Source organism: Streptomyces sp. NBC_00239 (genome assembly GCF_036194065.1).
In the GTDB taxonomy this organism is placed as follows: Bacteria; Actinomycetota; Actinomycetes; order Streptomycetales; family Streptomycetaceae; genus Streptomyces.
The window spans coordinates 6,128,231-6,183,731 of sequence record NZ_CP108095.1 but is presented as its reverse complement, the minus strand read 5'-3'; the positions used below and the strand labels follow the sequence as shown (position 1 = coordinate 6,183,731).

Here is a 55,501-nt window from a genome sequence, read left to right as displayed (position 1 = left end):
TAGTCAATCGGCGCACACGTTTCTCACGTGTGTATCGCTACTCATGCCTGCATTCTCACTCGTGAACCGTCCACAACTAGCTTCCGCTGCTGCTTCACCCGGCACACGACGCTCCCCTACCCATCACAGCGGGCGTTGGCCCTATTGCTGCAATGACACGACTTCGGCGGTACGCTTGAGCCCCGCTACATTGTCGGCGCGGAATCACTTGACCAGTGAGCTATTACGCACTCTTTCAAGGGTGGCTGCTTCTAAGCCAACCTCCTGGTTGTCTCTGCGACTCCACATCCTTTCCCACTTAGCGTACGCTTAGGGGCCTTAGTCGATGCTCTGGGCTGTTTCCCTCTCGACCATGGAGCTTATCCCCCACAGTCTCACTGCCGTGCTCTCACTTACCGGCATTCGGAGTTTGGCTAAGGTCAGTAACCCGGTAGGGCCCATCGCCTATCCAGTGCTCTACCTCCGGCAAGAAACACACGACGCTGCACCTAAATGCATTTCGGGGAGAACCAGCTATCACGGAGTTTGATTGGCCTTTCACCCCTAACCACAGGTCATCCCCCAGGTTTTCAACCCTGGTGGGTTCGGTCCTCCACGAAGTCTTACCTCCGCTTCAACCTGCCCATGGCTAGATCACTCCGCTTCGGGTCTAGAGCGTGCAACTCAATCGCCCTATTCGGACTCGCTTTCGCTACGGCTTCCCCACACGGGTTAACCTCGCTACACACCGCTAACTCGCAGGCTCATTCTTCAAAAGGCACGCAGTCACGACGCATTGAGTAAACTCAATGCGCGACGCTCCCACGGCTTGTAGGCACACGGTTTCAGGTACTATTTCACTCCGCTCCCGCGGTACTTTTCACCATTCCCTCACGGTACTATCCGCTATCGGTCACCAGGGAATATTTAGGCTTAGCGGGTGGTCCCGCCAGATTCACACGGGATTTCTCGGGCCCCGTGCTACTTGGGAGATTCTTAAGCAAGCCGCTGATGTTTCGTCTACGGGGGTCTTACCCTCTACGCCGGACCTTTCGCATGTCCTTCGACTACATCAACGGTTTCTGACTCGCCGACCGGCCGGCAGACCGATCAAAAGAATTCCCACAACCCCGCATGCGCAACCCCTGCCGGGTATCACACGCATACGGTTTGGCCTCATCCGGTTTCGCTCGCCACTACTCCCGGAATCACGGTTGTTTTCTCTTCCTGAGGGTACTGAGATGTTTCACTTCCCCTCGTTCCCTCCACACTGCCTATGTGTTCAGCAGTGGGTGACAGCCCATGACGACTGCCGGGTTTCCCCATTCGGACACCCCCGGATCAAAGCTCAGTTGGCAGCTCCCCGGGGCCTATCGCGGCCTCTCACGTCCTTCATCGGTTCCTGGTGCCAAGGCATCCACCGTGCGCCCTTAAAAACTTGGCCACAGATGCTCGCGTCCACTGTGTAGTTCTCAAGCAACGACCAGCCACCCATCACCCTGCTCTACAAGAGAACAAGTTCACTGGGGCCGGCATCGCGAAGGTTCGACCAAATCGGCCGTACCCTCAGATACCCAACAACGTGCCAAGCACAATCCCCGCCACTCTTCCGTGTTCCACGCCGAAGCAGTACTTACAGAAGGCTTTGAAGATTGTGCCAACTAATCAACGTTCCACCCATGAGCAACCGTGCGATTCATTCGATCGCAGTCGGCTATATGCTCCTTAGAAAGGAGGTGATCCAGCCGCACCTTCCGGTACGGCTACCTTGTTACGACTTCGTCCCAATCGCCAGTCCCACCTTCGACAGCTCCCTCCACAAGGGTTGGGCCACCGGCTTCGGGTGTTACCGACTTTCGTGACGTGACGGGCGGTGTGTACAAGGCCCGGGAACGTATTCACCGCAGCAATGCTGATCTGCGATTACTAGCGACTCCGACTTCATGGGGTCGAGTTGCAGACCCCAATCCGAACTGAGACCGGCTTTTTGAGATTCGCTCCACCTCACGGTATCGCAGCTCATTGTACCGGCCATTGTAGCACGTGTGCAGCCCAAGACATAAGGGGCATGATGACTTGACGTCGTCCCCACCTTCCTCCGAGTTGACCCCGGCGGTCTCCTGTGAGTCCCCATCACCCCGAAGGGCATGCTGGCAACACAGGACAAGGGTTGCGCTCGTTGCGGGACTTAACCCAACATCTCACGACACGAGCTGACGACAGCCATGCACCACCTGTATACCGACCACAAGGGGGGCACTATCTCTAATGCTTTCCGGTATATGTCAAGCCTTGGTAAGGTTCTTCGCGTTGCGTCGAATTAAGCCACATGCTCCGCCGCTTGTGCGGGCCCCCGTCAATTCCTTTGAGTTTTAGCCTTGCGGCCGTACTCCCCAGGCGGGGAACTTAATGCGTTAGCTGCGGCACCGACGACGTGGAATGTCGCCAACACCTAGTTCCCAACGTTTACGGCGTGGACTACCAGGGTATCTAATCCTGTTCGCTCCCCACGCTTTCGCTCCTCAGCGTCAGTAATGGCCCAGAGATCCGCCTTCGCCACCGGTGTTCCTCCTGATATCTGCGCATTTCACCGCTACACCAGGAATTCCGATCTCCCCTACCACACTCTAGCCTGCCCGTATCGAATGCAGACCCGGGGTTAAGCCCCGGGCTTTCACATCCGACGCGACAAGCCGCCTACGAGCTCTTTACGCCCAATAATTCCGGACAACGCTTGCGCCCTACGTATTACCGCGGCTGCTGGCACGTAGTTAGCCGGCGCTTCTTCTGCAGGTACCGTCACTTTCGCTTCTTCCCTGCTGAAAGAGGTTTACAACCCGAAGGCCGTCATCCCTCACGCGGCGTCGCTGCATCAGGCTTTCGCCCATTGTGCAATATTCCCCACTGCTGCCTCCCGTAGGAGTCTGGGCCGTGTCTCAGTCCCAGTGTGGCCGGTCGCCCTCTCAGGCCGGCTACCCGTCGTCGCCTTGGTAGGCCATTACCCCACCAACAAGCTGATAGGCCGCGGGCTCATCCTTCACCGCCGGAGCTTTTAACCCCCGCCCATGCAGGCAGGAGTGTTATCCGGTATTAGACCCCGTTTCCAGGGCTTGTCCCAGAGTGAAGGGCAGATTGCCCACGTGTTACTCACCCGTTCGCCACTAATCCACCCCGAAGGGCTTCATCGTTCGACTTGCATGTGTTAAGCACGCCGCCAGCGTTCGTCCTGAGCCAGGATCAAACTCTCCGTGAATGTTTACCCGTCTGCGCTTAATTAAAAGCTGCGGGTGCACACCACGCAAGAGCGGGACGATCACGCCGGAATAAGGCAGATCGTCCACAGCGTCCTCGCTGTAGTGTTGCCTGCCAGATCCGAAGACCTGCCAGGACTTTTTCAAAGGAACCTCAACTCACCGAAGTGAGTCGGGGTATCAACTTCTGGCGTTGATTTTTGGCACGCTGTTGAGTTCTCAAGGTGCGGACGCTTCCTTTGTACTGACCCTCTCGGGCTTTCCTCCGGGCGCTTCCTTCGTTCTTGCGTTTCCGACTCTATCAGACTCTTTCGGGCCCGACTTCCTCGGTGCTTTCCAGGTTCTTCGCTTTCGCGTTTTCCCTTTCCGGCGGTTCCAACCTTACCAGACTCTTTTCCGTGTCGTTTCCGACTTGGAATTCGAATTCCGGTGGCCGTTGGGGGCCTTTGCCTTTCGGCGTGTTCACTACGCTATCCGATTTCCCGTGGTGCTCATAATTGAGGCTCCGGGCCGGATTCGGGCATGCCGAATACGCACCCGCCAGGGTGAGTCGTAGGTAGTGGGTTGGCCGCTTCCGGATCTGCCGACAGCAGGGACCGTGTCAAGCGGCTCGGGCTACGTTAGGCCTCTGCAAGGGGTGCGTCAAGTTGAGGTACGGCGTGGCGCGTGGGCCCGGTACGGGCTGACCGTGGGGTCGTCCGCCTGCCAGAAACGCCACGGGTGGTGGGCGCCGTCGCCGCCGACTCCGGTGCGCGGACCGGAGCGGACCTGGTCGGACGTCACGGGCATGCCGGTCAGTACGGACAGCGGGGCGTCGGGGCCGGCGCACAGGTCGGTGCCGTCGAGGGAGCGGTCGATGCCCAGGGCAGTGGCGAGGCGGGCCGGCCCTTTGGCCAGTTCTCGGTCGGTTCTGGCGGAAAGTCGGCGTTTGCGGGCCAGCTCGGCACCCACCGTGATCTCACCCGCGCGGAGCAGCACTCCGCTCGCGCTGCCCCGGGGGCCGCACACCAGGTTGAGGCTGAACCACATGCCGTAGATGAAGTAGACGTACGCGTGCCCCGGCGGACCGAACATCGACGCGTTGCGCGCCGTACGGCCGCGGTAGGCGTGGGAGCCCGGATCGCTCTCCCCCTCGTACGCCTCCACCTCGGTGATGCGCAGCTCGATCGGGCCGTCGTCGGTGCGACGGACCAGGGTGCGGCCCAGCAGGTCGGGGGCCACGGTGAGGACCGGGCGGTCGAAGAAGCCGCGGGGCAGGGGCGTACGGTCGGGGCGCGCGCTCATCCGTCCGAGCGTAGTGGAATCGGCTCGGTGGGAACCGGGCCCTAAGGTTCCGCGTTTGTAGAGGTCAGATCCGTAGTGAAGGGGAGACAGACGCATGGGGTTCAAGAAGCTGTTCGCGAGCCTGGGTGCCGGCGGCGCCTCGGTGGACACGATCATCACCGAGCCGAACGTCGTGCCCGGCGGCATCGTCCAGGGTGAGGTCCGCATCCAGGGCGGGTCCGTCGAGCAGCAGATCGAGGGGCTGTCGATCGGCCTGCAGGCCCGCGTCGAGGTGGAGAGCGGCGACCAGGAGGTCAAGCAGAACATCGTCTTCAGCAAGCAGCGGCTCGGCGGCGCCTTCCAGGTGCAGCCCGGCGCGGTGCACGTGGTGCCGTTCGGCCTGGAGATCCCGTGGGAGACCCCGGTCACCCACTTCGCCGGCCAGCACCTGCACGGCATGAACATCGGCGTCAGCACCGAGCTGGAGATCGCGCGCGCCGTGGACGCGGGCGACCTGGACCCGATCAACGTGCACCCGCTGCCCGCGCAGCAGGCCATCCTGGACGCCTTCGGGCAGCTCGGCTTCCGCTTCCGCAGTGCGGACATGGAGCGCGGGCACATCCGCGGCACCCGCCAGACGCTGCCCTTCTACCAGGAGATCGAGTTCCTGCCGCCGCAGCAGTACCACGGCCTCAACCAGGTCGAGCTGACCTTCGTCGCCGACGGCAACGAGATGGACGTCGTCCTGGAGATGGACAAGAAGCCGGGCCTGTTCACCGAGGGCAGCGACACCTACCGCTGCTTCAAGGTCGGCCTGCACTCCTACCAGAGCACCAACTGGGCGGCCTACCTCAACGAGTGGATCGCCTCCGTCGGCTCCAAGCGCAACTGGTTCTAGGAGGAACCCCGTGTCGGACGACATCAAGCGCGCGCCGCTGCCGCACGCCTTCCACCCGGAGGTCGCCGCCTTCACGGTGACCAGTGCGGACCTGGCGCCGGGGGCCGAGCTGGCCCCCGCGCAGGTGCTGGCGGAGGGGAACCTCTCCCCGCAGCTGAGCTGGGAGGGCTTCCCCGCCGGGACCAAGAGCTTCGCCGTGACGTGCTTCGACCCCGACGCCCCCACGGGCAGCGGGTTCTGGCACTGGGTCCTGTTCGACCTGCCGGCCTCGGTCACGGAGCTGCCGACGGGTGCGGGCGGCGGGAAGTTCGAGGGGCTGCCGGCCGGAGCGGTCCACGTGCGCAACGACTACGGCACGAAGGACTTCGGCGGTGCCGCTCCCCCGGCCGGGGAACGGCACCGGTACGTGTTCACCGTCTATGCGGTGGACCAGGAAAAGCTGGGACCCGATGCGGACGCCTCTCCCGCAGCCGTCGGATTCCATCTGCGCTTCCACGCGCTCGGGCGCGCACAGCTGATCGGTGAGTACGCCGCACCTTCGCGGGATTGAGCGCTGGACTGATCGTTCGCCGGCCGTTTGCCCGGTCCTGGTCTAAAGGTGACCGGGACCGGGCATTTTTAATGCGTTGTCCCGCGTGGCGCGCGCGGCCAGAGTGGTTGCGGGCCGTGCCGCCAGGGTGGTCGCGGGGCCTGCGCACAGGAGGTGGGCGAGATGCGGGACACGCTGGTACTGAACGCGAGCTTCGAGCCGCTGTCGACGGTTTCCATGAACCGGGCCGTGGTCCTGGTGCTCCAGGACAAGGCCGTGGTCGAACAGTCCCATCCCGAACTCCGTGTGCGCGCCGCCGCGGTCGATCTGCCGGTGCCCCGCGTGATCAGACTCTGCAGGTACGTACGGGTGCCCTTCCGAAGACACGCCCCGTGGTCACGGCGGGGGGTGCTGGCACGGGACCAGCACAGGTGCGCGTACTGCGGGCGGCGGGCGACGACCGTGGACCACGTGGTGCCCAGGGCGCAGGGCGGCGGGGACACCTGGCTGAACACGGTGGCCTCCTGCGCGGAGGACAACCACCGCAAAGCGGCCCGGACTCCGGAGGAGGCGGGCATGCCGCTGCTGCGTCCGCCGTTCGTGCCGTCGCCGGCGGACGCCATGCTGCTGGCGCTCGGCTCCGGGCGCCGGGAGGTGCTGCCCGACTGGCTCGGGCAGTCCGCGTAGGGCTTCTGACGGCTTCGGGGTGCGGCGTATCTTTCGTACGCCGGTCACCGGAGGAGTAGCTGGACGATTGCGAGGACGCCGACCGCCACGATGACTGCGCGCAGCGCGGTCGGCGGGAGGCGCCTTCCGATTTTCGCGCCGATCTGGCCGCCGAGGGTGGAGCCGGCGGCGATCAGCAGGACCGCGGTCCAGTCGAACGTGGCGACGAAGAGGAAGAAGACCGCGGCGATCCCGTTCACCAAGGCGGCGACGATGTTCTTGACGGCGTTGATGCGCTGGAGGTCGTCGTGGAGCGCGAGGCCCATCAGGCCGAGGTAGAGGACGCCCTGGGCGGCGCCGAAGTAGCCGCCGTACGCGCTGGACAGGAGCATGCCGGTCAGGAGGGCGGGGCCGCCGTCGGGGTGGCGGGCCGCCGTGCCGGTCTCCTGTTGGCGGGCCCGCAGGGCCTTGGCGAGGCGGGGCTGGACGACGACGAGGACCAGGGCGATGCCGATGAGTACCGGCACGATGGTGTCGAAGGAGTCCGAGGGCAGGGTCACCAGGAGGACGGCTCCGGCGAGTCCGCCGACGAGGGAGACCGCGCCGAGGCGCAGGACGCGGCGGCGCTGGCCGGCGAGTTCCTTGCGGTAGCCGATGGCTCCGCTGATCGAACCGGGCACCAGGCCGAGGGTGTTGGACACGTTGGCGGTGACCGGGGAGAGTCCGGTGGCGAGGAGCACCGGGAAGGTGATGAGGGTGCCGGAGCCGACGATGGTGTTGATGGTGCCTGCTCCGACACCGGCGGCGAAGACCGCGAGCGATTCCCAGATGGACAAGGCCATCTCCTTCACATGGGTGAGACGCCTCCCCGCCATGAAGGTCGAGGGGCCTCACCGATCATGCAGGAAGCGGCTCGTCCCTCAGTCGATCGGGGGCTGCTCGCGTCGCTCGGCGCCGCCGTCCTTCTGCGTGCTGAAGCCGGAACCGCCGCCCATGGGGCCGAAGTTGCCCATGGCGCCGCTGAGGCCCTTGAGTGCGTCGCCGATCTCGCTGGGGACGATCCAGAGCTTGTTCGCGTCGCCCTCGGCGATCTTCGGGAGCATCTGGAGGTACTGGTAGGCGAGCAGCTTCTGGTCGGCGTCGCCGGCGTGGATGGACTCGAAGACGGTGCGGATGGCCTGGGCCTCGCCCTCGGCGCGCAGTGCGGCGGCCTTGGCGTCACCTTCGGCGCGCAGGATGGACGACTGCTTCTCGCCCTCGGCGCGCAGGATCTCCGACTGGCGTACGCCTTCGGCCTGGAGGATCGCGGCGCGCTTGTCGCGGTCGGCGCGCATCTGCTTCTCCATCGAGTCCTGGATGGAGGTCGGCGGCTCGATGGCCTTGAGCTCGACGCGGTTGACGCGGATGCCCCACTTGCCGGTGGCCTCGTCGAGGACTCCGCGCAGCGCTGCGTTGATCTCCTCGCGGGAGGTGAGGGTCCGCTCCAGGTCCATGCCGCCGATGATGTTGCGGAGGGTGGTGACGGTGAGCTGCTCGATGGCCTGGATGTAGCTGGCCACCTCGTACGTCGCGGCGCGGGCGTCGGTCACCTGGTAGTAGATGACGGTGTCGATGTTGACGACCAGGTTGTCCTGGGTGATGACCGGCTGCGGCGGGAAGGGGACGACCTGCTCGCGGAGGTCGATCCGGTTGCGGATCGAGTCGATGAACGGGACGACGATGTTGAGGCCCGCGTTGAGGGTGCGGGTGTAGCGGCCGAAGCGCTCGACGATCGCGGCGCTCGCCTGCGGGATGACCTGGATCGTCTTGACCAGCGCGATGAAGACCAGCACCACCAGAATGATCAGGACGATGATGATCGGTTGCATGCGGTTCCCCGTACCCTTCTAGCTTCCTGTCCTGCGCTGTTGAGGGCGCAGTTCCCCTTGTACGGAGTCTCGCAGACGCGCGTCTGCGGGGAGCGGGATTCGGTCACATGACGTCACATGACGACCGCGGTCGCCCCGTCGATCTCGACGACGTCGACCTGTTGGCCCGCTTCGAAGCTGCTGTCCGCGTCGAGGGTGCGGGCGGACCAGATCTCGCCGGCGAGCTTGATCCGGCCGCCGCTGCCGTCGACGCGTTCGAGTACGACCGCGGTGCGGCCGCGCAACGCGTCGATCCCGCTGGCGAATTGGGGCCGCTGGGCGCGGTGCCGGTTGGCGATGGGCCGGACGACGGCGATGAGCGCCACCGACACGGCCGTGAAGACGAGGACTTGGGCGACCACTCCCCCGCCGAGTGCCGCGGTGATCGCCGCGGCGACCGCGCCCGCGGAGAACATTCCGAATTCCGGCATGGCGGTGAGGACCAGCGGAATGCCCAGTCCGACCGCGCCGACGAGCCACCACACCCATGCGTCGATGTCCACATGGTCATGGTAGGTCGGCCGGACGCGGTCCGGACAGGGTGCGGGGGCGGCTGCCGCACCTGGGGGTCAGCGCAGGGGCAGGCCCTGGGCGCTCCAGCGGTCGCTGTCGTTGCGCTCGACGACCAGCGGGAGGCCGAAGCACAGGGAGAGGTTGCGGGAGGTGAGTTCGAGGTCGATGGGACCGGCGGTGACGACCTTGCCCTGACGGATCATGAGGACGTGGGTGAAGCCGGGGGCGATCTCCTCGACGTGGTGCGTGACCATGATCATGGAGGGGGCGAGCGGGTCGCGGGCGAGCCGGCCGAGGCGGCGTACGAGGTCCTCGCGGCCGCCGAGGTCGAGGCCGGCGGCGGGCTCGTCGAGGAGCAGCAGCTCGGGGTCGGTCATCAGGGCGCGGGCGATCAGGGTGCGCTTGCGCTCGCCCTCGGAGAGGGTGCCGAACTTCCGGTCGAGGAAGTCGGACATGCCGAGGCGGTCGAGGAAGGCGCGGGCGCGCTGCTCGTCGATGTCCTCGTACTCCTCCTGCCAGCCGGCCGTCATGCCGTAGGCGGCGGTGAGGACGGTCTGCAGGACGGTCTGGCGCTTGGGCAGCTTGTCGGCCATGGCGATGCCCGCGATGCCGATGCGGGGCCTCAGCTCGAACACGTCGACCTTGCCGAGGGTGCTGCCGAGGATGCCGGCCGTGCCCTTGGTGGGGAAGAGGTAGCTGGACGCGACGTTGAGCAGGGTGGTCTTCCCGGCGCCGTTGGGGCCGAGGATCACCCAGCGCTCCCCCTCCTTGACCGACCAGGAGACCTGGTCCACCAGAGCCCGGCCCTCGCGGACCACGGATACGTCCACCAGCTCCAGCACATCGCTCATGAGCGCGTTGTCTCCCATTGCAGTCTTGGTTGTCACAGTGCGCCTGTGGGCGCAGCCCCAGGGGAAAACCTACGCCACTCGGGGAGTGGGCCGGGGACGAGGTGGGTCGATAGGCCGGTCCGTAGGCTGGGGGGCATGCTTTCGGAACCACGTTCAGGGCGGCTGGCCGCCTGGGGAAACGCGTTGTTGGGCGGGCTGGTGTCACCGGACGAGGCCGTTGTGGCGATCGTCGGCGGGGATGCCGTGCACCGGGTGGAGGGGCTTCCCGGGGAGGCGGGTCCGGTCGGGCTGACGCTCGCGCTGGGCCGGCTGCGGGTGCTGGGGGTGACGGGTCTGCGGGTGGCGCTGCCCGCGCCGGGGCATCCGCTGGGGTTGTCCGGTCCGCCGGAGTTCAATGCGCGCGCGCTGGAGGCCGAGGAGGCCGTGGTGTGCGCGGGGTCGGCGCTGGGGCTCGTGCCGGAGGTGTCGGAGGCCGGGCCGGCGGGCGATGTGCACGTGGAGGTGGTCTGGCGCTGCCTGCCGGTACGGGAGGCGCCGCCGGCCGACGTGCCCTCGCTGGGTGAGGCGGAGCGGGAGCTGGCGGAGGGGCTGCGGGACGCGACGCAGGTGCTGACGCGGCTCGACGTGGCCGCTTCGGGGCCGCTGGCGGAGGCGGCGCTCGACGCGTACCGGGCGCGGGCGGACCGGGGCCGTGAGGTGCTGGCGCCGGGGTATCCGCCGCGGGCGGTGCGGGTGCTGGAGCTGGCGCAGCGGATCGGGCTGCTCGTGGACCTGGCGTACGGGTCCGGGCACGGGGGCGCGGTGTCGGCCTCGGAGATGTCGGCGCGGTCGCTGGCGCTGCAGCCGGTGGAGCGGGTGGCGCGGCGGGCGCAGGTCGCGGCGTACAACGCGTACGTGGAGGAGCGGGAGCGGGGGCGGTAGTACGGCGGACGCGGCGCGGCCCCGCTTCCGGGGAGAGGAGGAAGCGGGGCCGCGCCGGGACCGGGAGGGTCAGTGGTTGAGACCCGTGTTGCCGAAGGCGCCGTTCAGCAGGCCGATCACGCTGACCGAGTTGCCGACCGCGTTGACCGGGACGTGCACCGGGGCCTGGATCAGGTTGCCGGAGGCGACGCCGGGCGAGTTCAGGGCCTCGCCGTTGGCCTGCGCGCCGCCGTGGGCGGACGAGACGCCGGCGCCGGCGGCGACCAGGCCGCCCGCGATCATGGTGATGGCAGCGGCCTTCTTGATGTTCTTCACGTTCAGGTCCTCCAGTACGTTCACCGCGGCCAGCCGCCGCGGCATGCCATGGAGAACGGCCGCCGGGCGGTCAGGTTGCGCCATGTGGGCTACATACACCCGACGGTATGAATCTCATTCCGGACCGTTACCCGTCGACGAGGCCGTGCCGTACGGCGTACAGGGCGGCCTGGGTGCGGTCGGCGAGGTCCAGCTTCATCAGGATGTTCGACACGTGCGTCTTCACCGTCTTCTCGGACAGGACGAGGGCGCGGGCGATCTCCCGGTTGGAACGGCCGTCCGCGATCAGACCGAGGACCTCGCGCTCCCGCTCGGTCAGGGAGCCGCCGCGGCCGGCCGGTGCGCCCTGCTCCTCCGGGGAGAGCAGGGTCACCGCGACCTCCGGCTGGAGCAGGACGTGCCCGGCGTGGACCGAGCGGATCGCGCCGGCCAGGGCTTCGGGGTCGATGTCCTTGTATACGTAGCCGGCGGCGCCGGCGCGCAGGGCGGGGACGACGGTGCGCTGCTCGGTGAAGCTGGTGACGATGAGGACGCGGGCCGGATTGGCGAGCTCGCGCAGCCGGCGCAGTGCCTCGATGCCGTCGGTGCCGGGCATCTTGATGTCCATGAGGACCACGTCGGGGCGCAGGTCCTCGGCGGCGGCGATGCCCGCGTCGCCGTCGGCGGCCTCGCCGACCACCTCTATGTCGTCCTGGACCTCCAGGAAGGTGCGCAGCCCGCGCCGGACCACCTGGTGGTCGTCGACGACGAGGACGCGGATCTTCGGGCGAGGTGCGTCAGCCACCGGGGACCTCCATCTCGATCGTGGTGCCCGTGCCGGGCGCCGAGTGCACGGTGAGCGCGCCGCCGACGCCGCTCGCCCGGTCCCGCATGGAGACGAGGCCGAGGTGACGGCCGGCGCGGCGGACGGTCTGCGGGTCGAAGCCGCGGCCGTCGTCGGTGATGCGGAGCAGGGCGCCGGCGCCGCGGCGGGCGAGGTGTACGTCGACGGCGGCGGCTCCGGAGTGCCGCAGGGCGTTGTGGAGGGCCTCCTGGGAGACCCGCAGGAGGGCTTCCTCCTGGGCTGCGGGCAGGGCCCGGACGCCGTCGCAGGTGAAGGTGACGCGTGCGGAGTGCGCGCGGTCGAGTACGTGGATCTGGGTGCGCAGGGTGGCGACGAGGCCGTCCTCGTCGAGGGCGGCGGGGCGGAGCTCGACCACGGCGGCGCGCAGTTCGTCGGCGGCCTCGGCGGCGAGGGCGGCGACCTGCTGGAGTTCGTCCTTGGCGCGGCCCGGGTCGCGGTCGACGAGGGCGGTGGCGGCCTGGGCGGTGAGCCGCAGCGAGAACAGCTTCTGGCTGACCGCGTCGTGCAGCTCGTGGGCGAGGCGGGAGCGCTCCTCGGCGATGGTGAGTTCGCGGCTGCGCTCGTAGAGGCGGGCGTTGGTGAGGGCGATGGCGGCGTGCTGGGCGAGGATGCCGAGCAGTTCCTCGTCCTCCTCGGTGAAGCCGCAGCCCTCACGGGACGCCGTGGTGGGAGTGTCGCCGTCGGGGCGCGGGCAGCGCTTGTTGGCGAGGAACAGGGCGCCGAGGGTTTCGTCGCCGTCGCGGATCGGCAGGCCGAGGAAGTCGGACATGTCGGGGTGGGCGGCGGGCCAGCCCTCGAAGCGGGGGTCCTCGCGGACGTCGGCCAGCCGTTCGGCGCCGGGCTGGTGGAGCATCGCGGCGAGGATGCCGTGCTGGCGGGGCAGCGGGCCGATCCGGCGCCACTGCTCGTCGCTGACTCCGTCGACGACGAACTGGGCGAAGCCGCCGTGGTCGTCCGGGACGCCGAGGGCCGCGTACTCGGCGTCGAGCAGCTCGCGGGCGGAGGCCACGATCGTCTTGAGTACGTCCCGCACCTCCAGGTGGCGGCTCATGGCCAGCAGCGCGGTGCTCACGGCGGCCAGGCCGCTGCGGGGTCGGTGGCTCATGAGATCACCGTACCGGCGGGCCCCGGGCGGCCGGATCGGGCCCGCGGACCAGGGGCGGGGGCCGCAGGTCCTAGTCCGGGGGGCGGGTGCGCGCCTCCTCTTTAGGGAGGCGGTCCGCCTCTTTGTACGGAGAAGACGGTCCGCTCTTGTACCGGAGGGGTAGCCGGGTCTCTGCCTCGCGCAGGAGGGCGGCGGGGTGCTTCTGCTACTCAAGGAGGAGGGCGCTGACCCTCCGCATTGCGCACGCAACGCATGGTGAGACTGTTACGCGTCCGATGTGAGCCCGGGCATAGGACGCACATCACTTACTAAGGCGCCTAGTACCCACCTAAAGGCGTCGTCAGTGCGGGCTGAGACCGGGTCGAGCCCGGAATTCCGGACTTCCCGGGCGGCCCTGATCCACTAAGCGGGATCGTACGTCACACCTTTGCCACAGGATTTTGCCGCCGCTAAGAATGGCCGTCGTCGCACAGCGCCGCGGGTCTCCCGATCTCGCGGCGCTTTCCTGCGGCGCCCCGCTCTTCGTAAAGGTTGCTGCCCATGTCTGCGTCCAGCACTCCCGGTCATAATCGTCTGACCAAGATCCACAAGATGTCGATCGCCGGTGTCGCCACCCTCGGTGCCGCCGTGCTCGCCTTCTCCCTGGTTCCGGCCGACGCCGCCGAGGCCGAGACGGTCGTCGCCGCCCCGGTGAGCTGGACGAAGATCGTGGACGGCGCGCAGCCGAAGGCCCTGCAGGCCAGCCTGGCGCAGCAGCACCTCGTGGTCGACAAGGCCATCAAGGACGCGGCGAAGGCCAAGGCCGAGGCGGCTGCCAAGGCGAAGGCCGCCGCCAAGGCGAAGGCCGCCGCGAAGGCCAAGGCGAAGGCCAAGGCCGACGCCGCCGCGAAGGCGAAGAAGGAGCGCGCGGCCAAGGCCGCCGCGAGCCGTTCCGCCGCCCGCACGCCGGTCTACGCGAACAACCTGGACGGCTGGATCCGCGAGGCGCTCAGCATCATGAAGCGCGAGGGCATCCCGGGCTCGTACTCGGGTATCCACCGCAACATCATCCGCGAGTCCGGCGGCAACCCCCGCGCGATCAACAACTGGGACATCAACGCCCAGAACGGCATCCCGTCCCAGGGCCTGCTCCAGGTGATCCCGCCGACCTTCGCGGCGTACCACGTCAAGGGCACCAAGTACGACCTGTACGACCCGGTCGCGAACATCGTCGCCGCCTGCAACTACGCGGCCGACCGCTACGGCTCCATGGACAACGTGAACAGCGCCTACTAGGCGGCTGTGGCGCGGCCCGCGGCCGTGCCACCCGTACCCCCATGCGCCTCAGGGGCGGCACCCGGTTCCTTCCGGGTACCGCCCCTGAGGCGTTTCGCGCGTACCGGGCCCGCGAACGGGCCGGGCCGGCTACTTGCGCATGACCTCGGGCTCGTGGCGGCGCAGCAGGCGGGCCACCGCGAAGCCGCACGCGATGCCGATGAGGAGCAGCACCGTGATGTTGAAGCCCCACTGGCCGGCCGTGGCATCCCACAGCGGGTCGGTGTTGGTGGGGTTCTCCTGGTCCCAGGGCGGCATGAGCACGGCCAGGTTCAGGGTGGTGCCGGAGGCGGCGACGGCCCAGCGGGACGGCATCAGCCAGGCGAACTGCTCCAGGCCGGGCGAGTCGTACACCTGGAAGAGGATGCCGGTGAACACGACCTGGACGATCGCGAACATGACGAGCAGCGGCATGGTCTTCTCGGCGGTCTTGACCAGCGAGGAGATCACGAGGCCGAACATCATCGACGTGAAGCCGAGCGCGGTGACCGAGACGCACAGCTCGACGGCGGGCGGCATGATCAGGCCCTCGGCGGGCAGGTCGCGCGGGGTGAAGCCGATGGCGCAGATGATCGCGCCCTGGATGGCGGTGATGACGCCGAGGACGATCACCTTCGACATCAGGTACGCGGACCGGGACAGGCCGGTGGCGCGTTCCCGCTCGTAGATGACCCGTTCCTTGATCAGCTCGCGGACCGAGTTCGCGGCGCCGGAGAAGCACATGCCGACCGCGAGGATCAGCATGATGGTGCCGGCGTCGCCGTTGAAGCGGGACGGCGGCTTCGGCGGCGCGAGGCCGAAGGTCGCGGGGATGACCGTGGAGACCACGCCGAGCACGGCCGGCAGGATCACCATCAGGGCGAGGAAGCCCTTGTCGGAGGCGATCACCGAGACGTAGCGGCGGATCAGGGTGAACAGCTGCGAGCCCCAGGCCTGCGGCTTCGGCGGCTGCATCTGCGCGGTCGGCATGGTGACCGACTGCGGGGCCACCGCGTCGAGGTCGGCGGCGTACAGCTGGTAGTGCTGCGAGCCCTTCCAGCGGCCGGCCCAGTCGTAGTCGCGGTAGTTCTCGAAGGCCGAGAAGACGTCCGCCCACGTGCTGTAGCCGAAGAAGTTCAGCGCCTCGTCCGGCGGGCCGAAGTACGCGACCGAGCCGCCGGGCGCCATGACCAGCAGCTTGTCGCAGATGGCCAGCTCGGCGACCGAGTGGGTCACGACCAGGACGGTGCGGCCATCGTCGGCGAGGCCGCGCAGCAGCTGCATGACGTCGCGGTCCATGCCCGGGTCGAGGCCCGAGGTCGGCTCGTCCAGGAAGATCAGCGACGGCTTGGTCAGCAGCTCCAGGGCCACCGACACGCGCTTGCGCTGGCCGCCCGAGAGCGAGGTGATCTTCTTGTCCTTGTGGATGTCGAGCTTGAGCTCGCGCAGCACCTCGTCGATGCGCGCGGACCGCTCGGACTCGGCGGTGTCCCCGGGGAAGCGGAGCTTGGCCGCGTACTTCAGGGCGGTCCGTACGGTCAGCTCCTTGTGCAGGATGTCGTCCTGCGGGACCAGGCCGATGCGCTGGCGGAGCTCCGCGAACTGCTTGTACAGGTTGCGGTTGTCGTAGAGGACGTCGCCCTGGTTGGCGGGCCGGTAGCCGGTCAGCGCCTTGAGCAGCGTCGACTTGCCGGAACCGGACGGGCCGATGACGGCGATCAGCGACTTCTCGGGGACGCCGAACGAGACGTCCTTGAGGATCTGCTTGCCGCCGTCGACCGTGACGGTCAGGTGGCGGGCCGAGAAGGAGACCTCGCCGGTGTCGACGAACTCCTCCAGCCGGTCCCCGACGATCCGGAACGTCGAGTGGCCGACGCCGACGATGTCGTTCGGGCCGAGCAGCGCGGTGCCGGACTTGGCGAGCGGCTGACCGTTGACGTAGGTGCCGTTGTGGCTGCCCAGGTCGTGGATCTCGAAGCGGCCGCCGGTGGAGCGGAACTCCGCGTGGTGGCGCGAGACCTGGAGGTCGGAGACGACCAGCTCGTTGTCCAGCGCGCGGCCGATGCGCATGACGTGGCCCAGCGCGAGCTGGTGGAACGTCGTCGGGCTGCGGTCGCTGTAGCCGTGGCCGCCCGCGGCGGGGCGCGGGGCGCCCTGCTGCTGCGGGATCTGGCCGTGCGGCGGCTGGTGGGGCTGGGCCGGCGCGTGGTGCGGCTGCTGCGGGGCGGCGTGGTGCGGCTGCTGCCCGTACGGGGCCTGCTGCGGCTGCTGGTACGGAGCCTGCTGCTGCGCGGCGGGTGCGCCGTGCTGCTGCACCCCCTGCGGCGCGCCCTGCTGCATTCCGTGGTGGGCCGCCGCGGCCGGGGCGGCGGCGGCCGAGGCCACCGCGCCCGAACCGGCCTGGCCGGCCGAGAGGTTCAGCCGCGGCCCGTCGGTCGCGTTGCCGAGGTGGACCACGGTGCCGGCGGCGAGGTCGAGCCGCTGGACCCGCTGGCCCTGTGCGTAGGTGCCGTTGGTGCTGCCGTGGTCTTCGATGGCCCAGCCGTGGCCGTTCCAGCCGATGGTGGCGTGCCGCCACGAGACGCGCGCGTCGTCGATCACCACGTCACCCTGCGGATCGCGTCCGAGGGTGTACGACCTGGACGGATCGAGGGCCCAGGTCCTTCCGTTCAATTCCAGTACGAGTTCCGGCACTCCATGCCCCACTTGTTGTCCCCCGATGCCCCCTGACAGCAGGGAGTCTAGGGATGGCGAACTTCGGGGGGAACTATTTCAGGCCCGCGGCCGGAAGTGGAATCCGGGCCCTGTGGAGTGCGCCGGGGAAGGGCCGTTGACGTGGTCGCAAAGCCCCCGGAGAGTGGTAAGAGCCCATGAGTGCGTACGGATCATGCGCGAATGGGATATCCGGGATGACTCAGCACAACTCGGGGGTCCTCGCATGAATCCGCACCGCATGAATTCGGGCACGGGCGAAGTGGGCGCGGCGGGCGGAGCGTTCGGCTCCGGCGTACGGTCGCCGCTCCGTTGGGGCGAGGTGCTGCTGTCCGCGGTGGCCGCGGCGGGCTGGGCGCTGGTGGTGATGGCGGGGGTCGCGGCGCTCGGCCTGCACCTGCTGGGGGCCGATGCGGCCGGGCGGCTGGGGCCGATGACGGCGGCCGTGGTGGTGCTCGCGGTGGGCGGTTCGGTGACCCCGTCGGGAGACGTCTCGGCGTACGGACTGGACGGCGCGCAGGCGGCGACGGCGCTGGAGGTGCGGCCGCTGGGGGTGAGCCTGGCGGGGGCCCTGGTGCTGGGGTTCGTGTTCCTGAGGTCGGTACGGGCGGCCGGAGTTGCCGTGTCCGGATCCCAACTCGCGGCCCGCGCCGCGGCCGTGGCGGCGGTGTTCACGGCCATGGCCGGCGGGCTCGCGTGGGCCGGCCGCGACGTGGTGACGCTGGACGGGACGCGGTGGGCGCCGGGCGGGGGCAGCGCGGGTGACGGCGCGGGGAGCGGCGCCGGCGGCGGGCTGGAGATTCCGGGGATCGGGGACATCGGGGACATCGACCTCGGGGGCATCGGAGGCATCGGGGACGTCGGGGGGCTGCTGCCGGACCGGTTGCGGGACCTGGTGGACGCGCAGGCGCGGGTCGGGTTCAGCGCGGACGCCGGGGCGACGCTGGCGGGCGCCGCGGTGTGGGTGTCGGCGGTACTGCTGGTCGCGCTGCTGGCCTCGCGGCGGACCCCGGTACCGGCCGGTTGGGCGGTGATCGACCGGTGGGTGCGGCCGGCGGTGTCGGCGGTCGTGGCGGTGCTCCTGGTGTCGGTGGCGGCCGGGCTGGCGGCGGCCGGCTGGGCGATGGCCGACGACGCGCATCCGCGCCGGATCGCGGGCGCGGCGCTGCTGGGGGCGCCGAACGGGACCTGGCTCGCGGTGCCTCTGGGGATGCTGGTGCCGTTCCGCGGGCGGGCCAGCGGCGGGCTGGCGGACCTGCTGCCCGATCCGCTGGACGAGCTGCTGTCCGTGTCGGCGGACCGGCCGGTGACGGTCACCCGACTGGCGGAACTCGACGGGCGGGTGTGGCTGCTGGTCGCCGCCGTCGCGGTGCTGATGCTGTACGCGGGGGTGCTGACGGCCGTACGGACCCCTGCCCGCGGGGGCGGCGGGGTCGGCGGGGTCGGGGTGGTGGGCACCGCGGTACGGCTCGGCCTGGCGACGGGGGCGGCCGTACCGGTACTGGTGTGGCTGACGGGTTTCTCGGCGGACGCCTCGCTGTCGGTCCTGGGAGTGGACGCCTTCGGGGCGGGCGTCGAACTGCGGGGCGACGCGGGGGCGGGGGCGCTGCTCGGTGCGGCGTGGGGCGCGGCGGCGGGCGCCCTGGGCGCCTTGGGCGCCGTGGGCGCCCGTCTGCGGGGCGGACCGCCGGCTCCGGCCGGGGCGGGGGCGCATGCCGGGGCGGGAGGTGGCGCGGGAGGTCGTCAGGGGGGCGCGGCGGGTTTTGGCCCGCATGGCCACCCCCAGGGGGCGGACCCTCGAGGGCCCGAGCAGCTCCCCGGGCCGTATCGGCCGTCGCCCGTACCGGGGGTCCGGCCCGGCGAGGTGAATCCGTACCGGACGGCGGGGTCGGCAAGCGGGCGGGGGGACGGGCGGCACTGGGGCGCCACCGTCCCGGGCGGGCGGCAGGGGCCGGGCGGGCGGGATCAGGGTGCGGGCGGGGCGGGCGCGGCGGGGGACGGGCGGGATCAGGACGCCACGATCGCGGGTGGGCCGCCTGTGGCGGGGCCGCGGCGGGGGCCGGGCAAGGGGCCGTCGGGGGGCCGGGCCCCGTTCACCCCGCCGCCTCCGCCGCCCCCGCCTCCGCCGCCGCCTCCCCCGCGCGGCCCCCGCTGACCGGCTACGCCCCCCGCGCCGGTGCCCTGGGGGGCAACTTCCAGCCTCGCCGGTGCCCGGGCGGCGCACCCCGCCTGGCCGGCAACTTCCAGCCTCGCCGGCGCCCTGGGGCGCAACTTCCAGCCTCGCCGGCGTTTGAGGCGCGGGGTTTGGGGCGGAGCCCCAAGACAACCCGGCTGACGCCGGGCACCGGGCTCCGCCCGGACCCGCTCCTCAAACGCCGGAGGGGCTGAAAGGTGCGCGGGGTCGCCGGGCACCACCCGGGCCCGCGCCTCGAACGCCGGAGGGGCTGGATGTGGCCCGGAGGGGGTGGGGCGTCCGGTGGGCGGGATGGGGGGCGCCGGGGGGTGGGGTAGGGGATACGGTGAGGGCACCATGAGCGCTTCGCAGACCTCCGACATCCCCACCCTCCTCGTCAAGATCTTCGGCAAGGACCGTCCCGGGATCACCGCCGGGCTGTTCGACACTCTCGCCGCCTTCTCCGTCGACGTCGTCGACCTGGAGCAGGTCGTGACCCGCGGCCGCATAGTGCTGTGCGCCCTGGTCACCGCGCCCGGCTCGGCGGGCGGCGAGGGCGAGCTGCGCGCCACCGTGCACAGCTGGGCCGAATCGTTCAAGCTCCAGGCCGAGATCATTTCCGGTACCGGTGACAACCGGCCGCGCGGCAGCGGCCGCTCCCACGTGACCGTGCTGGGGCACCCGCTGACCGCCGAGTCCACCGCCGCCATCGCCGCCCGCATCACCGCCACCGGCGGCAACATCGACCGCATCTTCCGTCTCGCCAAGTACCCGGTGACGGCGGTGGAGTTCGCCGTGTCCGGCGCCGAGACCGAACCGCTGCGGACCGCCCTGGCCACCGAGGCCGCGCAGATCGGCGTGGACATCGCGGTGGTCTCGGCCGGGCTGCACCGGCGGGCCCAGCGGCTCGTCGTGATGGACGTCGACTCGACGCTGATCCAGGACGAGGTCATCGAGCTGTTCGCGGCCCACGCGGGCTGCGAGGACAAGGTCGCCGAGGTCACCGCGCAGGCGATGCGCGGCGAGCTGGACTTCGAGCAGTCCCTGCACGCCCGGGTCGCGCTGCTCGCCGGCCTGGACGCCTCGGTCGTGGACAAGGTGCGCGCCGAGGTGCGGCTGACGCCCGGTGCCCGGACCCTGATTCGGACCCTGAAGCGGCTCGGCTACCAGGTCGGCGTGGTCTCGGGCGGGTTCACGCAGGTGACGGACGACCTGAAGGAGCGGCTGGGGCTGGACTTCGCCTCCGCCAACACGCTGGAGATCGTCGACGGCAAGCTCACCGGCCGGGTCACGGGAGAGATCGTGGACCGGGCGGGCAAGGCGCGGCTGCTGCGCCGGTTCGCGGCGGAGGCCGGCGTACCGCTGGCGCAGACCGTCGCCATCGGCGACGGCGCCAACGACCTGGACATGCTGAACGCGGCCGGGCTCGGAGTGGCCTTCTGCGCCAAGCCGGTGGTGCGCGAGGCCGCGCACACCGCGGTCAACGTGCCCTTCCTGGACGCCGTGTTGTACCTGCTGGGCATCACGCGCGAAGAGGTCGAGGCCGCCGACCTGCACTGACCGACACCCGACACGGCAGGGCCCCGGCGCGAGGTGCCGGGGCCCTGCCGTGTTCGCGCCCGGTGTGCGGGGCCGCGGTCAGTGCTTCGGGGTCCAGAAGTCGAGCAGGGTCCCGACGCCGTGTTCGAGGGACTTCCAGGAGCCGGTGAACCCGACGATGGCCAGCGCCGCGGTCGGGAACCCGCTGCGGGCCATCCGTACCAGGGTGTCGTCCTTGGCGCTGCCGGACAGGGCGTCGGCGAGCGCCTGCATCCCGGGGTTGTGGCCGATGACGAGGAGGTCGCCGACGTCGTCGGGGGTTTCGTTCAGCAGGGCGATGAGCTCGCCCAGCGAGGCTTCGTAGAGCCGGTCCTCGTACACGGTCCGCGGGCGGTGCGGCAGTTCCTGGACGGCGAGCTTCCAGGTCTCGCGGGTCCGCGCGGCGGTCGAGCAGAGGGCCAGGTCGAAGGTGATGCCGGTTTCGGCCAGCTTCAGTCCTACGGCCGGGGCGTCCTTGCGGCCGCGGTCCGCCAGCGGCCGGTCGTGGTCGGACACCTGCGGCCAGTCGGCCTTCGCGTGCCGGAGTAGGACGATCCTGCGGGGTGTGTCGGCGCTCATGCCGTTCAGCTTCGCATGAAATGAGCCACGGGGCGCAGGGTGTTGACGGGCTCACCCGACCGGGGCGGGGGCGCTCCGGCGCGCGGCGGGAACACCGGCGCGGGCGCTGCCGCGGCCCGGGAGCGGCACCCGTACGGGCAACCCGTACGCATCGCCGGGGCACCCCTGCGGGTCAGCCGCCCAGCCGGTGGATCCGGTCGACGAGCTCGGCCATCGGCGAGGCCCCGGCGACTTCGGCTCCGCCGGATCCCGCGAGCAGGAGCAGCAGGGCGGCGAAGGCGGCGACCGGGAGGGCGAGGGCCCACCAGGGCAGCCGGGTGTCCGCGGGGGAGCCCTGGGCGCGGTGTCCTACGAGGGTCCGGGTGTGGACGGGTGTGGACATGACCGCCTCCGCGGGTGCTGCGGGTGTCCGGCCGGGTGGGGGCCGCTGTGCCTTCGAATCTATGGATTCGAGGCGGTGCTTCCCATCCGGAATCCCACCCACTTCACCCTGAGCCTGACCCCCTAGGGGATGCGGGGGATAACCCCACCCCCGACCGGCGTCGGGCACCTTCGGCGTCGGCAGCCCGGCGTTCGGGCCCGGGCGGCGTCAGGGGGAGGCGAGGGTCGCGATGACGGCGATGACGACCGTCACGCCGAGCATCGCGCCCAGCACGATCGCGAGCTTCTTGCGGCCGTTCTGCGGATTCGGTTCCAGGACAGACATGGCTTCAGTCTCCCATGCCGCATTCGTCCTCGACCGTGCGGTCCCGCCCTGCGAGGACGCCCACCGCGATCTGGGGGACCATCAGGCCGGCCATGAGGACGAGCGGCAGGTCCCAGCCGCCGCTGTGCTGGTAGAGCACGCCGATGAGCAGCGGGCCGGGGATGGAGATCAGGTAGCCGGTGCTCTGGGCGAAGGCGGAGAGGCGGACCACGCCGGCCGCGGACCGGGTGCGCAGGCCGATCATGGTGATGGCGAGCGGGAAGGCGCAGTTCGAGACGCCGAGCAGGACGGCCCAGAGCCAGGCCCCGCCGGCCGGGGCCGCGTAGAGGCCGGCGTATCCGGCCAGGCCGAAGGCGCCGAGCCCGGCGACGATGACGCCCTGGTTGCGGACGGCGCCGGCCAGCCGCGGGATGACGAAGGCCAGCGGGACGCCCATGACCATGGTCACGGCGAGCAGCACGCCGGCGGTGCCCGCCGACACTCCGGCGTCGCGGAAGATCTGCGGCATCCAGCCCATGGTCACGTACGCGCCGGTGGCCTGGAGGCCGAAGTAGCCGGCCAGCGCCCAGGCCGTACGGCTGCGGGTGACGCGCGGTCCGGCGGCCCGGTCGCCGGCGGGGGCCGCGGCCCGGGCGGCTGCGCGGTCGCGGCCGGCCTCGCGGGCGACGGGGATCCAGGGCAGCACCGCGATCACGGCGAGGACGGCCCAGACCAGCAGGCCGTACCGCCAGTTGCCACCGAGAGCCTCTGTCATGGGCACGGTCGTGGCGGCGGCCAGCGAGGTGCCGATGGCGAGGGCCATGGAGTAGAGGCCGGTCATGGTGCCGATGCGGTCCGGGAACCAGCGCTTGACGATCACCGGCAGGAGCACGTTGGTGAGGGCGATGCCGGCGAGGGAGAGGGCGCTGGCGGCCAGGAAGCCGACGGTGCCGCTCGCGAGCGGGCGGATCACGAGGCCGGCGGCGACGGCGGCCATGCCCGCGCAGACCACGGCGGCCGGGCCGAAGCGGCGGGAGAGCCGGGGTGCGGTGACGCCGAAGACGGCGAAGCACAGGGCGGGGACGGAGGTGAGGAGGCCGGCGACGGCGCCGCTCATGCCGAGGCCTTCGCGGGTCTCTTCGAGGAGGGCGCCGAGGCTGGTGATCGCGGGGCGGAGGTTCAGCGCGGCCAGCACGATGGCGACGATGAGGAGCGGGCCGAGCCAGCTGGGCACGGGGCGCTCCGCGGGCGGCTGTACCGCCGCACGGGGTGCGGCCGTACGGTTCAGGACCTGTATCTCTTCGTCGGGCATTCAACCATCATAGAATCATGGGATGATTGGTTGTCCAGTCCCGCATCGCACCGAGAGGGCCCCATGCCGCTGACCTCGCCCCGGCGTTCCGCGCTCGCAGACCAGGTGATCGCCCAGCTCAGGAACCAGATCACCACGGGCGAATGGCCCCTGGGGTCGCGCATTCCGACCGAGCCCGAGCTCGTCGAGCTGCTGGGTGTGGCCCGGAACACGGTCCGGGAGGCGGTCCGCGCGCTCGCGCACAACGGGCTGCTCGACATCCGGCAGGGTTCGGGGACGTACGTGATCGCCACGAGCGAGCTGGCCGGGGTGATGCACCGGCGCTTCGCGGGGGCCGATCCGCGGCACATCGCCGAGCTGCGTTCGACCCTGGAGTCCTCGGCGGCGCGGCTGGCCGCGGAGCGGCGCACCGAGCGGGACCTGGTCCAGCTCGACGCGCTGCTGGCGCGCCGGGAGCAGGCCTGGGAGAGCGGGGACGCGGAGGTGTTCGTGGCCGCGGACGTGAGCCTGCACATGGCGGTGGTCGCGGCCTCGCACAACGACGTGCTGCTCGGCCTGTACGCGGACCTCGGCGAGCTGCTGCGGGACTGGCTGCGGGAGGACGTCGGCACGGAGCTGACGCCGGACACCCACATGGACCACGCGCGGCTGGTGGAGGCGATCCGGCGGGGCGACGGGGACGCGGCCGCGTCGGAGGCGGCCGGCTACCCGTTCGAGTGGCTCAAGCACGCACCCGGCGGGCGCGGCGCGCACCCGGGCGCGGACGGCGCCGGCGCGGCGACGGCGGGCGGCGGCACGGGCACCGGCGACTCGGGCAGTGCGGGCGGTGCCGGAGGTGCGGGCGGTGCCGACGACGGCGGGGCGGTCAGCCCGGCCGGTGGCTGACCCAGGCCGAGCGGACTTCCTTCCAGCAGCGGCTGGTCAGCTCCACGCGCCCGGCGGGGCCGACCGGCACGGCCACGGTGTCCCCGTCCACGTCCCACCAGCGGTCGCACTCCACGTGCAGGGCGACCAGGTCGGTGCGCGGGTACGGGTTGTGGCAGTGCGCCGTGACGCGGGAGCCGGCGATCTCGGTGTCGCAGTCGGAGCCGAAGAGGCGTTCGCGGTCGGGGCGGGCGGGCTGGGCGGGCGGTTCGGCGGGCAGGTCCCGGAGCAGGGGCTCGGCGGGCAGGTCCCGCAGGGCGGGCGCGGCGGGCAGGTCGGCGGGGCCGGGGGCCGGCTCCGCCCCGGCGGCGGCGCCGGAGACCGTGCCGGCCAGGGCGCTCGGCGCGAGGAAGCCGGTCAGCACCACCGAGGTCACCAGCAGGGACATCGCTCGATTCCGCCTCGGGCGCACACCCGTACCTCCTCCCCGCACCTCGCCGAGAAGATCCCGGCTCGGTCAGTTTGCAGGCATTTGTCCACATCTTCGACTCGGGAGATCCCGCCGGGCCCGCACCCGGACGGCGACGGCCGCGACTCCGGGTGGGAGCCGCGGCCGTCGCCGCCGTACGGGAGGAACCGGGTCAGGCGCCCATCGCGTGCAGGCCGCCGTCCACGTGGACGATCTCGCCGGTGGTCTTCGGGAACCAGTCGGACAGCAGGGCGACGACGCCCTTGCCGGCCGGCTCCGGGTCGCTCATGTCCCACTCCAGCATCGAGCGGTTGTTCCAGACGTCCGCCAGCTCCGAGAAGCCCGGGATGGACTTCGCGGCCATCGAGCCGATCGGACCGGCCGAGACCAGGTTGCAGCGGATGTTCTCCTTGCCCAGGTCGCGGGCGAGGTAGCGGCTGGTGGCCTCCAGCGCGGCCTTGGCCGGGCCCATCCAGTCGTACTGCGGCCAGGCGTACTGCGCGTCGAAGGTGAGGCCGACGACGGCCGCGCCCTCCGCCGGGAACAGCGGCTTGCAGGCCATCGTCAGGGACTTCAGGGAGAAGGCCGAGACGTGCATGGCGGTCGCCACCGACTCGAAGGGGGTGTTCAGGAAGTTGCCGCCGAGGGCGTCCTGCGGCGCGAAGCCGATCGAGTGGACGACGCCGTCGAGGCCGCCGAGCTCCTCGCGGACGAGGCCCTCGAGGCGGGCCAGGTGCTCGTCGTTGGTGACGTCGAGCTCGATCACCTTGACCGGCTTCGGCAGCTTCTTGGCGATGCGCTCGGTCAGCGACGGGCGCGGCCACGCGGTGAGGATCACCTCGGCGCCCTGCTCCTGGGCCAGCCGGGCGGTGTGGAAGGCGATGGACGACTCCATCAGCACACCCGTGATGAGGATGCGCTTGCCGTCGAGAATTCCGCTCATGGTGATCAGTGACCCATGCCCAATCCGCCGTCAACGGGAATGACGGCTCCTGTGATGTACGAGGCGTCGTCCGACGCGAGGAAGCGGACGGCCGCGGCGATCTCCTCCGGCCGCGCGTAGCGGCCGAGCGGGACCTGCCCGACGATGCCGGCGCGCTGCTCGTCGGTGAGCACCTTCGTCATGTCGGTGTCCACGAAACCGGGCGCGACGACGTTGAAGGTGATGTTGCGGGAGCCCAGCTCGCGGGCGAGGGAGCGGGCGAACCCGACCAGTCCGGCCTTGGAGGCGGCGTAGTTCGCCTGCCCCGCGGAGCCGAGCAGGCCCACGACCGAGGAGATCAGGACGACGCGGCCCTTCTTGGCGCGCAGCATCGCGCGGTTGGCGCGCTTGACCACACGGAAGGTGCCGGTGAGGTTGGTGTCCACGACCGAGGTGAAGTCGTCCTCGGACATGCGCATCAGCAGCTGGTCCTTGGTGATGCCGGCGTTCGCCACCAGCACCTCGACCGGGCCGTGCTTGTCCTCGATCTCCTTGTAGGCCTGCTCCACCTGCTCGGCGTCGGTGATGTCGCAGCGGACCGCGAGGACGCCGAGCCCGGTGAGTTCCTCGGGCGGCTCGCCCGAGCGGAACGTGATGGCGACCTGGTCGCCGGCCTCTGCGAAGGCACGGGCGATGGCGAGGCCGATGCCCCGGTTACCTCCGGTGACGAGAACCGAGCGGCTCAACGGATCACCCTTTCCCTAGCTGTCTGGTCAACCGAAAACCTATCGGTCCCTCCCTGTATACGGAGAATCGGGCCTCGACAGGGCCTGGTGAGTCGCTCTGTGGGGTCCCTACAGAAAGATGTAGGCACGAGACGCCCGGTCGCGACATGATCGGAGTCTCCGGACCCGACCACAGGGAGACCTCCGTGCCTCATTCCATCGACGCCGCGTTCACGGCGCTGCCCTTGCGGGCGCTCGCCGACGCGGCGCTCGCCCGCGCCCGCGCACTGGGCTGCGACCATGCCGACTTCCGGCTGGAGCGGATCCGCAGCGCCGCGTGGCGGCTGCGGGACGCCAAGCCGTCCGGCTCCTCCGACACCACCGACCTCGGGTACGCGGTCCGGGTGGTGCACGGCGGCAGCTGGGGCTTCGCCTCCGGCGTCGACCTGACGATGGACGGCGCCGCCAAGGTGGCCTCGCAGGCCGTCGCCATGGCCAAGCTGTCGGCGAAGGTGATCGCCGCCGCGGGGTCGGACGAGAGGGTGGAACTGGCTCCCGAGCCGGTGCACGCCGAGCGGACGTGGATCTCCGCGTACGAGGTGGACCCGTTCGACGTGCCGGACGAGGAGAAGGCCGCACTGCTGGCCGAGTGGAGCGGCCGGCTGCTCGGCGCGGACGGGGTCGCGCACGTCGACGCCTCGCTGCTCGCCGTCCACGAGAACAAGTTCTACGCGGACACCGCCGGCACCGTCACCACCCAGCAGCGGGTCCGGATCCACCCGCAGCTCACCGCCGTCGCGGTGGACGGCAAGACCGGCGAGTTCGACTCGATGCGCACCATCGCGCCGCCGGCCGGCCGCGGCTGGGAGTACCTGACCGGCACCGGCTGGGACTGGAACGCCGAGCTGGAGGAGATCCCGGGACTGCTCGCGGAGAAGATGCGCGCGCCGAGCGTCGAGGCCGGCCGCTACGACCTGGTCGTCGACCCGTCGAACCTGTGGCTGACCATCCACGAGTCCATCGGCCACGCCACCGAGCTGGACCGCGCGCTGGGCTACGAGGCGGCGTACGCCGGCACCTCGTTCGCCACCTTCGACCAGCTGGGCAAGCTCCGGTACGGTTCGTCGATCATGAACGTGACGGGTGACCGCACCGCCGAGCACGGCCTGGCCACCATCGGCTACGACGACGAGGGCGTCCAGGCCCAGAGCTGGGACCTGGTCAAGGACGGCACCCTGGTCGGCTACCAGACGGACCGCCGGATCGCGCAGCTGACCGGCCTGGGCCGCTCCAACGGCTGCGCGTACGCGGACTCCCCCGGGCACGTGCCGGTGCAGCGGATGGCGAACGTCTCGCTCCAGCCGGACCCGGGCGGGCTCTCCACCGAGGACCTGATCGGCGGGGTCGAGCGCGGCATCTACGTGGTCGGCGACCGCTCCTGGTCGATCGACATGCAGCGCTACAACTTCCAGTTCACCGGCCAGCGCTTCTTCCGGATCGAGAACGGCCGGCTGGCGGGCCAGCTGCGCGACGTCGCGTACCAGGCCACCACCACCGACTTCTGGGGCTCGATGGAGAAGGTGGGCGGCCCGCAGACGTACGTCCTGGGCGGCGCCTTCAACTGCGGCAAGGCCCAGCCGGGCCAGGTCGCGGCGGTCTCGCACGGCTGCCCGTCGGCGCTGTTCCGCGACGTCAACATCCTGAACACGACGCAGGAGGCCGGCCGATGAGCTCGCTTTCGAACAGCCGCACCGCCCCGCACGAGATCGTCGAGCGGGCGCTGGAGCTGTCCACCGCCGACGGCTGCGTGGTGATCGCCGACGAGCAGTCCACCGCGAACCTGCGCTGGGCGGGCAACGCGCTGACCACCAACGGCGTCACCCGCGGGCGCACCCTCACGGTGATCGCGACCGTCGACGGCAAGGAGGGCACGGCCTCGGGGGTCGTCTCGCGCTCCGCCGTCACGGCCGCGGACCTGGAGCCGCTGGTGCGGGCCGCCGAGGCGGCCGCCCGTACCGCCGGCCCGGCCGAGGACGCCCGGCCGCTGGTGGCGGGCACCCCCGCCTCCCCCGATTTCACGGACGCCCCCGCGGAGACCTCCTCCGCGGTGTTCACGGACTTCGCGCCGGCGCTCGGCGAGGCCTTCGCCCGGGCCCGCGCGGGCGGCCGCGAACTGTACGGCTTCGCCAACCACGAGATGGTCTCCACGTACGTGGGCACCTCCACGGGCCTGCGGCTGCGGCACGACCAGCCCACCGGCACGCTGGAGCTCAACGCGAAGTCCCCGGACCGGCAGCGCTCGGCGTGGGCCGGCCGCTCCACCCGTGACTTCAAGGACGTGGACCCGGGCGCGCTGGACGCCGAGCTGGCCAAGCGGCTCGGCTGGGCCGAGCGCCGGATCGAGCTGCCCGCCGGGCGGTACGAGACGCTGCTGCCGCCCACCGCGGTCGCCGACCTGCTGATCTACCAGATGTGGTCCTCGGCGGCCCGGGACGCGGTGGAGGGCCGGACGGTCTTCTCCAAGCCCGGCGGCGGCACCCGGCTGGGCGAGCGGCTCTCCGAGCTGCCGCTGACGCTGCGCAGCGACCCGAACGAGCCGGGCCTGGAGTGCGCGCCGTTCGTGATCGCGCACAGCTCGGGCGACGACGCGTCGGTGTTCGACAACGGCCTGCCGCTGCCGCCCACGGCGTGGCTGCACGAGGGCGAGCTGGCCCGGCTGACCACCACCCGGCACAGCGCGGAGCTGACCGGGCAGCCGGTGGCGCCGACGATCGGCAACCTGATCCTCGACGGGGGCGGCGAGAAGTCCCTGGAGGAGATGGTCGCCGCCACCGAGCGGGGCCTGCTGCTGACCTGCCTCTGGTACATCCGCGAGGTCGACCCGGCCACGCTGCTGCTCACGGGCCTGACCCGGGACGGCGTGTACCTGGTGGAGAACGGCGAGGTCGTGGGCGAGGTGAACAACTTCCGCTTCAACGAGTCGCCGGTGGACCTGCTGTCCCGGGCGACCGAGGCGGGCCGCACCGAGAAGACGCTGCCGCGCGAGTGGAGCGACTGGTTCACCCGGGCCGCGATGCCCGCGCTGCGCATCCCCGATTTCAACATGAGCTCGGTCAGCCAGGGCGTCTGACGCCCATAGACTGGCCGGGAACGTTCCCCCTTCACAAGGAGTCGAGAGACCGTGACGGACATCGTCGACGAACTGAAGTGGCGTGGGCTCTTCGCCCAGTCCACCGACGAAGAAGCGCTGCGCAAGGCGTTCGCGGACGGTCCCGTCACGTTCTATTGCGGCTACGACCCGACGGCGGCCTCGCTGCACGTCGGGCACCTGGTGCAGGTGCTCACGATGCGCCGGCTCCAGCTGGCCGGCAACCGGCCGCTGGCGCTGGTGGGCGGGGCCACGGGTCAGATCGGCGACCCGCGGCCCACGGCCGAGCGCACCCTGAACGACCCGGAGACGGTCGCGAACTGGGTGGGCCGGCTGCGCGCGCAGATCGAGCCGTTCCTGTCCTTCGAGGGCGAGAACGCGGCGGTCATGGTGAACAACCTGGACTGGACGGCGGGCATGTCCGCCATCGAGTTCCTGCGCGACATCGGCAAGCACTTCCGCGTCAACAAGATGCTGACGAAGGACTCGGTCGCCAAGCGGCTGGAGTCGGACCAGGGCATCAGCTACACGGAGTTCAGCTACCAGCTGCTCCAGGGCATGGACTTCCTGGAGCTGTACCGGCGGCACGGCTGCACGCTCCAGCAGGGCGGCTCCGACCAGTGGGGCAACCTGACGGCCGGTCTCGACCTGATCCACCGGGTGGAGCCGGAAGCCGCCGTGCACGCGATGGCGACGCCGCTGATGGTGAAGGCGGACGGCACCAAGTTCGGCAAGACCGAGGGCGGGGCCGTGTGGCTCGACCCGGAGATGACGACGCCGTACGCGTTCTACCAGTTCTGGCTGAACGTGGACGACCGGGACATCTCCACCTACATGCGGATCCTGTCCTTCCAGAGCCGTGAGGAGCTGGAGGAGCTGGAGAAGCAGACCGCCGAGCGGCCGCAGGCCCGGGCCGCGCAGCGGGCGCTCGCGGAGGAGCTGACCACGCTCGTGCACGGCGCCGACCAGTGCGCCGCCGTGATCTCCGCGTCGAAGGCGCTGTTCGGGCAGGGCGATCTGGCGGAGCTGGACGAGGCCACGCTGGCCGCGGCGCTGTCGGAGCTGCCGCAGGCGCGGACCGAGGGGCTGGTCCCGGTCGTGGACCTGCTGGCGGAGACCGGCCTGGTGGCGAGCAAGTCGGCCGGCCGCCGGACGGTGAAGGAGGGCGGTGCGTACGTGAACAACGTGAAGATCGCCGCCGAGGACGCCGTGCCGGACGCCGCGGACCTGCTGCACGGACGCTGGCTGGTGTTGCGCCGCGGCAAGAAGAACCTGGCCGCAGTCGAGGTCACCGGGGTCTGACCGGTCGTACGACACGGGGGCCGGTGCGGACGGGAACGTCCGCGCCGGCCCCTTCGCCGTGCCGGGGGCGGGTCCGGAGCCGGCCGGCAGCGGGAGCGGCCCGGGCTACGCCGTCCGCCTGTTGCCCTTCAACGCCATGTACACCATGTCGCCGAGGCCCACGACGACGACGGCGCCGGCCAGCTGGAGCAGGTGCCGGGTCCAGTCGATGCCCCGGGTGTCTTCGACGCCGATCCATGTCGCGACCGCGTTGCCCAGGACGCTGCCGATGATGCCGAAGACCGTGGTCAGCCACAGCGGCTGGTGCTGCTTTCCGGGGAGGATCGCCCGGGCGATCAGGCCCAGCACGAATCCGACGATGATCGCCCACAACCAATGCATGACGCCTCCTCGTGGCGCGATGTGCGCATGTGGGCCCAGTGTCGATCGCTACGACGAATGGTGCATGTCGGACACCTCCGTTCGTGGGACACCCGCTCTCCACGCCGCGGACCGGGCGGGCTACGGTGGAACCGGTCGGACCGGGGAGTGTCCGGTGACGGAATCGGGTGATGGAACGTGATGCGCAGGCACAACGGCACCGAGGTCTTCCGGATCACGGGAGCCCGCCAGGGTCTGGCCGAGGACGTGCGCGGCCGGCAGCGCCGGTACGTGATCTCGATGGCGATCCGCACCCTGTCGGTGATCCTGACCGTGGTGCTGTGGAACGTCGAGCGGCACGTCGCCGTGGTCACCCTGATCGCCGGCGCGCTGCTGCCGTACGTGGCCGTGGTCATCGCCAACGCGGGTCGCGAATCGGCCCCTTCGCTGCCGTCGCATTTCATCCCGACGCCCGTCCGACCGGCTCTGGAGACCGGAAACCTCAGGAAAAGCTCAGATCAATCGTGAGGTTCCGGTGCACCGCACCCGGTCGTGCGTGACATACTGCCTACGCGCTCCGCATCCCCCGTCGGAGCGACGGACCGACGCCGGGCAGCTCCCCCCGTGGCTGCCCGGCGTCGCCATTCCGTACCCCGCGCCCCGAGGCGCCGGTACGTGCTGACTTAGGGTTGAGTCCGTGAACTCCCCTGACACCGCTGCCTCCACCGAGACGACCGCACCCATCTGCTCCGCCAAGGGCTGCCGCGACGCGGCCGTGTGGGTGCTGGCGTGGAACAACCCGAAGCTGCACACGCCGGAGCGCCGCAAGACCTGGCTGGCCTGCGAGGAACACCGCGAGCACCTCTCCCAGTTCCTGGGCGTGCGCGGTTTCCTGAAGGACGTCGTGAGCCTGGCGGAGTGGGAGGCCCCGGCTTCGGACCCGGCGCCCGCCCCGGACCAGGCCTCGGACTCAGCCGCCGATCGCTGACATCGGACGGTCGGGCTGCAGGAAGGACGGGTCGTCGAGTCCGGACCCGGCCTTCTTGCCCCACATCGCCACCTTCCACAGGCGGGCGATCTCCTCGTCCGGGGCGCCGGAGCGCAAGGCGGCCCGCAGGTCGGACTCCTCGGTCGCGAACAGGCAGGTGCGCACCTGGCCGTCGGCGGTGAGGCGGGTCCGGTCGCAGGCCCCGCAGAACGGCCGGGTGACGGAGGCGATGACGCCGACGGTGGCGGGGCCGCCGTCGACCACCCAGCGCTCGGCGGGGGCGGAGCCGCGCTCGGCGGCGCCTTCCTCGGTGAGGTCGAAGCGGGTGCGCAGCGAGGCGAGGATGTCCCCGGCGGTGATCATGCCGTCGCGCTTCCAGCCGTGCTGGGCGTCCAGCGGCATCTGCTCGATGAAGCGCAGCTCGTAGCCGTGCTCCACGGCCCAGGCCAGCAGGTCGGGGGCCTCGTCGTCGTTGAGTCCGGGCATGAGCACGGCGTTGACCTTCACCGGGGTGAGGCCGGCTTCCTGGGCCGCGGCCATGCCGTCGATGACGTCCTTGTGCCGGTCGCGGCGGGTGAGGGTCTTGAAGACCTCGGGGCGCAGCGTGTCCAGCGAGACGTTGACGCGGTCGAGTCCGGCGTCCTTGAGGGCGCGGGCGGTGCGCTTGAGGCCGATGCCGTTGGTGGTCAGCGACATCCTGGGGCGGGGCGCGAGCTCCGCGCAGCGCGCGACGATGCCGACGAGGCCGGGCCGCAGCAGCGGCTCGCCGCCCGTGAAGCGGACCTCGGTGATCCCGAGGTCGGTGACGGCGATGCGGATCAGGCGGACGATCTCGTCGTCGGTGAGCAGATCGGGCTTCGCGAGCCACTGCAGGCCTTCTTCGGGCATGCAGTAGGTGCAGCGCAGGTTGCACCGGTCGGTGAGAGAGACACGCAGGTCGGTGGCCACGCGGCCATAGGTGTCGATGAGCACTGAGGGCCCCCTCCCCTTGTCCGGAACTAGAGGTCTTCTGCTTGTTCGAGCCTACGCGACGCTCATGACATCCAGGGGCGCCGGATCGAACGAGACGCGGCGTGGCCGCGTCGTAGGGAACTACGACGCGGCCACGGAGGGTGTTCGGTGTTTTCCGCTGGGTTCCGGCGGGCTCAGTGGGCTCCGGTTCCGGTCAGCGAGCGGACTTCCAGCTCCGCGTACTTCGCGGGGTCGGCGGTCTCCTTGGACAGGACGGTGCCGAGCCAGCCGAGGAGGAAGCCCAGCGGGATGGAGACGATGCCGGGGTTCTCCAGGGGGAACCAGTAGAAGTCGGCGTTCTTGAACATCGAGGTCGGCTTCCCGGACACGACGGGTGAGAACAGCACCAGGACCACCGACGAGATCAGGCCACCGTAGATGGACCAGAGCGCGCCCTGGGTGGTGAAGCGCTTCCAGAAGAGGCTGTAGAGGATCGTCGGCAGGTTGGCCGAGGCGGCGACGGCGAAGGCGAGGGCCACCAGTCCGGCCACGTTCAGGTCGCGGGCGAGGGCGCCGAGGCCGATGGCGACCGCGCCGATGCCGACGGTGGCCCAGCGGGCGGCCCGTACCTCCTCGGCCTCGGTGGCCTTGCCCTTGCGGATGACGTTCACGTACAGGTCGTGGGCGAAGGAGGAGGACGAGGCCAGGGTGAGGCCGGCGACCACGGCGAGGATGGTGGCGAAGGCGACCGCGGAGATCACCGCGAGCAGGATCGCGCCGCCCGTGGAGCCGGATCCGCCGCCGACCGCCTCGGCGAGCATCGGGGCGGCGGTGTTGCCCGCCTTGTTGGACTTGACGATGGCGTCGCGGTCGAGCAGCGCGGCGGCGCCGAAGCCCAGGGCGATGGTCATGAGGTAGAAGGCGCCGATGATGCCGATGGCCCAGTTGACGGACTTCCGGGCGGCCTTCGCGGTGGGGACTGTGTAGAAGCGGATCAGGATGTGCGGCAGGCCCGCCGTGCCCAGGACCAGGGCGATGCCGAGCGAGATGAAGTCGATCTTCGAGGTGGCGTTGGCCCCGTACTTCAGACCGGGCTCCAGGAAGGAGGCGCCGTGGCCGCTGTTCTCGGCGGCCCGGCCGAGCAGCTCGGAGACGCTGAAGTCGAACTTCAGGAGCACCAGGAAGGTGATGAGCAGGGCGCCAGCGATCAGCAGGACGGCCTTGACCATCTGGACCCAGGTGGTGCCCTTCATGCCGCCGATGGTCACGTAGACGATCATCAGGACGCCGACGAGGGCGACGATCGCGACCTTGCCGCCGTCGCTGGTGATGCCGAGGAGCAGCGAGACCAGGACGCCGGCTCCGGCCATCTGGGCCAGCAGGTAGAAGATCGAGACGACGATGGTGGAGGTGCCGGCGGCGGTACGGACCGGGCGCTGGCGCATCCGGTAGGCGAGGACGTCGCCCATCGTGTAGCGGCCGGAGTTGCGCAGCGGCTCGGCGACCAGCAGCAGGGCGACGAGCCAGGCCACGAGGAAGCCGATGGAGTAGAGGAAGCCGTCGTAGCCGAAGAGGGCGATGGCTCCGGCGATGCCGAGGAAGGACGCGGCGGACATGTAGTCGCCGGAGATCGCGAGGCCGTTCTGGAAGCCGGTGAACTGGCGCCCGCCGGCGTAGAAGTCCGCGGCGCCGCGGGTCTGGCGGCCGGCCCAGACGGTGATGATCAGGGTGCCGACGACGAAGAGCCCGAAGAGGGTGATGATCAGCGGGCGGTGCTCGGTTGCGGACCCGGCGGCGAGCGGGCCGGCCTGGTCGAGGAGGGCTCGGTTCACTGTCCGGCCTCCATGCGGGACTTGATGGCGTCGGCCTTCGGGTCGAGCTGGGTGGCGGCGTGGCGGGCGTACCACCAGGCGATGAGGAAGGTGGTGGCGAACTGCGCGAGGCCGAGGGCGAGGGCGACGTTGATGTTGCCGTAGAGCTTGATCCCCATGAAGCCGCCCGCGTAGTTCGACAGCAGGACGTACAGCAGGTACCAGGCGATGAAGGCCACGGTCAGGGGGAACGCGAACGACCGGTGGGCCTGTCGCAGCTCGCCGAACTCGGCGCTCTGCTGGACCTCGGCGAATTCCTCCGGTGTCGGCAGGACACGTGCGGCGGCCGGGGTCGGCCCCGACTCTGCGGGTGGCGGCGCTGCGTCGGTGGTCACGGGCTCTCCTTGCGGTGCGGATGCGGTGGGGGCGACGGACAAAACAACCTCCAAGGGACGCGGCGGCGCTGATCCCCTGCTGTCAACGGCACGGATGGCAGATCAGGCCGGTTCAACGGCGGTTTTTTCTTTCGGAATTCATTGCTTCGGCGGGAAGATCGGCGCTAGCTTCACTCGTCATGTACCCGTCCATACGCAACCCGCGTCCGGACGGCACTTACACGGATGATGTGGAGAACCCATGGCTCATCTCGGGTCCCGACGCCGCCGCGCACTCGCCGTGCCGGTCGGCCTGGCGCTCACGGCCTCGCTCGGCTTCCTCCCGGCGGTGACGGCCTCGGCCGCGCCCCTGGACACGGTGGCCCAGGCCGCAGACACCACCGGCCCGAAGCTTTCGTACGTGGTGAACCTCGGCCCGTACGGCCAGGTCAAGCAGGTCAAGAAGGCGATCGAGCGGGCCGGCGGCACGGTGGTGATCGCCCATGACAAGATCGGCGTCATCGTCGCGCACTCCGCGAACCCCGACTTCGCCAAGACCATGCGGACCGTCAAGCACGTCGTTTCCGCGGGTGCCACCCGTACGGCCCCGCTGTCGGCGGTCCAGACGACCGACGAGGGCACCACCCAGAAGCTGAGCGCGGCGGACGCCGCCAAGGCGGCCGCGAAGGCCGCCCCGGGCGAGGAGCCGCTGGAGCCCAACCAGTGGGACCTGCGGGCGATCAAGGCCGACCAGGCGCACAAGATCAACGATGGCAGCCGTCGGGTCACCGTGGGCGTCATCGACACGGGTGTGGACGACACCCACCCGGATCTCGCCCCGAACTTCTCGAAGGAGCAGTCCGCCAACTGTGTCGGCGGCGTCGCCGACACCAGCGAGGGCGCCTGGCGTCCGTACGCGGACGGCAGCGACCACGGCACCCACGTGGCGGGCACCATCGCGGCCGCGCGCAACGGCGAGGGCATCAGCGGTGTCGCGCCGGGCGTGAAGGTCGCGGCCATCAAGGTGAGCGAGCCGGCGACCAGCCTGTTCTACACCGAGGCGGTCGTCTGCGGCTTCATGTTCGCCGCCGAGAAGGGGATCGAGGTGACCAACAACAGCTACTACGTCGACCCGTACCTCTTCAACTGCAAGACGGACGACGACCAGAAGGCGCTGGTGGAGGCCATCGGCCGGGCGACGAAGTACGCGGAGCGCAAGGGTGTGCTCCACGTGGCCTCGGCCGGCAACTCGAACCAGGACCTGGCGGCGGACTCCCTGGAGGACACCACCAGCCCGAACGACACCACCCCGGTGACGCGCACCATCGACCCCAGCGTCTGCCTGGACCTGCCCACCCAGCTCCCGGGCGTGGTCTCGGTCAGCGCCACGGGTGACAAGGGCCTGCGCTCGTACTACTCGAGCTACGGCCTCGGTGTCGTCGACGTCTCCGCCCCCGGCGGCGACAAGTGGCAGATACCCGGCACCCCGGACGCCAACGGCCGGGTGCTGTCGACCCTCCCGGGCGGCGGCTACGGCTACAAGCAGGGCACCTCGATGGCCGGCCCGCACGTCGCCGGTGTCGCGGCCCTGCTCAAGAGCGTTCACCCGGGTGCAACCCCGGCCCAGCTCCAGCGCATGCTGAAGGCCCAGGCCGACAAGAAGACCTGCCCGGACAAGATCTACGACGCCACCGGCGCCCTGATCGACGCCGTCACCTGCGAGAGCAAGTGGGGCCAGACCGGCTACTACGGCTACGGCGAGGTCAACGCCCTCAACGCCGTCAAGTGGTAGTCACCGCGTGACGGTCGCCTAGGCAGTGCACGGCGAAGGGGCCGGGCGGGGGAGATCCCCGCCCGGCCCCTTCCCGTGTTCCCGACCCCCGGGCAGCCGGGCTCACGGGCTCACCGGTGACGGCTCACGGCGTGATGAGCACCTTCAGGGCGCTGCGGTCGTCCATGGCGCGGTAGCCGGCCGGGACCTCGTCGAGGGTGACGGCCCGGTCGAAGACGGGCGAGGGGTCGATGGTGCCGTCCAGGACGTCCTTGAGGAGCTCCGGGATGTACGCGCGCACGGGGGCGACGCCGCCGCGCAGGGTGATGTTGCGGTCGAACATGACGCCGAGGTCGAGTCCGGTGCCGCTGCCGTGCGGGACGCCGACGTAGCCGATGGCCCCGCCGTCGCGGGTGATGTTCACGGCCGTGCGCATGGACTGCTCGGTGCCGACGGCCTCGATGACGGCGTGCGCGCCCTCGCCGCGGGTGAGTTCGCGTACGGCCGCCTCGGCCGCCTCGCCGCGCTCGGCGACGACGTCGGTGGCCCCGAAGAGCTTGGCGATGTCGGTGCGGGCGGAGTGCCGGCCCAGGGCGATGATCCGGTCGGCGCCGAGGCGCTTGGCGGCGAGGACGCCGCACAGCCCGACCGCGCCGTCGCCGACGACCGCGACGGTCGAGCCGGCCTTGACGCCCGCGCCGAGGGCCGCGTGGTGGCCGGTGCCCATGACGTCGGAGAGCGCGAGCAGCGCGGTCAGCAGGTGGTCGTCGGAGGCCGCGTCGGCGGGCAGCTTCACCAGGGTGCCGTCGGCGTGCGGGACCCGCACGGCCTCGCCCTGGCCGCCGTCGTAGCCGACCGAGCCCCAGAAGCCGCCGTGCACGCAGGACGTGTAGAGGCCTTCGGTGCAGTACGCGCAGACCCCGTCGGACCACATGAAGGGGGCCACGACCAGGTCGCCGGCGCGCAGCCCGGTGACGGCGGAGCCGGTCTCCTCGACCACGCCCAGGAACTCGTGGCCGATGCGCTGGCCGGGCTGGCGCTCGGCCTCGCCGCGGTAGGCCCACAGGTCGCTGCCGCAGATGCAGGCGCGGAGCACGCGGACGACGGCGTCCTCGGGTGCCTGGACGGCGGCGTCGGTCACCTCCTCCACGCGGATGTCGTGCGGGGCGTGGATGACGGTGGCGCGCATGCTGCTGTCCTCGGGGTGTGCGGATTCAGCCGGAAGTGTCGGGTACGACTTCCCTACGGTACGCCTGGTGCGCGTCGAGGGCTCCGCGGGCCAGCAGGTACTGGGCGGCCAGGTAGGTGAGCATGATCCAGAAGTCGGGGCGGGGCAGCTGGGGCCACTCCGCGACACCGGTGGCGATCAGGGTGTCGGAGATCAGGAAGAGCGCGCCGCCGGCGCCCGCGACCCGGCCCAGCGCCCCGGACCGGTAGGCCATGGCGGTGAGCAGCAGGCTGTATCCGGCCACCGGGACGCGCAGGTCGGCGGGCAGGTCGGACCAGAGCAGGGCGACCGTGCCCACGAGGGCGACGGCGTATCCGGCGCCGGTGAGCGGCGAGGTGCGGCCGCGGCCGAACAGCACGAGGTAGCAGACGTGCCCGGCGGCGAAGGAGCCCATGCCCAGCAGGAAGGCGAGGTCGGCGTCGAAGAGCAGGGCCAGGTCGCCGCCCCAGCCGAAGAGCAGGGCGGCGGTCAGCAGCCGGGGGGCCCGCCGGGTGAGGACGTGGGCGACGAGCAGCGGCATCAGCAGCGGCTTGGCCAGGACGTGTCCCGGGTGCCAGTCGGCGAGCAGCGCGATCAGGTCGGCCGCGGCGGCCGCGGCGAAGGCGGCGAGCAGTACGCGGGCGAGGCGGGCCCGGCGCGGCGAGTCCGCGGGGGCGCCGGACCACGGGGGGGTGCGGACGGGGGCGGGGGCGTCGGGGTGCGTCATGCGGCACGCTCCGGAGCGGGGACGGCGACGGCGACGGCGCCGGACGCGGAGCCGTCGGCGGCAGCGGGCCCGGACTCGGCGACCGCGGACCCGGGCGCGGTGGCCGGCTCGGACGGCCGGGCCTGGGGGGCCGGGCTCCAGCCCGGGCCGCGGAACACCCGCCCGGCCCGCTCGTGCCAGCTGCCGGCGGCGCGTACGTCGCGTGCGATGGCGGCGTACTCGTGGGTGGCCACGCGCAGCGGGTTGAAGGTGTCGATGTTCTTGGTCAGGCCGAAGACCGGCTTCTCGGTCTCGCCGGTCCAGGAGCCGAACATCCGGTCCCACACGATCAGGATCCCGCCGAAGTTCCGGTCCAGGTAGCCGCCCTGGGAGGCGTGGTGGACGCGGTGGTGGGAGGGGGTGTTGAAGACGAACTCGAAGGGGCGGGGCAGCTTGTCGATCCGCTCGGTGTGGATCCCGAACTGGTAGACGAGGTTGACCGAGTAGCAGAAGGCGACGGCCGCCGGGTGCACTCCGCAGGCGATCAGCGGCAGGTAGAACGGCCAGGAGGTGACGCTGGTCCAGGGCTGGCGGAGGGCCGTGGTGAGGTTGAACTTCCGGCTGGAGTGGTGCACCACGTGGCAGGCCCACAGGATGCGGATCACGTGGTGTCCGCGGTGCTGCCAGTAGTAGCAGAAGTCCTGGGCGAGCAGCATGAGCAGGACGGTCCACCACAGCACGGGCACCCGCAGCGGGGTGAGTTCGTAGACCGCCGTGTAGATGGCGAGGACCGGGATCTTCCAGACGAAGTCGAAGGCGAGGCTGCCGATCCCCATGCCGAGACTGGTGGCGGCGTCCTTCTTCTCGTACCCGGCGGCGTCCTCGTCGGGATGGATGCGGTAGCTGACCATCTCGACGACGGTGAGCAGGACGAAGGCCGGTATGGACCACAGCACGACATCGGGCAGGTTCGGCATGACAGGACCATAGAGGCGGGTCCCGGGGTCCGCCAGGGGTTGTTACCAATCAGTATCCGCGGATGTTACCGGGGGTACCGGCAGATCGGCGGGTACCCGCCTGTACGGACCGCCGACCCCCGCCGATACTGGGCGCCCGGGTCCGGGGGCGGCGGAGGGGCGGGACGCGTGACGGGTTTCGAGACACTGCTCGCGAAAGCGGCGGGAACCGCCGTGAGCGCACTGGTCAAGGCGGCGCTCGGCCGGGCGCCCGGCGCCGGTCTGGCCGCCGGCCCGACCGCGCCGGCCCCGCGCTGGCGCCGCCCCGCCACCCTCGGAGAGCCCGAACTGCTGCGCCTGACCGAGGAGTTGCAGCGCCGCCTGCGCGGCCCGGCCGACCGGCTGCCGGAGTCGGAGCGGGCCGCCGCCGTCGAGGCCGTACGGGACGCCTTCGCCGCGCTGGGCGCGCTCGGCCCGGACGCCCTGTTCGCCCTGGACCTCGACCCCGACCGGCTGGCGGCGGCCGTCCTCGCGCACACTCCGCCGGCCGGCCTGAGCGGGCCCGCGCAGGCCGGCTACCGGGAGCTGGTCGGACTCTGCTGCCGGCACGTGCTGGAGTACGCCACCACGCTGCCGGGCTTCGGCGCGCGCGCCGACGTCGAACTCGTCCGCCGCACCGGCGACCTGGCCCGCTCGCTGGCCGACGTACGGGAGCGGCTCGGGCCGGTGCCCGACGCGGCCGCGCACGCCTTCGAGCAGCGCTACGCCGAGTACCTCGCCGCCACCCAGTCCCGGCTGGAGCTGTTCGGGCTCACGCTCGGCCGGGGGCACCGGGAGTGGCCGCTCGACACCGCGTACATCAGCCTCGCGGTGAGCGCCGACGGCCGGCCGCCGGGCGGCCCGGGGGTGCCCGGGCCCGGGCTCGGCGCCCCGGTCAGCGCGGAGCAGGCCCTCGCGGGCGCGGCCAGGGTGCTGCTGCGCGGGCCGGCCGGGTCCGGGAAGAGCACGCTGGTGCAGTGGCTGGCTCTGAACGCGGCCCGCCGCAGCTTCGGCCCCGAGCTGCGGGACTGGAACACCTGCGTGCCGTTCGTGCTGCGGCTGCGGTCCTTCAACTCCCCCGGCGCGCTGCCGGACCCGGACGGCTTCCTGGCCGCGGCCGGGGTGCCGCTGCACGGCTCGGCGCCGCCCGGCTGGACGGGCCGGCTGCTCGCCGAGGGGCGGGCCCTGGTCCTGGTGGACGGCGTGGACGAGGTCCCGCAGCGGCTGCGCAACCGGGCCGAGGCCTGGCTGCGGAACCTGATCGCGGCCTACCCGCACGCCCGCTACGTGGTCACCACCCGGCCGTCGGCGGTGCCGGAGGGCTGGCTGGCCGGCCAGGGCTTCACCACCCACTCCCTGCTCCCCATGGAACGCGACGGCATCCGCACCTTCATCGGGCACTGGCACCGGGCGGCCCGTGCCGAGGAGCGGCCCGACGACCTCGCCGGCCTCGACACCTACGAGGCCTCCCTCGTCAAGGCCGTCACCACCCGCCGCGACCTGGGCCGGCTGGCCACCAACCCGCTGATGTGCGCGCTGCTGTGCGCCCTGAACCGGGACCGCCGGATGCAGCTGCCCCGGGCCCGCAAGGAGCTGTACGACGCCGCCCTCGACCTGCTGCTCGTACGACGGGACACCGAGCGCGAGATCAACGGCGTGGAGGGCGTCGAGCTGACCCGCGACGAGCAGATGGTGCTGCTCCAGCGCCTCGCGTACTGGCTGATCCGCAACGACCAGCAGGAGGCCCGCCGCAAGGACGCGGTGCTCATGATCGACGGCTGGCTGGACGCGATGCCGCAGGTCCGCGCCCAGGGCACGGCCGAGCAGGTCTTCTCGCACCTGCTGATCCGCAGCGGGGTGCTGCGCGAACCGGCCCCGGGCGCCGTGGAGTTCGTCCACCGGACCTTCCTCGACTACCTCGGCGCGAAGGAGGCCGTGGAGAGCCGGGACTTCGGGGTGCTGGCCCGCAACGCCTACGACGACGGCTGGGACGACGTCGTACGGATGGCGGTGGGGCACGCCCGGCCCGGCGAGCGCGCCCACCTGCTGCGGAGCCTGCTGCGCCACGCGGACCGGTCCCCGCGCTACCGCAGCCGGCTGGTGCTGCTGGCCGCGGCCTGCCTGGAGCACGCGCCCGAACTGGACCCGGCGGTACGCGCGGAGATCGAGACCCGCACCGCCGAGCTGCTGCCGCCGCGCGGCCGGACCCAGGCGGAGGAGCTAGCGAAGGCCGGGGAGCTGGTCCTGGAGATGCTGCAGGGCGCCGACGAGCTGGCCGCCCGGGAAGCGGCGGCCACCGTGCGCACGGCGGCGCTCGTGGGCGGCGACCGGGCGCTGGAGGTGATCGCCGGGTTCCGGGCCGACGAGCGGGCCGAGGTGCAGCTCGAACTGGCGGTGAACTGGGGATCGTTCGACGCGACCGCCTATGTGGACGCGGTCCTCGGCGCGATTCCGCTCCCGGGCGCGTTCCTCCAGACCCGGACGGCCGAGCAGGTGGCCGAGCTGCCCCGGCTGCGCCACATCACCCGGATCCAGCTGGAGGGCGACCACGGCATCCCGCGGGACCTCCTCTCCCATCGGGACCTCACGGGCCTGTTCCTCACGAGCAACGCGAGCCTGCGCGACCTCGGGCCGCTGCGCGGGCTGCCACAGCTGCGCCAGCTCGGCATCAACGGCTGCCCGCACGTCGACCTCGACACGCTGCGCGGACTCCCGCTGGAGGCCCTCTACCTCTACCGGCTCGCCGACGGGCTCGGCCTGGAGCCGCTGGCGGACCTGCCCGCGCTCACCCACCTCGGGCTGGACTTCGACACCGGCCCCGCCTCGGTGGGCGAGATCCCGGTCGGCCCCGGGCTGATCGGGCTGGCGCTCTACCGGGGAGCGCACGGGCTGTCCCTGGACGGACTGGAGAAATGGCCCGGGCTGCGGTCCCTGACCATCGGCGGCGACCGGCAGGCCGTGCAGTTGGAACGCCTCACCCCGCTGCCGGCGCTGACCTTCCTGCACATGACCGGGCAGAGCGCACTGGACGTGGCCACCCTGCTGCGGCACCGCGAGCTGACCCACCTCTCGGTGAGCCAGTCCGCGCTCGCCTCCGGACTGGAGCCGCTGCGCTCCCTGCCACGGCTGGAGCAGCTGTACCTCACCGACTGCGGCGGCCCGGTCGACCTGCGGCCGCTGCGGGACCTCGACCGGCTGACGGTGCACGTCTCCGGCACTGCGCAGCCGCTCGGCGCACACCTCTTCCCGCCGGACCGGCTCGTGGTCCACGAGTGAGCCGGTCCGGCGGGAGGGGGTGCGGTTCACGACATCCGCCCGGTCACCAGACCCGTACGGACCCGCCGCGGGCGAAGGCCGGGCTGGTGGCCTGCGGCGGGATCTCGGTGAGCGGCCGCGCGACCTCCGCCACGGTCGGGCCGTGCTTGGCCGCGATCGGGTCGAGGACGGCGAGGTCGAAGCCGTAGACCCGGGCGGCGTTGCCGCCGACCATCGCGGCGACCTCCTCGCGCGGGAGCCCCGCGTACGCGATGCGCAGGCCCTCGCGGGAGTACGGGGTGGTGCCCTCGTCGTGCGGGTAGTCACTGCCCCACATGATCTTGTCGAGGCCGATCCGGTCCCGCAGCGGCACCTCGTGCGGGCGCATGAAGCTGGCGCCGACGAAGCAGTTGTCCCGCCAGACCTCGCCCGGACCCTTGCCCATGGACTCGGCCAGGCCCGCGCCGAACTTCTTCTCGGCGGTCTCGGCCGACGCCCCGGCCGCGACCAGGCGCCCGTGGTAGTAGTCCAGCATCTCCACGACCCCGGGGATCCAGCCGGAGCCCTGTTCGGTGAGGACCAGCTTGAGGCCCGGATGGCGGCGGAACGCGCCCCCGAAGATCAGGTGCCACAGGGCGCGGTGCGAGAACCAGGTGGCCTCGACCATGAAGACCGCCCGCGCGGCCGGTTCGTCGCCCAGCGGCGGGGACGCGGAACCCCCGTGGTGGTTCACCGGTACGTCCAGCTCGTCGCAGACCGCCCAGATCGGGTCGTACACCGAGGAGTACAGCTCGGGCACGGTCGAGCCGGGCGGTACGCCGGGCAGCAGGATGCCGCCGGTCAGGCCCGCGTCGCGGCAGCGGCGGATCTCCGCGACCGCCGCGTCCACGTCGTTCAGCAGGATCTGCGCCACGCCCGCCCGGCGGCCCGGGGCGTCGGCGCAGAAGTCGGCGAGCCAGCGGTTGTGGGCCTGGAGGCCGGCCCAGCGCTGCTCGTACTCGGCCCGGGTCGGCGGCTGGGCCATCAGGGAGGCGTTCGGGAAGAAGGGCGGGATGGTGTTGGGGAAGAGGACCTCCGCGACGATGCCGTCCGCTTCGAGCTCGGCCAGCCGGCGGGGCGAGTTCCAGTTCCGGTCGGCGGTGTCGGCGAGCAGGTCCTCGTACGGATTGACGTATCCGGCGGCCCAGGCGTCGAAGTCCTCGTGGTGGCGCTTGTCCAGGTACGGCCTGTAGTCGAGGAGGTCGGCGCCCGCGTGGCAGTCGGCGGAGATGACGGTGTAGCGGTCGTCCATCAGGAGGCCCCCAGGACCGGGAAGTCGTTGTCCGTCAGCCAGTGCCGGCCGACCTCGCGGGAGCGCGCCCATGAGGCCTCGACCGCCGCCTGGTCGGGCGACTGGCCGAGCTCCGCCGGGGTGGGGCCGATCCGGCGGGCGACCGGGGCGAGCTTGGCCGTGTCGAAGCCGAAGACGTCGGCGGCGGCCAGGCCCAGCATCCGGCGGGTCTCGGCCACCGGGATGTCGTGGAAGGTGTTCTTCAGCCAGGTGCGGGTGTGGGGCCAGGTGCCCTCGGGGTGCGGGAAGTCCGAGCCCCACAGGATGTTGTCGACGCCGATCTCGTAGCGCTGCGCCAGCTCGCGGCGCTTGGTGTTGGTGGCGCAGACGAACACCTGCCGGTCCAGGTACTCGCTGGGCGGGCGCTTCAGCTCCGCGAACGGGGACAGCTTCTTGCCGCCGTGCGCGCCCAGGTAGAGCCGGTCCATGAACCACAGCTGGTTCGGCAGCCACCAGCAGCCCGACTCGGCGACCCCGAACTTCAGGCCCGGGTGGCGCTCGAAGACCCCCGACCAGAGCAGGAACCACAGCGGCCGGGCCGGCCACCACGTGACCTCGGAGACGTAGATGCCGAGGTGGTCGCCGTACTCGTGGCGCGGGGCCGCGCCGGAGTGGGTGACGATCGGCATGGCCGTCTCGGCGGCGGCCGCCCACACGGGGTCGTAGCGGCGGTCGTGGTAGGGCGCCTTGTCCACCCACATCGAGGGGATCATCAGCGCGCCGAGGCCGGACTCCTTGGCCCGGTGGATCTCGGCGACCACCTTCGACGGCTCCCCGGTGATGGGCAGCAGGGCGACACCGCAGTGCCGTTCGGGGTGGGCGGAGACGAACTCGGCGAGCCAGCGGTTGTGCGCCTGCGCGCCCGCCATGCCGAGTTCGGGGTCCTGGTCGCCGGACAGGCCCAGGCCCACCCCGAAGGGGGCGGCGGTCTGGCTGTCGACGGCGTCCGCGTCGGGGAAGACGACCTCGGCCGCGACCCCGTCGCCGTCGAGCTCCTTCAGCCGCTGGGTGGTGTCCCAGCCGCCCTTGAGGCCCTCCTCGTGGTCGTGGAACCACTTCTCGGCGAAGGCCTCGTTGCGCACCCCGAGCCGGGTGGCCTCCTCGCGGCGGGCGTCGCGCTGGCCGAGGAATTCGTCGAACTCGGGGTGGAACCGGGAGTCGAGGTAGGGGCGGTACCGCTCGGTGGGCAGGCCCGCGTGGCAGTCGGAGGAAATGATCAGATACGGGTCTTCGTACGGAGTCTCACTCACGGGTGTGTCACTCACGAGGCGTCCCTAGTCGAGGATGAAGCGTTCCAGGTAGGCGGGGTTGGCGCGGTCGAGCATCGACTGCGAGCGGGCCCTGATCTGCCGGTCGCTGTGCTCGCTGGCCGGGAGCATCCAGAAGCGGTCGGCGCGGATGCCGTCCACGACGTGCTCGGCGACCTCCTCGACCGGGGTGAAGGCGATCTCCTGGCCGGCTTCCCTCATCGCGGCCTCCCACTGGTCGAGGCTGCGGTACGGGGTCCTGCGCGGCCGCTCCTTGGCGTACCGGTCGGGGCGGTTGCGGTGCGACTCCCACAGGCCGGTGCGCAGCATGTGCGGCCCGGGGAAGAGCACGGAGGCGCCGACGGAGGCGCCCTCCGCCCGCAGGTGGGCGTAGAGGGACTCGGTCATCGTGACCACGGCCGCCTTGGTGACGGCGTACACGGAGGCGGTGGGCAGGGGGGCGATGCCGCCGTCGCCGGAGGAGGTGTTGACGACGTGGCCGGGGGCGCCGCCGGCGATCATGCGGGGCACGAAGGCCTGGATGCCGTGGAAGACGCCCCAGACGTTGACGGAGAACGCCCACTTCCAGTCGTTGGGCTCGTGCTCCCACATCCGGCCCTCGGCGCCGGATCCGACGCCGGCGTTGTTGCACAGCACGTGGACCGCACCGAAGGCCCCGTACGCGGCGTCGGCGAGGGCGGTCACCGAGTCGCGGTCGCTGACGTCGACCACCCGGGCGAGCACCTCGGCGCCCTCGGCGGCGAGCTCCCCGGCGGCCTTGGCGAGGGCGCCCTCCTCGACGTCGGCGAGGACCACCTTGAGGCCCTCGGCGGCGAAGCGGCGGGCCATGGCCCGGCCGATGCCGCTCGCGGCTCCCGTGACCACGGCGACCTGTCCGGATTCGAGCCGCATCTCAGACGCTCCCTTCCGGGGGGCCGTCGAAGGCCTGCTGCGGGTCGTCGTAGCGCTGGTGGAGGTACGGGAGGAGGGCCTGCGCGCTGACCCGTTCGACGACCCGGCCCTGCTGGTCGGTGGTCTTCTCGCCGATGGTGATCTCGACGAGGCGGCGGACCGGGAGGTCGGCGACCGGGTCGAACATCGACTCGCGCAGGACCACGTCCCCGGTGACGTTCTCCAGCTTGCGGACCTTCTCGTTGCGCGTGCAGTGCACGAGCACCGGGTCGCCGTCGAAGCCGGAACCGTCAACCGCGGGAAGGAACTTGAAGTAGAAGTCGGTCTTCTGCACGGGCTCGGGGAGCGGCAGGGCGCGGTCCACGGCCCCGCGGACCTCCACGAAGGCGATGCCGTGCCGGGCCAGGGCCGCGCGCACCACCAGGCCGTCGCGCTCCACGGTGACCTCGCCGAGCTTCTTGGGCTCGCCGAAGACCTCGCGGCCGCCGGTCAGGGCCCGCTCCAGGGTCATCGGCATGACCAGCGGGTACCAGCCCTCGACCCCGCCGTGCCGGGCGGCGACGGCGACGGAGCCCGCGCCGAGCGGGTAGCCGGGCAGGTCGACCTTGCTGATGTTGGCCCGGACCAGGGGGCGTTCGGCGGGCTTGAGGGGCGGCGGCAGGACGGCCGCCACCACCTCGGGGTCGCTCTCCCACACGGCCACCACACCGGTGGACCAGATGTCGGGGAGCTTGGAACTCTTCGCGCGGGAGGCCGCGATCTCGGCCTCGGTGCGTGCGCCGTAGCGTACCCGTGCCATGGGTGTACCACCCTTCGTTGGGTTCGTCCCGGGGGTTCTGTAACACAGTTACACCGCCGCCGATGAAGGGTAAAGAGGCCTGCACGGACCAGAATTGACGAATCATCAGATTCCGGGGGACGGAATGACTCGAAGCGCGCTGACCCGCTCGGACGTGCTCGCGGCGGCCGCGTCCCTGGTCAGACAGCACGGGCCGGCGGCCCTGACCATGCGCAAACTGGCCGCCGAGCTCGGCACCGCCGTCACCTCCATCTACTGGCACGTCGGCAACCGCGAATCGCTGCTCGACGCGCTCGTGGAGCGGACCGTGACCGAGATGGGCGCGATCCGGCCGGCCGGCCGCACCCCCGCCGAGCGGATCGTGTCGGTGGCCCGGATGCTCCGCCGCGAGGTGCGCGACCGCCCGCACCTGATCGCGATGGTCCACGAACGCGGCCTGACCGAGCGGATGTTCCTGCCCGCCCAGCAGGCGCTGGTGCACGAGGTGCACGCGGCCGGGCTGCGCGGCAGCGCCGCGGCGGACGCCGTACGGGCGATCCAGTTCCAGATCGTGGGCTTCGTCCTGGTCGAGCGCAACCGCGAGCGCTCCCCCGCCCAGTCACCGGCCGAGGGCGACCTGTGGGACCCGGCCACCGCCCCCGAGGACCCGGCCCTGGCCCGCGCCCTGGCCCGTCCGGCCGACCCGGACCGCCTCTTCCTCCTGTCGGTCCGCGCCCTGGTCGCGTCACTGCTGCCGCCCGCCGGATGAAGCGGGCGTCGGGCACCTCGTACCGGCTGTTCCCCGGCCCGGTCGACGCCTGCGCCTCGCCGGCCCGCCTCACGGCCGGCGACCTGGTCGCCGAACTCGGCCGAGGCGCCCGCCCCGAGCCCGTCACCCTCCCGCACTCCCGGCCGGATCCGGGAGTGCGGGAGCGGGGTGTCGGTGCGGGCCCGTATTCTCTGTGACCATGCTCGACGACCGTACGACCGCAGAGACGACGTGGCCCGCCGCGTACCCGCAGGGGTACGCGGTGGTCGACGTGGAGACCACCGGGCTCGCTCGCGACGACCGGATAGTGTCCGCCGCCGTCTACCGGCTCGACGCGCAGGGCAACGTGGAGGACCACTGGTACACCCTGGTCAACCCGCAGCGTGACCCCGGTCCCGTCTGGATCCACGGCCTCACCAGCGACATGCTCGACGGCGCGCCCCTCTTCCAGGACATCGCCGAGGAGTTCGCCGGCCGCCTCGCGGACCGGGTGCTCGTCGCGCACAACGCTATGTTCGACTGGCAGATGATCGCCCGGGAGTACGCCCGGGCGGCGACCGCCGCGCCGGTCCGTCAGCGGCTGTGCACCATCGCCCTGTCGAAGGAGCTCCGGCTGCCGCTGCCCAACCACAAGCTGGAGTCGCTGGCCGCGCACTTCGGGGTCGTGCAGCAGCGCGCGCACCACGCGCTCGACGACGCCCGGGTGCTCGCCGAGGCGTTCCGGCCCTCGCTGCACGCCGCCGCGCGCGACGGCGTACGGCTGCCGCTGCTGGAGTGCCGGCCGCTGACCGAGTGGTCGGACTCCCCCGCCGCACCCCGCATCGGCTACCAGGCCTCGTACGGATCTTCGGGCGGCAGCTGGCGGCCCTCGCGCAAGCGGCCCCCGTGCCCGTACCCCAACCCGGGCCGGTACGAGGACGGCCGGCCGCTGCGGCAGGGCATGCGGATCGCCTTCTCGGGTGACACCTCGGTGGACCGGGAGCTCCTGGAGGACCGGGCCGTCGAGGCGGGGCTACACGTGGCCACGAGTGTGTCGCGGCTCACCAGCCTGCTGGTGACCAACGACCCGGACTCGGCGACGTCGAAGACGGTGAAGGCGAAGACGTTCGGCACGCCGGTCGTCGACGAGGCCGCCTTCACCCAGCTGCTGCGGGACGTGGCTGCGGCAGACGGGTGACCGTGGGGCGACGCGCCCGGCGCCCGCTCGCCCCCCGGTACCCCGCGGTCCCACCCTGTGGCGCATGGCACGTTGTGAGGTCTGCGGAAACGATTACGGCATGTCCTTCGAGGTGCACGCGCAGGGCGCGGTGCACGTCTTCGACTGCTTCTCCTGCGCCATCCACCGCATGGCGCCCATCTGCGAGCACTGCCGGGTCCAGATCATCGGCCAGGGCGTCGAGGTCGATGGCCAGTGGTTCTGCGGCGGGCACTGCGCCCGCGCGGAGGGGGAGGTGGGCATCGTCGACCACGTCTGACCCCCGCCGTCCGGCTCCCCGTCGTCCGCACGCCCGGGCGCCCGCAGACCGGGCCCCGGGCGTTCGCGTACCCGCGTGGCCGCACGGCCGCGGTGTCCGGGCGGGTGGGGCACCCCCGCGGCCGGGGCCCGGACCGCTGCGGGTACCGTCGACGGCGTGTACCGCTTTGTGCTGACCCGGCAGTGGGTGTTCCTCACCCTCTTCGCCCTCGCCCTCATCCCCGGGATGATCAGACTGGGCTTCTGGCAGTTCCACCGCCACGAGCACCGGGTCGCGCAGAACGAGCTGATCGCCGGCAGCCTCGCCGCGAAGCCGGTCCCGGTGACCGACCTCGCCGCCCCCGGCCGCGAGGTACCGCGCGCCGACTACTGGCGGACCGTCACCGCCACCGGCCGCTACGACGGCGCCCACGAGGTCGTGGTGCGCATGCGGACCTCCGCCGACGACAAGGTCGGCTTCCACGTCGTGACCCCGCTGGTGCTGCCCGACGGCCGCGCCGTGCTCGTCAACCGGGGCTGGGTGGCGAGCGGCGGCGACGTACGCGCCTACCCGCCGGTGCCCGCCGCCCCCCGCGGCGAGGTCACGGTGACCGGTCGCCTCAAGGCCGACGAGACCAGCGCCGGCAGCGGCATCAAGGACCGCAAGGGCCTGCCCGACCGCCAGGTGATGCTCATCAACAGCGAGCAGCAGGCGGCCGCCCTGAAGCGGCCGGTGCTCGGCGGCTACCTGGAGCTGACCGCGCCGGTCCCGGCCGGCGACAGCCCCGAGCCGGTCCCCGAGCCCGACCACGACTCGATCGGCCCGCACATGGCGTACGCGGTCCAGTGGTGGCTGTTCGCCGCCGCCGTCCCGGTGGGCTGGGTGGTGCTGGTGCGCCGCGAGAAGCGCGACCGCGACGAGGCGGCCGCCCGGGCCGCCGCGACGGCGGCGGCCCTGGCCGCGGACGGCCCGGAACCCGAGCCCGCCACCGCGTAGCGTGTGACGCATGGATCTTGGACTGAGAGACCGCGTCTACGTCGTCACCGGAGCCGGCCGCGGGCTGGGCCTCGCCGCCGCGCGCGAACTGGCCGCCGACGGCGCGAAGGTCGTCGTGAGCGGGCGGGACGAGCAGCGGATCACGGCAGCCGCCGCCGCGATCGGCCCGAACGCCGTCGGCGTGAGCGCCGACAACGCCGACCCGCAGACCGCGCACCGGCTGATCGCCACCGCGCGGGAGCACTTCGGCCGCTTCGACGGCATCCTCGTCAGCGTCGGCGGCCCGCCGCCCGGCTTCGCCGCCGACAACACGGACGCGCAGTGGACGGCGTCCTTCGAGTCGGTGTTCCTGGGCGCGGTGCGGCTGGCCCGGGCGGCGGCGGCCGAGCTGGACGAGGGCGGCGTCATCGGCTTCGTGCTGTCCGGTTCGGTGCACGAGCCGATCCCCGGGCTGACCATCTCGAACGGGCTGCGGCCCGGCCTCGCCGGGTTCGCGAAGTCCCTCGCGGACGAACTGGGCCCTCAGGGCATCCGGGTGGTCGGCCTGCTGCCGGCGCGGATCGACACCGACCGGGTGCGGGAGCTGGACGCGCTGTCCGGCGACGCCGAGGCGGCCCGTGTCGCCAACGAGTCCCGCATCCCGCTGCGCCGGTACGGCACTGCCGAGGAGTTCGGCCGCACCGCCGCCTTCCTGCTGTCGCCGGCCGCCTCGTACCTGACCGGTGTGATGCTCCCGGTCGACGGCGGCTCCCGGCACGGCTTCTGAGCCGGCTCTGCGGCCCGGCGTCTCCGTCCCGGCGGCCCCCGTCCCGGCGGCTCCGTCCCCGCGGCTCCGTCCCCGCGGCTCCGTCCCCGCGGCTCCGTCCCCGCGGCTCCGTCCCCGCGGCTCCATCCCCGCGGCCCCCGTCCCGGCGGCTCCATCCCCGCGGCTCCATCCCGGCCGGTGGGCTGATCGCCGGCCGGGACCCCGTCAGGTGACGCGCCGGGCGTGGTGGGACGCCACCTGGAGGCGGGCCTCCGCCGGCAGGTCGGCCAGCCCCGCCGAGGCGCGGGCGTGCGCCAGCACCTCGTCGGCCAGTCCGGCCAGCGCGTCGGCGGGCACGGCGTGCGGCGCGAGCCGCATCCGCACCCGGGCCCGCGGCGCGCCGCGCCGCCCGTGCAGGGTGACCTGGCAGTGCGCCACCCCGTCCAGCGCCGCGGCCTCCGCGGTCAGCGCCGCTTCCAGGGCGTGGCCGCGGAGCACCGCCCCGGCGCCGTCGCCGGTGTCGACGAGGACCGCGGCGAGCCGGGACCGCCGCAGCTGCGCGAGCAGCCACCACAGTGCGAGGAGCACCAGCACGGCGAGGGTGGCGATGACCGCCGGCCACCACCATCCGTGCTCCTGCCACCGCGTGCGTTCGGCGTCGCCGAGCAGCACGTCGTGCCGTCCCTCGTAGGGCCGGAATCCGGTCAGCAGGACCGTGCCGAGCGCGGTCAGCACGAGCCCGGCGAGCCCGAGCAGGATCCGGTTGACGGTCCCCAGCATGCGCGTCACCCCTTCCGGGCCGGTCGGGTGACCCGTACGTGCAGGCGCGGTGCGTGGGCGAGGCCCAGTTCGTCGACGGCCACCGCCAGCACCGTGTCGAGTTCGGTGCGTACGTCGTCCAGTTCGCGGAAGTGCGAGGAGACGCCGACCCGGATGCGGGCGCGGCCCACGGTGACCTTGACGGCCTGCACCCCGGAGACCTCCATCGCCCGGTCCCGCACGATCAGCCCGGCCGCCTTGCGGGTCAGCCCGGCCCGCACCGACGCGTCGGGGCTGCGCATGGTCAGGACGTGGCGCAGTCCCGGGGTCAGCGCCAGGACGAGCAGCAGGACGCCGAGGAGGACCAGGACGACGGCGGCGGTGACCGTCCCGGGGTCGTCGAGGGTGTGGCCGGCCAGCCGGTCGGCGAGCGCCCGGCGCCATTGCATGCCGGGCCGGTCGAGGCGCACGGCGGTGACGTCGTACAGGAGGAGCGCGGCGGCACCGAGTACGACGGCGGCGGTGAGGGCCGCGGGCACGCGGCGGGCCGAGCGGAACCGGCCGGCCCGAGCGGGCGGCGGAGCCGGTCCGGCGGGTGCGGGACCGGCCGGGGTCGCGTCTGCCGGGGCGGGGCCGGCGGGCGCGCCGCTCACCGGAGCCGGGCCCGGGCGCCCGGGCGGGTCTGGAGGGAGTGCAGCCGCTCCACGTCGATGTCGACCTCGGGTACGGCCATCCCGGCGAGTTCCTCGATGCGGTCGGCGACGCGCCGGCGGACGGCGGCGCACTGGGCGCCGAGGTCGCCGGGGTAGCCGAGTTCGAGGGTGATGCGGACCCGGGCGATGTCGTGGTGGACGGTGACCGAGGCGTGCGGCGGCGCCGCCTCGGGCTGCGGTGCCCCGAGGGCCTCGCGGGCCGCCTGGGCGGCGATCCGGGCGACCACCCGGTCCGCGATCCGGGTGGCCCCGCGGTCCGCGGGGGCGAGGCGGACGGTCCTGGAGGACCGGGGCGCGGGCGACGTCATCCGGTCACCGCCGCCGGTCGTCGCGCGAGCGGAAGAAATCGCCCGGTTCCAGGTCGCCGTCGAAGAACCTGCCGGCGACGAATCCGACGGCGCCGAGCGCCGCCACCAGCAGGAAGGCTCCGAAGCCGCCGAAGTACCCGGCGAACCCGAGTGCCATCCCGGCGGCCATTCCGGTCACGGCCATGCTCATCGCGCGCTCCTCTCGCCACCACGCGCCTACTGGATCCGGGTCTCCGGCTCGTCGTCGGGCTCGTCGGGCAGCTTGACGTCGGTGACCGCGATGTTGACCTCGACGACTTCGAGGCCGGTCATGCGCTCCACCGCCGAGACGACGTTCTCACGGACGGCCCGGGCGACCTCGGTGATCGACACGCCGTAGTCGATGACGATCTCCAGGTCGAGGGCCGTCTGGACCTCTCCCACCTCGGCCTTCACCCCGCGCGATACGGACTTGCCGCCACCGCCGCCGGGCACCCGGTCGCGTACGGCGCCGAACGTGCGGGACAGCCCGCTGCCCATGGCGTGCACGCCGAGCACCTCGCGGGCGGCCAGGCCCGCGATCTTCTCCACCACGCCGTCCGCGATGGTGGTGCGGCCGCGTTCGGCCGCGGGGAGGGTCTTGCCCCCGGTCACGCTGGTCTTGCTCCCGGTCACGCTTTCGGTCATCGTCTGTGTCCCTTCGGGCGTACGGGGCTCCTCGACCACGGTAAGCGCGCGCACCCGGTGGCGCTTGGGGGACGCCTCCCCCGGTGGGACGCGCGCGGCGCGGCAGGGCGGGACGCCTGGCTCCTTCCCGGCCGGGCGGGCTCTCATGCCGGTGGGGGCCGAACGTGGCGTGGGGGGCCGGGCGGGTGCCCGGCCCCCCACGGGAGCACACGGTGTCGTCCTGGCGCGGACGGGTCGGTCAGTCGGAGATGCCGGCCAGGTCGCGCAGGCGGCGGGCCTGGGCGGCGCGCTCGGCGGCGCGCTGTTCCTCGTACCCGCGCGTGGCGGCGCCGCGCAGCAGGGCCTTCGTCTCGACGACGGCGTCCCGGGGCGCGGCGAGGAGGGCGGCGGTGAGGTCCTTCACCGCGCCGGTGAGTTCGGGGGCGGGCACGACGAGGTTGGCCAGGCCGATCCGCTCGGCCTCCGCCGCGTGGACGAAGCGGCCGGTCGCGCAGATCTCCAGGGCGCGCGCGTACCCCACGAGGGAGACGAGCGGATGGGTTCCGGTCAGGTCCGGCACCAGGCCCAGGCTCGTCTCACGCATGGCGAACTGCACGTCCTCGGCCACGACCCGCAGGTCGCAGGCGAGGGCCAGCTGGAAGCCGGCCCCGATGGCATGGCCCTGTACCGCGGCGATGGTGATGATGTCGTTGCGCCGCCACCAGGTGAATGCCTCCTGGTATTCGGCGATCGTCGCGTCCAGTGTTTCGTCGGAACCGCGTGCCAGATCAAGGAAGGACGGCTCTCCCTCGAAGCCCTCGGGGGTGAACCCCTGCCGGTCGAGCCCCGCGGAGAAGGACTGTCCTTCGCCGCTGAGGACGACGACCCGCACGCTGCCCGGCAGCGACCGCCCGGCCTCCGTCAACGCCCGCCAGAGCGCGGGGGATTGAGCGTTTCGCTTGGCCGGATTGGTCAGTGTCACCGTGGCGACCGTGTCTTCGACGGTGAGCCGTACGCCGTCCTTGTCGAGCAGAGCCATCATCGCCTCCGGGGAGAGCAGCCGAGTCATAAGTGACTGCACAGTAACCACCCAGTCGACCTCTCGGCCGACCGGGGGTCACGAAGGTGATGACGGTGATGATCCTCGGCGTGGCCCGGATCAGGCCGCGGCCGCCTTCTTGCCGCGCGTCGCGCCACCGCGACCTCGCAGCGTGACTCCGGACTCGCTGAGCATCCGGTGGACGAATCCATAGGAGCGGCCCGTTTCCTCGGCCAGCGCCCGGATGCTCGCACCGGAGTCGTACTTCTTCTTCAGGTCTGCCGCGAGCTTGTCGCGCGCAGCGCCGGTTACCCGGCTGCCCTTCTTCAGAGTCTCGGCCACCCGTGCCTCCTCATGGGAAGTGCGCTCTGGTGCTTCTCATGATCACCCCTCTCGGCCTTCCTGGCCACCCATTCGACAAGGTCCGTCGGGCCGCATTTTTCGCGGACGGTCCGGCGGGCCTGCGGAGGGAGCCCTCCGGCGGCGGGAATCGGCAGGTCAGAACGGCCAAAGGATCAACGCGAAGCCCCGGTCGCGCCCCCTCGGGGACACGGCCGGGGCCGGTGTACAGCACGCAGCGGTAC

Annotated in this window: 55 protein-coding genes and 2 rRNA genes (1 of these 57 only partly in view); 21 read left to right on the top strand and 36 right to left on the bottom strand. The window is 71.6% G+C overall.

Annotated features, from left to right (window positions below; all coding sequences use genetic code 11):
* The 3 genes from OG764_RS27195 to OG764_RS27185 all read right to left on the bottom strand — a co-directional run.
* Positions 1–1,423, bottom strand: a 23S ribosomal RNA gene (locus tag OG764_RS27195); it reaches 1,700 nt to the left of the window's first position.
* Positions 1,424–1,708: 285 nt separating this feature from the next.
* Positions 1,709–3,232 (bottom strand): 16S ribosomal RNA (locus OG764_RS27190).
* The 16S and 23S rRNA genes sit together here, the layout of an rRNA operon.
* 640 nt (positions 3,233–3,872) lie before the next feature.
* Complete coding sequence (locus OG764_RS27185) at positions 3,873–4,514, bottom strand: DNA-3-methyladenine glycosylase (protein WP_328971057.1); 642 nt, start codon at positions 4,512–4,514, stop codon at positions 3,873–3,875.
* A gap of 94 nt (positions 4,515–4,608) precedes the next feature.
* On the opposite strand from OG764_RS27185, the gene OG764_RS27180 reads away from it, so the two are divergent.
* From OG764_RS27180 to OG764_RS27170, 3 genes are all read left to right on the top strand, one after another.
* Positions 4,609–5,391: a sporulation protein gene (locus OG764_RS27180; protein WP_328971056.1), complete on the top strand. Its 783-nt coding sequence runs from the start codon at positions 4,609–4,611 to the stop codon at positions 5,389–5,391.
* A gap of 10 nt (positions 5,392–5,401) precedes the next feature.
* Positions 5,402–5,941, top strand: coding sequence for a YbhB/YbcL family Raf kinase inhibitor-like protein (locus OG764_RS27175; RefSeq protein ID WP_328971055.1), 540 nt, complete (start codon positions 5,402–5,404; stop codon positions 5,939–5,941).
* A 162-nt stretch (positions 5,942–6,103) separates the two neighbouring features.
* Positions 6,104–6,607: an HNH endonuclease gene (locus OG764_RS27170; protein WP_328971054.1), complete on the top strand. Its 504-nt coding sequence runs from the start codon at positions 6,104–6,106 to the stop codon at positions 6,605–6,607.
* 44 nt (positions 6,608–6,651) lie between these two features.
* Here the strand turns inward: OG764_RS27170 and OG764_RS27165 are convergent, their stop codons facing one another.
* From OG764_RS27165 to OG764_RS27150, 4 genes are all read right to left on the bottom strand, one after another.
* Entirely contained in the window at positions 6,652–7,428 is a 777-nt protein-coding gene (locus OG764_RS27165; RefSeq protein ID WP_328971053.1) for a sulfite exporter TauE/SafE family protein, read from the bottom strand.
* A 78-nt stretch (positions 7,429–7,506) separates the two neighbouring features.
* Positions 7,507–8,454 carry an SPFH domain-containing protein gene (locus tag OG764_RS27160; protein ID WP_328971052.1) on the bottom strand — a complete coding sequence of 316 codons (948 nt, stop codon included), beginning with the start codon at positions 8,452–8,454 and terminating at the stop codon, positions 7,507–7,509.
* Between the two features lie 113 nt (positions 8,455–8,567).
* Positions 8,568–8,996, bottom strand: coding sequence for an NfeD family protein (locus tag OG764_RS27155; protein ID WP_328971051.1), 429 nt, complete (start codon positions 8,994–8,996; stop codon positions 8,568–8,570).
* 66 nt (positions 8,997–9,062) lie between these two features.
* Complete coding sequence (locus OG764_RS27150; RefSeq protein ID WP_328971050.1) at positions 9,063–9,857, bottom strand: ABC transporter ATP-binding protein; 795 nt, start codon at positions 9,855–9,857, stop codon at positions 9,063–9,065.
* A gap of 135 nt (positions 9,858–9,992) precedes the next feature.
* Between OG764_RS27150 and OG764_RS27145 the strand changes: the two genes are divergently transcribed.
* On the top strand, positions 9,993–10,778 hold the full coding sequence (locus OG764_RS27145; protein WP_328971049.1) for a hypothetical protein: 786 nt from the start codon (positions 9,993–9,995) through the stop codon (positions 10,776–10,778).
* A gap of 69 nt (positions 10,779–10,847) precedes the next feature.
* Here OG764_RS27145 and OG764_RS27140 read toward each other — a convergent pair whose 3' ends face one another.
* From OG764_RS27140 to OG764_RS27130, 3 genes are all read right to left on the bottom strand, one after another.
* Positions 10,848–11,093, bottom strand: coding sequence for a chaplin (locus tag OG764_RS27140; protein WP_328973190.1), 246 nt, complete (start codon positions 11,091–11,093; stop codon positions 10,848–10,850).
* Between the two features lie 127 nt (positions 11,094–11,220).
* The gene (locus tag OG764_RS27135; RefSeq protein WP_328971048.1) at positions 11,221–11,877 is read right to left on the bottom strand and encodes a response regulator transcription factor; all 657 of its coding nucleotides are present in this window, start codon (positions 11,875–11,877) and stop codon (positions 11,221–11,223) included.
* Positions 11,870–13,042 carry a GAF domain-containing sensor histidine kinase gene (locus OG764_RS27130; protein WP_328971047.1) on the bottom strand — a complete coding sequence of 391 codons (1,173 nt, stop codon included), beginning with the start codon at positions 13,040–13,042 and terminating at the stop codon, positions 11,870–11,872. The genes OG764_RS27135 and OG764_RS27130 overlap by 8 nt, the downstream gene beginning before the upstream one ends.
* 540 nt (positions 13,043–13,582) lie before the next feature.
* Here OG764_RS27130 and OG764_RS27125 point away from each other — a divergent pair.
* On the top strand, positions 13,583–14,317 hold the full coding sequence (locus tag OG764_RS27125; RefSeq protein ID WP_328971046.1) for a transglycosylase SLT domain-containing protein: 735 nt from the start codon (positions 13,583–13,585) through the stop codon (positions 14,315–14,317).
* A gap of 129 nt (positions 14,318–14,446) precedes the next feature.
* Here the strand turns inward: OG764_RS27125 and OG764_RS27120 are convergent, their stop codons facing one another.
* Positions 14,447–17,041: an FHA domain-containing protein gene (locus tag OG764_RS27120; RefSeq protein WP_328971045.1), complete on the bottom strand. Its 2,595-nt coding sequence runs from the start codon at positions 17,039–17,041 to the stop codon at positions 14,447–14,449.
* A gap of 247 nt (positions 17,042–17,288) precedes the next feature.
* Between OG764_RS27120 and OG764_RS27115 the strand changes: the two genes are divergently transcribed.
* Together OG764_RS27115 and serB are read left to right on the top strand one after the other, a co-directional pair.
* On the top strand, positions 17,289–19,202 hold the full coding sequence (locus OG764_RS27115) for a streptophobe family protein (RefSeq protein ID WP_328971044.1): 1,914 nt from the start codon (positions 17,289–17,291) through the stop codon (positions 19,200–19,202).
* Between the two features lie 375 nt (positions 19,203–19,577).
* Positions 19,578–20,780 (top strand): phosphoserine phosphatase SerB, encoded by a 1,203-nt coding sequence (gene serB, locus OG764_RS27110; RefSeq protein ID WP_328971043.1) that lies wholly within the window; start codon positions 19,578–19,580, stop codon positions 20,778–20,780.
* Between the two features lie 78 nt (positions 20,781–20,858).
* Here the strand turns inward: serB and OG764_RS27105 are convergent, their stop codons facing one another.
* The 4 genes from OG764_RS27105 to OG764_RS27090 all read right to left on the bottom strand — a co-directional run bounded on the left by OG764_RS27105 (position 20,859) and on the right by OG764_RS27090 (position 23,374).
* Entirely contained in the window at positions 20,859–21,377 is a 519-nt protein-coding gene (locus OG764_RS27105) for a SixA phosphatase family protein (protein ID WP_328971042.1), read from the bottom strand.
* A gap of 172 nt (positions 21,378–21,549) precedes the next feature.
* Entirely contained in the window at positions 21,550–21,759 is a 210-nt protein-coding gene (locus tag OG764_RS27100; protein WP_328971041.1) for a hypothetical protein, read from the bottom strand.
* A 207-nt stretch (positions 21,760–21,966) separates the two neighbouring features.
* Positions 21,967–22,083, bottom strand: a complete 117-nt coding sequence (locus OG764_RS27095) for an SGM_5486 family transporter-associated protein (RefSeq protein ID WP_328971040.1) — start codon at positions 22,081–22,083, stop codon at positions 21,967–21,969.
* Positions 22,084–22,087: 4 nt separating this feature from the next.
* Positions 22,088–23,374, bottom strand: a complete 1,287-nt coding sequence (locus OG764_RS27090; RefSeq protein WP_328971039.1) for a CynX/NimT family MFS transporter — start codon at positions 23,372–23,374, stop codon at positions 22,088–22,090.
* A 63-nt stretch (positions 23,375–23,437) separates the two neighbouring features.
* Here OG764_RS27090 and OG764_RS27085 point away from each other — a divergent pair, with 63 nt between their 5' ends.
* On the top strand, positions 23,438–24,259 hold the full coding sequence (locus tag OG764_RS27085) for a FadR/GntR family transcriptional regulator (RefSeq protein ID WP_328971038.1): 822 nt from the start codon (positions 23,438–23,440) through the stop codon (positions 24,257–24,259).
* On the opposite strand, the gene OG764_RS27080 is transcribed toward OG764_RS27085, so the two are convergent.
* The 3 genes from OG764_RS27080 to fabG form a co-directional block, all read right to left on the bottom strand.
* On the bottom strand, positions 24,240–24,686 hold the full coding sequence (locus OG764_RS27080; protein ID WP_328971037.1) for a hypothetical protein: 447 nt from the start codon (positions 24,684–24,686) through the stop codon (positions 24,240–24,242). The two genes, OG764_RS27085 and OG764_RS27080, sit on opposite strands and share 20 nt — an antisense overlap.
* Positions 24,687–24,879: 193 nt before the next feature.
* The gene (fabI, locus tag OG764_RS27075; RefSeq protein WP_328971036.1) at positions 24,880–25,650 is read right to left on the bottom strand and encodes an enoyl-ACP reductase FabI; all 771 of its coding nucleotides are present in this window, start codon (positions 25,648–25,650) and stop codon (positions 24,880–24,882) included.
* Between the two features lie 5 nt (positions 25,651–25,655).
* Complete coding sequence (gene fabG / locus OG764_RS27070) at positions 25,656–26,375, bottom strand: 3-oxoacyl-[acyl-carrier-protein] reductase (protein ID WP_328971035.1); 720 nt, start codon at positions 26,373–26,375, stop codon at positions 25,656–25,658.
* Positions 26,376–26,560: 185 nt separating this feature from the next.
* Here fabG and OG764_RS27065 point away from each other — a divergent pair, with 185 nt between their 5' ends.
* The 3 genes from OG764_RS27065 to tyrS are packed head-to-tail and all read left to right on the top strand — an operon-like array spanning position 26,561 to position 30,804.
* Positions 26,561–28,084 (top strand): TldD/PmbA family protein, encoded by a 1,524-nt coding sequence (locus OG764_RS27065; RefSeq protein ID WP_328971034.1) that lies wholly within the window; start codon positions 26,561–26,563, stop codon positions 28,082–28,084.
* Complete coding sequence (locus tag OG764_RS27060) at positions 28,081–29,484, top strand: metallopeptidase TldD-related protein (protein ID WP_328971033.1); 1,404 nt, start codon at positions 28,081–28,083, stop codon at positions 29,482–29,484. Before OG764_RS27065 ends, OG764_RS27060 begins: the two co-directional genes overlap by 4 nt.
* Before the next feature lie 51 nt (positions 29,485–29,535).
* Entirely contained in the window at positions 29,536–30,804 is a 1,269-nt protein-coding gene (tyrS, locus tag OG764_RS27055) for a tyrosine--tRNA ligase (protein ID WP_328971032.1), read from the top strand.
* Positions 30,805–30,909: 105 nt separating this feature from the next.
* On the opposite strand, the gene OG764_RS27050 is transcribed toward tyrS, so the two are convergent.
* On the bottom strand, positions 30,910–31,185 hold the full coding sequence (locus tag OG764_RS27050; RefSeq protein ID WP_328971031.1) for a GlsB/YeaQ/YmgE family stress response membrane protein: 276 nt from the start codon (positions 31,183–31,185) through the stop codon (positions 30,910–30,912).
* 180 nt (positions 31,186–31,365) lie between these two features.
* On the opposite strand from OG764_RS27050, the gene OG764_RS27045 reads away from it, so the two are divergent.
* A complete protein-coding gene (locus OG764_RS27045) occupies positions 31,366–31,692 on the top strand; it encodes a DUF3099 domain-containing protein (protein WP_328971030.1) in 327 nt (108 codons plus the stop codon).
* Positions 31,693–31,861: 169 nt separating this feature from the next.
* Positions 31,862–32,152: a hypothetical protein gene (locus OG764_RS27040; RefSeq protein WP_328971029.1), complete on the top strand. Its 291-nt coding sequence runs from the start codon at positions 31,862–31,864 to the stop codon at positions 32,150–32,152.
* Here OG764_RS27040 and moaA read toward each other — a convergent pair.
* The 3 genes from moaA to OG764_RS27025 all read right to left on the bottom strand — a co-directional run bounded on the left by moaA (position 32,135) and on the right by OG764_RS27025 (position 35,309).
* A complete protein-coding gene (gene moaA / locus OG764_RS27035) occupies positions 32,135–33,124 on the bottom strand; it encodes a GTP 3',8-cyclase MoaA (protein ID WP_328971028.1) in 990 nt (329 codons plus the stop codon). The two genes, OG764_RS27040 and moaA, sit on opposite strands and share 18 nt — an antisense overlap.
* A gap of 173 nt (positions 33,125–33,297) precedes the next feature.
* Entirely contained in the window at positions 33,298–34,935 is a 1,638-nt protein-coding gene (locus tag OG764_RS27030) for a solute symporter family protein (protein WP_328971027.1), read from the bottom strand.
* Complete coding sequence (locus tag OG764_RS27025; protein WP_443056061.1) at positions 34,932–35,309, bottom strand: DUF485 domain-containing protein; 378 nt, start codon at positions 35,307–35,309, stop codon at positions 34,932–34,934. Before OG764_RS27025 ends, OG764_RS27030 begins: the two co-directional genes overlap by 4 nt.
* A 241-nt stretch (positions 35,310–35,550) precedes the next feature.
* Here OG764_RS27025 and OG764_RS27020 point away from each other — a divergent pair, with 241 nt between their 5' ends.
* Complete coding sequence (locus OG764_RS27020; protein WP_328971026.1) at positions 35,551–37,080, top strand: S8 family serine peptidase; 1,530 nt, start codon at positions 35,551–35,553, stop codon at positions 37,078–37,080.
* Between the two features lie 124 nt (positions 37,081–37,204).
* On the opposite strand, the gene OG764_RS27015 is transcribed toward OG764_RS27020, so the two are convergent.
* The 3 genes from OG764_RS27015 to OG764_RS27005 are packed head-to-tail and all read right to left on the bottom strand — an operon-like array spanning position 37,205 to position 39,949.
* Complete coding sequence (locus OG764_RS27015; protein ID WP_328971025.1) at positions 37,205–38,248, bottom strand: zinc-dependent alcohol dehydrogenase family protein; 1,044 nt, start codon at positions 38,246–38,248, stop codon at positions 37,205–37,207.
* Positions 38,249–38,273: 25 nt separating this feature from the next.
* Complete coding sequence (locus OG764_RS27010) at positions 38,274–38,993, bottom strand: lysoplasmalogenase (RefSeq protein ID WP_328971024.1); 720 nt, start codon at positions 38,991–38,993, stop codon at positions 38,274–38,276.
* On the bottom strand, positions 38,990–39,949 hold the full coding sequence (locus OG764_RS27005; RefSeq protein WP_328971023.1) for a sterol desaturase family protein: 960 nt from the start codon (positions 39,947–39,949) through the stop codon (positions 38,990–38,992). The genes OG764_RS27010 and OG764_RS27005 overlap by 4 nt, the downstream gene beginning before the upstream one ends.
* A gap of 168 nt (positions 39,950–40,117) precedes the next feature.
* Here OG764_RS27005 and OG764_RS27000 point away from each other — a divergent pair, with 168 nt between their 5' ends.
* Complete coding sequence (locus OG764_RS27000; protein ID WP_443056059.1) at positions 40,118–43,243, top strand: NACHT domain-containing protein; 3,126 nt, start codon at positions 40,118–40,120, stop codon at positions 43,241–43,243.
* Positions 43,244–43,286: 43 nt separating this feature from the next.
* On the opposite strand, the gene OG764_RS26995 is transcribed toward OG764_RS27000, so the two are convergent.
* Genes OG764_RS26995 through OG764_RS26980 form a run of 4 tightly spaced genes read right to left on the bottom strand, consistent with a single transcriptional unit; the run spans position 43,287 to position 47,510 of the window.
* The gene (locus tag OG764_RS26995; protein ID WP_328971021.1) at positions 43,287–44,513 is read right to left on the bottom strand and encodes an amidohydrolase family protein; all 1,227 of its coding nucleotides are present in this window, start codon (positions 44,511–44,513) and stop codon (positions 43,287–43,289) included.
* Positions 44,513–45,802 (bottom strand): amidohydrolase family protein, encoded by a 1,290-nt coding sequence (locus OG764_RS26990; RefSeq protein WP_328971020.1) that lies wholly within the window; start codon positions 45,800–45,802, stop codon positions 44,513–44,515. The genes OG764_RS26995 and OG764_RS26990 overlap by 1 nt, the downstream gene beginning before the upstream one ends.
* A 24-nt stretch (positions 45,803–45,826) precedes the next feature.
* A complete protein-coding gene (locus OG764_RS26985) occupies positions 45,827–46,711 on the bottom strand; it encodes an SDR family NAD(P)-dependent oxidoreductase (protein WP_328971019.1) in 885 nt (294 codons plus the stop codon).
* 1 nt (position 46,712) lies between these two features.
* Positions 46,713–47,510, bottom strand: a complete 798-nt coding sequence (locus OG764_RS26980; protein ID WP_328971018.1) for an acetoacetate decarboxylase family protein — start codon at positions 47,508–47,510, stop codon at positions 46,713–46,715.
* Positions 47,511–47,634: 124 nt separating this feature from the next.
* On the opposite strand from OG764_RS26980, the gene OG764_RS26975 reads away from it, so the two are divergent.
* The 6 genes from OG764_RS26975 to OG764_RS26950 all read left to right on the top strand — a co-directional run bounded on the left by OG764_RS26975 (position 47,635) and on the right by OG764_RS26950 (position 51,474).
* Positions 47,635–48,258: a TetR/AcrR family transcriptional regulator gene (locus OG764_RS26975; RefSeq protein ID WP_328971017.1), complete on the top strand. Its 624-nt coding sequence runs from the start codon at positions 47,635–47,637 to the stop codon at positions 48,256–48,258.
* Positions 48,255–48,455: a hypothetical protein gene (locus tag OG764_RS26970; protein ID WP_328971016.1), complete on the top strand. Its 201-nt coding sequence runs from the start codon at positions 48,255–48,257 to the stop codon at positions 48,453–48,455. Before OG764_RS26975 ends, OG764_RS26970 begins: the two co-directional genes overlap by 4 nt.
* A complete protein-coding gene (locus OG764_RS26965) occupies positions 48,452–49,435 on the top strand; it encodes a DEDDh family exonuclease (RefSeq protein WP_328971015.1) in 984 nt (327 codons plus the stop codon). Before OG764_RS26970 ends, OG764_RS26965 begins: the two co-directional genes overlap by 4 nt.
* Before the next feature lie 64 nt (positions 49,436–49,499).
* Complete coding sequence (locus tag OG764_RS26960) at positions 49,500–49,733, top strand: hypothetical protein (protein WP_328971014.1); 234 nt, start codon at positions 49,500–49,502, stop codon at positions 49,731–49,733.
* 156 nt (positions 49,734–49,889) lie between these two features.
* Positions 49,890–50,708, top strand: a complete 819-nt coding sequence (locus OG764_RS26955; RefSeq protein WP_328971013.1) for an SURF1 family cytochrome oxidase biogenesis protein — start codon at positions 49,890–49,892, stop codon at positions 50,706–50,708.
* 10 nt (positions 50,709–50,718) lie between these two features.
* Entirely contained in the window at positions 50,719–51,474 is a 756-nt protein-coding gene (locus tag OG764_RS26950; RefSeq protein ID WP_328971012.1) for an SDR family oxidoreductase, read from the top strand.
* A 204-nt stretch (positions 51,475–51,678) separates the two neighbouring features.
* On the opposite strand, the gene amaP is transcribed toward OG764_RS26950, so the two are convergent.
* From amaP to OG764_RS26915, 7 genes are all read right to left on the bottom strand, one after another.
* On the bottom strand, positions 51,679–52,242 hold the full coding sequence (gene amaP / locus OG764_RS26945; RefSeq protein ID WP_443056058.1) for an alkaline shock response membrane anchor protein AmaP: 564 nt from the start codon (positions 52,240–52,242) through the stop codon (positions 51,679–51,681).
* Positions 52,239–52,865 (bottom strand): DUF6286 domain-containing protein, encoded by a 627-nt coding sequence (locus OG764_RS26940; RefSeq protein ID WP_443056057.1) that lies wholly within the window; start codon positions 52,863–52,865, stop codon positions 52,239–52,241. Before OG764_RS26940 ends, amaP begins: the two co-directional genes overlap by 4 nt.
* Positions 52,862–53,233 carry an Asp23/Gls24 family envelope stress response protein gene (locus OG764_RS26935; RefSeq protein WP_328971009.1) on the bottom strand — a complete coding sequence of 124 codons (372 nt, stop codon included), beginning with the start codon at positions 53,231–53,233 and terminating at the stop codon, positions 52,862–52,864. Before OG764_RS26935 ends, OG764_RS26940 begins: the two co-directional genes overlap by 4 nt.
* Positions 53,234–53,237: 4 nt before the next feature.
* Complete coding sequence (locus OG764_RS26930; RefSeq protein ID WP_328971008.1) at positions 53,238–53,423, bottom strand: hypothetical protein; 186 nt, start codon at positions 53,421–53,423, stop codon at positions 53,238–53,240.
* Between the two features lie 26 nt (positions 53,424–53,449).
* Entirely contained in the window at positions 53,450–53,899 is a 450-nt protein-coding gene (locus tag OG764_RS26925) for an Asp23/Gls24 family envelope stress response protein (RefSeq protein ID WP_328971007.1), read from the bottom strand.
* A gap of 238 nt (positions 53,900–54,137) precedes the next feature.
* Positions 54,138–54,917: an enoyl-CoA hydratase/isomerase family protein gene (locus OG764_RS26920; protein ID WP_328973188.1), complete on the bottom strand. Its 780-nt coding sequence runs from the start codon at positions 54,915–54,917 to the stop codon at positions 54,138–54,140.
* A 120-nt stretch (positions 54,918–55,037) separates the two neighbouring features.
* Entirely contained in the window at positions 55,038–55,259 is a 222-nt protein-coding gene (locus OG764_RS26915) for a helix-turn-helix domain-containing protein (protein ID WP_007263382.1), read from the bottom strand.
* Positions 55,260–55,501 lie beyond the last annotated feature (242 nt).

Excerpts from the sequence above, each read along its gene's own strand:
- OG764_RS26995 (WP_328971021.1), bottom strand. The coding sequence starts at position 44,513 with ATGGACGACCGCTACACCGTCATCTCCGCCGACTGCCACGCGGGCGCC.
- OG764_RS27090 (WP_328971039.1), bottom strand. The coding sequence starts at position 23,374 with ATGCCCGACGAAGAGATACAGGTCCTGAACCGTACGGCCGCACCCCGT.
- OG764_RS27100 (WP_328971041.1), bottom strand. The coding sequence starts at position 21,759 with ATGTCCACACCCGTCCACACCCGGACCCTCGTAGGACACCGCGCCCAG.
- OG764_RS27050 (WP_328971031.1), bottom strand. The coding sequence starts at position 31,185 with ATGCATTGGTTGTGGGCGATCATCGTCGGATTCGTGCTGGGCCTGATC.
- OG764_RS27015 (WP_328971025.1), bottom strand. The coding sequence starts at position 38,248 with ATGCGCGCCACCGTCATCCACGCCCCGCACGACATCCGCGTGGAGGAG.
- OG764_RS26930 (WP_328971008.1), bottom strand. The coding sequence starts at position 53,423 with ATGAGCATGGCCGTGACCGGAATGGCCGCCGGGATGGCACTCGGGTTC.
- OG764_RS26920 (WP_328973188.1), bottom strand. The coding sequence starts at position 54,917 with ATGGCTCTGCTCGACAAGGACGGCGTACGGCTCACCGTCGAAGACACG.
- OG764_RS26950 (WP_328971012.1), top strand. The coding sequence starts at position 50,719 with ATGGATCTTGGACTGAGAGACCGCGTCTACGTCGTCACCGGAGCCGGC.
- OG764_RS27080 (WP_328971037.1), bottom strand. The coding sequence starts at position 24,686 with ATGTCCCTGCTGGTGACCTCGGTGGTGCTGACCGGCTTCCTCGCGCCG.
- OG764_RS27045 (WP_328971030.1), top strand. The coding sequence starts at position 31,366 with ATGCGCAGGCACAACGGCACCGAGGTCTTCCGGATCACGGGAGCCCGC.
- OG764_RS27105 (WP_328971042.1), bottom strand. The coding sequence starts at position 21,377 with ATGAGCGCCGACACACCCCGCAGGATCGTCCTACTCCGGCACGCGAAG.
- OG764_RS27145 (WP_328971049.1), top strand. The coding sequence starts at position 9,993 with ATGCTTTCGGAACCACGTTCAGGGCGGCTGGCCGCCTGGGGAAACGCG.
- fabI (WP_328971036.1), bottom strand. The coding sequence starts at position 25,650 with ATGAGCGGAATTCTCGACGGCAAGCGCATCCTCATCACGGGTGTGCTG.
- OG764_RS27125 (WP_328971046.1), top strand. The coding sequence starts at position 13,583 with ATGTCTGCGTCCAGCACTCCCGGTCATAATCGTCTGACCAAGATCCAC.
- OG764_RS27180 (WP_328971056.1), top strand. The coding sequence starts at position 4,609 with ATGGGGTTCAAGAAGCTGTTCGCGAGCCTGGGTGCCGGCGGCGCCTCG.
- OG764_RS27130 (WP_328971047.1), bottom strand. The coding sequence starts at position 13,042 with ATGAGCCACCGACCCCGCAGCGGCCTGGCCGCCGTGAGCACCGCGCTG.
- OG764_RS27150 (WP_328971050.1), bottom strand. The coding sequence starts at position 9,857 with ATGAGCGATGTGCTGGAGCTGGTGGACGTATCCGTGGTCCGCGAGGGC.
- OG764_RS26975 (WP_328971017.1), top strand. The coding sequence starts at position 47,635 with ATGACTCGAAGCGCGCTGACCCGCTCGGACGTGCTCGCGGCGGCCGCG.
- OG764_RS27005 (WP_328971023.1), bottom strand. The coding sequence starts at position 39,949 with ATGCCGAACCTGCCCGATGTCGTGCTGTGGTCCATACCGGCCTTCGTC.
- OG764_RS27060 (WP_328971033.1), top strand. The coding sequence starts at position 28,081 with ATGAGCTCGCTTTCGAACAGCCGCACCGCCCCGCACGAGATCGTCGAG.
- OG764_RS27185 (WP_328971057.1), bottom strand. The coding sequence starts at position 4,514 with ATGAGCGCGCGCCCCGACCGTACGCCCCTGCCCCGCGGCTTCTTCGAC.
- OG764_RS27010 (WP_328971024.1), bottom strand. The coding sequence starts at position 38,993 with ATGACGCACCCCGACGCCCCCGCCCCCGTCCGCACCCCCCCGTGGTCC.
- OG764_RS27160 (WP_328971052.1), bottom strand. The coding sequence starts at position 8,454 with ATGCAACCGATCATCATCGTCCTGATCATTCTGGTGGTGCTGGTCTTC.
- OG764_RS26970 (WP_328971016.1), top strand. The coding sequence starts at position 48,255 with ATGAAGCGGGCGTCGGGCACCTCGTACCGGCTGTTCCCCGGCCCGGTC.
- serB (WP_328971043.1), top strand. The coding sequence starts at position 19,578 with ATGAGCGCTTCGCAGACCTCCGACATCCCCACCCTCCTCGTCAAGATC.
- OG764_RS26985 (WP_328971019.1), bottom strand. The coding sequence starts at position 46,711 with ATGCGGCTCGAATCCGGACAGGTCGCCGTGGTCACGGGAGCCGCGAGC.
- OG764_RS26980 (WP_328971018.1), bottom strand. The coding sequence starts at position 47,510 with ATGGCACGGGTACGCTACGGCGCACGCACCGAGGCCGAGATCGCGGCC.
- OG764_RS27095 (WP_328971040.1), bottom strand. The coding sequence starts at position 22,083 with ATGTCTGTCCTGGAACCGAATCCGCAGAACGGCCGCAAGAAGCTCGCG.
- OG764_RS26925 (WP_328971007.1), bottom strand. The coding sequence starts at position 53,899 with ATGACCGAAAGCGTGACCGGGAGCAAGACCAGCGTGACCGGGGGCAAG.
- OG764_RS27020 (WP_328971026.1), top strand. The coding sequence starts at position 35,551 with ATGGCTCATCTCGGGTCCCGACGCCGCCGCGCACTCGCCGTGCCGGTC.
- OG764_RS27170 (WP_328971054.1), top strand. The coding sequence starts at position 6,104 with ATGCGGGACACGCTGGTACTGAACGCGAGCTTCGAGCCGCTGTCGACG.
- OG764_RS27165 (WP_328971053.1), bottom strand. The coding sequence starts at position 7,428 with ATGGCCTTGTCCATCTGGGAATCGCTCGCGGTCTTCGCCGCCGGTGTC.
- OG764_RS26935 (WP_328971009.1), bottom strand. The coding sequence starts at position 53,233 with ATGACGTCGCCCGCGCCCCGGTCCTCCAGGACCGTCCGCCTCGCCCCC.
- OG764_RS27115 (WP_328971044.1), top strand. The coding sequence starts at position 17,289 with ATGAATTCGGGCACGGGCGAAGTGGGCGCGGCGGGCGGAGCGTTCGGC.
- OG764_RS27085 (WP_328971038.1), top strand. The coding sequence starts at position 23,438 with ATGCCGCTGACCTCGCCCCGGCGTTCCGCGCTCGCAGACCAGGTGATC.
- OG764_RS26960 (WP_328971014.1), top strand. The coding sequence starts at position 49,500 with ATGGCACGTTGTGAGGTCTGCGGAAACGATTACGGCATGTCCTTCGAG.